Origin of the sequence: Paenibacillus campi, from assembly GCF_034659835.1 — a bacterium.
In the GTDB taxonomy this organism is placed as follows: domain Bacteria; phylum Bacillota; class Bacilli; order Paenibacillales; family Paenibacillaceae; genus Saccharibacillus; species Saccharibacillus campi.
Genome location: NZ_JAXSQZ010000008.1, coordinates 173,014 through 230,684 on the forward strand (window position 1 = coordinate 173,014; position 57,671 = coordinate 230,684).

The 57,671-nt window shown below is 47.8% G+C and carries 49 protein-coding genes and 1 riboswitch (2 of these 50 only partly in view); of the genes, 35 read left to right on the forward strand and 14 right to left on the reverse strand.

The window, feature by feature from the left end; all coding sequences use genetic code 11:
- The 14 genes from U1I11_RS17855 to U1I11_RS17920 all read left to right on the forward strand — a co-directional run.
- Nucleotides 1-1,369, forward strand: partial view of a copper amine oxidase N-terminal domain-containing protein gene (locus tag U1I11_RS17855; RefSeq protein WP_322907485.1) — the 3' portion only. The gene continues 116 nt to the left of window position 1, outside the view; the window shows 1,369 of its 1,485 coding nt (coding positions 117-1,485); the start codon falls outside the window, past its left edge; it ends in the stop codon at nucleotides 1,367-1,369.
- Nucleotides 1,370-2,061: 692 nt separating this feature from the next.
- On the forward strand, nucleotides 2,062-3,027 hold the full coding sequence (locus U1I11_RS17860) for a hypothetical protein (RefSeq protein WP_322907486.1): 966 nt from the start codon (nucleotides 2,062-2,064) through the stop codon (nucleotides 3,025-3,027).
- A 179-nt stretch (nucleotides 3,028-3,206) separates the two neighbouring features.
- Nucleotides 3,207-4,187: an aldo/keto reductase gene (locus U1I11_RS17865; protein WP_322907487.1), complete on the forward strand. Its 981-nt coding sequence runs from the start codon at nucleotides 3,207-3,209 to the stop codon at nucleotides 4,185-4,187.
- A gap of 913 nt (nucleotides 4,188-5,100) precedes the next feature.
- Complete coding sequence (locus U1I11_RS17870; RefSeq protein WP_322907488.1) at nucleotides 5,101-5,364, forward strand: hypothetical protein; 264 nt, start codon at nucleotides 5,101-5,103, stop codon at nucleotides 5,362-5,364.
- A 194-nt stretch (nucleotides 5,365-5,558) separates the two neighbouring features.
- Nucleotides 5,559-7,508 carry an asparagine synthase-related protein gene (locus U1I11_RS17875; protein ID WP_322907489.1) on the forward strand — a complete coding sequence of 650 codons (1,950 nt, stop codon included), beginning with the start codon at nucleotides 5,559-5,561 and terminating at the stop codon, nucleotides 7,506-7,508.
- 172 nt (nucleotides 7,509-7,680) lie between these two features.
- Nucleotides 7,681-7,809 (forward strand): paeninodin family lasso peptide, encoded by a 129-nt coding sequence (locus tag U1I11_RS17880; RefSeq protein WP_322907490.1) that lies wholly within the window; start codon nucleotides 7,681-7,683, stop codon nucleotides 7,807-7,809.
- Nucleotides 7,810-7,875: 66 nt separating this feature from the next.
- Nucleotides 7,876-8,010: a paeninodin family lasso peptide gene (locus tag U1I11_RS17885; protein ID WP_322907491.1), complete on the forward strand. Its 135-nt coding sequence runs from the start codon at nucleotides 7,876-7,878 to the stop codon at nucleotides 8,008-8,010.
- 56 nt (nucleotides 8,011-8,066) lie between these two features.
- Nucleotides 8,067-8,198 carry a paeninodin family lasso peptide gene (locus tag U1I11_RS17890; protein WP_322907492.1) on the forward strand — a complete coding sequence of 44 codons (132 nt, stop codon included), beginning with the start codon at nucleotides 8,067-8,069 and terminating at the stop codon, nucleotides 8,196-8,198.
- A gap of 427 nt (nucleotides 8,199-8,625) precedes the next feature.
- Nucleotides 8,626-9,546: an aldolase gene (locus U1I11_RS17895; protein WP_322907493.1), complete on the forward strand. Its 921-nt coding sequence runs from the start codon at nucleotides 8,626-8,628 to the stop codon at nucleotides 9,544-9,546.
- A gap of 314 nt (nucleotides 9,547-9,860) precedes the next feature.
- Nucleotides 9,861-10,169 carry a lasso peptide biosynthesis PqqD family chaperone gene (locus U1I11_RS17900; protein ID WP_322907494.1) on the forward strand — a complete coding sequence of 103 codons (309 nt, stop codon included), beginning with the start codon at nucleotides 9,861-9,863 and terminating at the stop codon, nucleotides 10,167-10,169.
- The gene (locus tag U1I11_RS17905; protein ID WP_322907495.1) at nucleotides 10,144-10,602 is read left to right on the forward strand and encodes a lasso peptide biosynthesis B2 protein; all 459 of its coding nucleotides are present in this window, start codon (nucleotides 10,144-10,146) and stop codon (nucleotides 10,600-10,602) included. The genes U1I11_RS17900 and U1I11_RS17905 overlap by 26 nt, the downstream gene beginning before the upstream one ends.
- Before the next feature lie 165 nt (nucleotides 10,603-10,767).
- On the forward strand, nucleotides 10,768-11,976 hold the full coding sequence (locus tag U1I11_RS17910; protein ID WP_322907496.1) for a nucleotidyltransferase domain-containing protein: 1,209 nt from the start codon (nucleotides 10,768-10,770) through the stop codon (nucleotides 11,974-11,976).
- Complete coding sequence (locus U1I11_RS17915) at nucleotides 11,973-13,766, forward strand: ABC transporter ATP-binding protein (RefSeq protein ID WP_322907497.1); 1,794 nt, start codon at nucleotides 11,973-11,975, stop codon at nucleotides 13,764-13,766. The genes U1I11_RS17910 and U1I11_RS17915 overlap by 4 nt, the downstream gene beginning before the upstream one ends.
- Nucleotides 13,767-14,280: 514 nt before the next feature.
- Nucleotides 14,281-14,850, forward strand: coding sequence for an RBBP9/YdeN family alpha/beta hydrolase (locus U1I11_RS17920; protein ID WP_322907498.1), 570 nt, complete (start codon nucleotides 14,281-14,283; stop codon nucleotides 14,848-14,850).
- Between the two features lie 325 nt (nucleotides 14,851-15,175).
- Here the strand turns inward: U1I11_RS17920 and U1I11_RS17925 are convergent, their stop codons facing one another.
- Together U1I11_RS17925 and U1I11_RS17930 are read right to left on the reverse strand one after the other, a co-directional pair.
- Nucleotides 15,176-16,120, reverse strand: coding sequence for an aldo/keto reductase (locus tag U1I11_RS17925; RefSeq protein WP_322907539.1), 945 nt, complete (start codon nucleotides 16,118-16,120; stop codon nucleotides 15,176-15,178).
- A 186-nt stretch (nucleotides 16,121-16,306) separates the two neighbouring features.
- The gene (locus U1I11_RS17930) at nucleotides 16,307-17,311 is read right to left on the reverse strand and encodes a Gfo/Idh/MocA family protein (protein WP_322907499.1); all 1,005 of its coding nucleotides are present in this window, start codon (nucleotides 17,309-17,311) and stop codon (nucleotides 16,307-16,309) included.
- Nucleotides 17,312-17,437: 126 nt separating this feature from the next.
- Between U1I11_RS17930 and U1I11_RS17935 the strand changes: the two genes are divergently transcribed.
- Complete coding sequence (locus U1I11_RS17935) at nucleotides 17,438-18,271, forward strand: AraC family transcriptional regulator (RefSeq protein ID WP_322907500.1); 834 nt, start codon at nucleotides 17,438-17,440, stop codon at nucleotides 18,269-18,271.
- Nucleotides 18,272-18,579: 308 nt separating this feature from the next.
- Here the strand turns inward: U1I11_RS17935 and cysC are convergent, their stop codons facing one another.
- The 6 genes from cysC to U1I11_RS17965 all read right to left on the reverse strand — a co-directional run bounded on the left by cysC (nucleotide 18,580) and on the right by U1I11_RS17965 (nucleotide 24,480).
- Nucleotides 18,580-19,209 carry an adenylyl-sulfate kinase gene (gene cysC, locus U1I11_RS17940; RefSeq protein WP_322907501.1) on the reverse strand — a complete coding sequence of 210 codons (630 nt, stop codon included), beginning with the start codon at nucleotides 19,207-19,209 and terminating at the stop codon, nucleotides 18,580-18,582.
- 298 nt (nucleotides 19,210-19,507) lie between these two features.
- Nucleotides 19,508-20,242: a polysaccharide deacetylase family protein gene (locus U1I11_RS17945; RefSeq protein ID WP_322907502.1), complete on the reverse strand. Its 735-nt coding sequence runs from the start codon at nucleotides 20,240-20,242 to the stop codon at nucleotides 19,508-19,510.
- A gap of 365 nt (nucleotides 20,243-20,607) precedes the next feature.
- Nucleotides 20,608-21,495, reverse strand: a complete 888-nt coding sequence (locus tag U1I11_RS17950; protein ID WP_322907503.1) for a hypothetical protein — start codon at nucleotides 21,493-21,495, stop codon at nucleotides 20,608-20,610.
- Between the two features lie 40 nt (nucleotides 21,496-21,535).
- A riboswitch (cyclic di-GMP riboswitch) is annotated at nucleotides 21,536-21,629 on the reverse strand.
- Nucleotides 21,630-21,887: 258 nt separating this feature from the next.
- Nucleotides 21,888-22,673, reverse strand: coding sequence for a peptidylprolyl isomerase (locus tag U1I11_RS17955; protein ID WP_322907504.1), 786 nt, complete (start codon nucleotides 22,671-22,673; stop codon nucleotides 21,888-21,890).
- Nucleotides 22,674-22,857: 184 nt separating this feature from the next.
- A complete protein-coding gene (locus tag U1I11_RS17960) occupies nucleotides 22,858-23,781 on the reverse strand; it encodes an AEC family transporter (protein ID WP_322907505.1) in 924 nt (307 codons plus the stop codon).
- Nucleotides 23,782-24,114: 333 nt separating this feature from the next.
- Complete coding sequence (locus U1I11_RS17965) at nucleotides 24,115-24,480, reverse strand: GIY-YIG nuclease family protein (RefSeq protein ID WP_322907506.1); 366 nt, start codon at nucleotides 24,478-24,480, stop codon at nucleotides 24,115-24,117.
- A 290-nt stretch (nucleotides 24,481-24,770) separates the two neighbouring features.
- Here U1I11_RS17965 and U1I11_RS17970 point away from each other — a divergent pair, with 290 nt between their 5' ends.
- From U1I11_RS17970 to U1I11_RS17985, 4 genes are all read left to right on the forward strand, one after another.
- Complete coding sequence (locus U1I11_RS17970; protein ID WP_322907507.1) at nucleotides 24,771-25,481, forward strand: M50 family metallopeptidase; 711 nt, start codon at nucleotides 24,771-24,773, stop codon at nucleotides 25,479-25,481.
- Complete coding sequence (locus tag U1I11_RS17975; RefSeq protein WP_322907508.1) at nucleotides 25,478-26,845, forward strand: N-acyl-D-glucosamine 2-epimerase; 1,368 nt, start codon at nucleotides 25,478-25,480, stop codon at nucleotides 26,843-26,845. The genes U1I11_RS17970 and U1I11_RS17975 overlap by 4 nt, the downstream gene beginning before the upstream one ends.
- A 399-nt stretch (nucleotides 26,846-27,244) precedes the next feature.
- Entirely contained in the window at nucleotides 27,245-28,414 is a 1,170-nt protein-coding gene (locus U1I11_RS17980; RefSeq protein ID WP_322907509.1) for a pectin acetylesterase-family hydrolase, read from the forward strand.
- Nucleotides 28,415-28,507: 93 nt separating this feature from the next.
- Nucleotides 28,508-30,571 carry a class I SAM-dependent methyltransferase gene (locus U1I11_RS17985; RefSeq protein WP_322907510.1) on the forward strand — a complete coding sequence of 688 codons (2,064 nt, stop codon included), beginning with the start codon at nucleotides 28,508-28,510 and terminating at the stop codon, nucleotides 30,569-30,571.
- A 553-nt stretch (nucleotides 30,572-31,124) separates the two neighbouring features.
- Here U1I11_RS17985 and U1I11_RS17990 read toward each other — a convergent pair.
- On the reverse strand, nucleotides 31,125-31,802 hold the full coding sequence (locus U1I11_RS17990; RefSeq protein ID WP_322907511.1) for a hypothetical protein: 678 nt from the start codon (nucleotides 31,800-31,802) through the stop codon (nucleotides 31,125-31,127).
- Nucleotides 31,803-32,009: 207 nt separating this feature from the next.
- Between U1I11_RS17990 and U1I11_RS17995 the strand changes: the two genes are divergently transcribed.
- Nucleotides 32,010-33,248 (forward strand): MFS transporter, encoded by a 1,239-nt coding sequence (locus U1I11_RS17995; protein ID WP_322907512.1) that lies wholly within the window; start codon nucleotides 32,010-32,012, stop codon nucleotides 33,246-33,248.
- A gap of 92 nt (nucleotides 33,249-33,340) precedes the next feature.
- Nucleotides 33,341-34,021 carry a ribonuclease H gene (gene rnhA, locus U1I11_RS18000; protein WP_322907513.1) on the forward strand — a complete coding sequence of 227 codons (681 nt, stop codon included), beginning with the start codon at nucleotides 33,341-33,343 and terminating at the stop codon, nucleotides 34,019-34,021.
- Between the two features lie 470 nt (nucleotides 34,022-34,491).
- On the opposite strand, the gene U1I11_RS18005 is transcribed toward rnhA, so the two are convergent.
- Nucleotides 34,492-34,788 (reverse strand): hypothetical protein, encoded by a 297-nt coding sequence (locus U1I11_RS18005; protein WP_322907514.1) that lies wholly within the window; start codon nucleotides 34,786-34,788, stop codon nucleotides 34,492-34,494.
- Nucleotides 34,789-35,121: 333 nt separating this feature from the next.
- On the opposite strand from U1I11_RS18005, the gene U1I11_RS18010 reads away from it, so the two are divergent.
- From U1I11_RS18010 to U1I11_RS18025, 4 genes are all read left to right on the forward strand, one after another.
- Nucleotides 35,122-37,005 (forward strand): ATP-binding protein, encoded by a 1,884-nt coding sequence (locus U1I11_RS18010; RefSeq protein WP_322907515.1) that lies wholly within the window; start codon nucleotides 35,122-35,124, stop codon nucleotides 37,003-37,005.
- A 278-nt stretch (nucleotides 37,006-37,283) separates the two neighbouring features.
- On the forward strand, nucleotides 37,284-38,165 hold the full coding sequence (locus U1I11_RS18015) for an ABC transporter permease (RefSeq protein WP_416235494.1): 882 nt from the start codon (nucleotides 37,284-37,286) through the stop codon (nucleotides 38,163-38,165).
- An 18-nt stretch (nucleotides 38,166-38,183) separates the two neighbouring features.
- Nucleotides 38,184-39,119, forward strand: a complete 936-nt coding sequence (locus U1I11_RS18020; protein ID WP_322907540.1) for a carbohydrate ABC transporter permease — start codon at nucleotides 38,184-38,186, stop codon at nucleotides 39,117-39,119.
- 137 nt (nucleotides 39,120-39,256) lie between these two features.
- Entirely contained in the window at nucleotides 39,257-40,807 is a 1,551-nt protein-coding gene (locus tag U1I11_RS18025) for an ABC transporter substrate-binding protein (RefSeq protein WP_322907517.1), read from the forward strand.
- A gap of 438 nt (nucleotides 40,808-41,245) precedes the next feature.
- Here the strand turns inward: U1I11_RS18025 and U1I11_RS18030 are convergent, their stop codons facing one another.
- The 3 genes from U1I11_RS18030 to U1I11_RS18040 all read right to left on the reverse strand — a co-directional run bounded on the left by U1I11_RS18030 (nucleotide 41,246) and on the right by U1I11_RS18040 (nucleotide 43,688).
- The gene (locus U1I11_RS18030) at nucleotides 41,246-42,076 is read right to left on the reverse strand and encodes an AraC family transcriptional regulator (protein ID WP_322907518.1); all 831 of its coding nucleotides are present in this window, start codon (nucleotides 42,074-42,076) and stop codon (nucleotides 41,246-41,248) included.
- Nucleotides 42,077-42,330: 254 nt separating this feature from the next.
- Nucleotides 42,331-42,573: an NHLP leader peptide family RiPP precursor gene (locus tag U1I11_RS18035; RefSeq protein ID WP_322907519.1), complete on the reverse strand. Its 243-nt coding sequence runs from the start codon at nucleotides 42,571-42,573 to the stop codon at nucleotides 42,331-42,333.
- A 98-nt stretch (nucleotides 42,574-42,671) separates the two neighbouring features.
- Nucleotides 42,672-43,688 (reverse strand): hypothetical protein, encoded by a 1,017-nt coding sequence (locus tag U1I11_RS18040; protein ID WP_322907520.1) that lies wholly within the window; start codon nucleotides 43,686-43,688, stop codon nucleotides 42,672-42,674.
- A gap of 395 nt (nucleotides 43,689-44,083) precedes the next feature.
- Here U1I11_RS18040 and U1I11_RS18045 point away from each other — a divergent pair, with 395 nt between their 5' ends.
- The 8 genes from U1I11_RS18045 (at nucleotide 44,084) to U1I11_RS18080 (ending at nucleotide 52,324) form a co-directional block, all read left to right on the forward strand.
- Nucleotides 44,084-44,593: a sigma-70 family RNA polymerase sigma factor gene (locus U1I11_RS18045; RefSeq protein WP_322907521.1), complete on the forward strand. Its 510-nt coding sequence runs from the start codon at nucleotides 44,084-44,086 to the stop codon at nucleotides 44,591-44,593.
- Nucleotides 44,594-44,691: 98 nt separating this feature from the next.
- The gene (locus tag U1I11_RS18050) at nucleotides 44,692-45,987 is read left to right on the forward strand and encodes a hypothetical protein (RefSeq protein ID WP_322907522.1); all 1,296 of its coding nucleotides are present in this window, start codon (nucleotides 44,692-44,694) and stop codon (nucleotides 45,985-45,987) included.
- Nucleotides 45,984-46,952 (forward strand): ABC transporter ATP-binding protein, encoded by a 969-nt coding sequence (locus U1I11_RS18055; protein WP_322907523.1) that lies wholly within the window; start codon nucleotides 45,984-45,986, stop codon nucleotides 46,950-46,952. Before U1I11_RS18050 ends, U1I11_RS18055 begins: the two co-directional genes overlap by 4 nt.
- Nucleotides 46,949-47,821: an ABC transporter permease subunit gene (locus U1I11_RS18060; RefSeq protein ID WP_322907524.1), complete on the forward strand. Its 873-nt coding sequence runs from the start codon at nucleotides 46,949-46,951 to the stop codon at nucleotides 47,819-47,821. The genes U1I11_RS18055 and U1I11_RS18060 overlap by 4 nt, the downstream gene beginning before the upstream one ends.
- 998 nt (nucleotides 47,822-48,819) lie before the next feature.
- Nucleotides 48,820-49,275 (forward strand): OsmC family protein, encoded by a 456-nt coding sequence (locus U1I11_RS18065; protein ID WP_322907525.1) that lies wholly within the window; start codon nucleotides 48,820-48,822, stop codon nucleotides 49,273-49,275.
- Nucleotides 49,276-49,387: 112 nt separating this feature from the next.
- Complete coding sequence (locus U1I11_RS18070; RefSeq protein WP_322907526.1) at nucleotides 49,388-49,846, forward strand: cupin domain-containing protein; 459 nt, start codon at nucleotides 49,388-49,390, stop codon at nucleotides 49,844-49,846.
- A gap of 7 nt (nucleotides 49,847-49,853) precedes the next feature.
- Nucleotides 49,854-50,153: a hypothetical protein gene (locus U1I11_RS18075; protein WP_322907527.1), complete on the forward strand. Its 300-nt coding sequence runs from the start codon at nucleotides 49,854-49,856 to the stop codon at nucleotides 50,151-50,153.
- A gap of 434 nt (nucleotides 50,154-50,587) precedes the next feature.
- The gene (locus U1I11_RS18080; RefSeq protein WP_322907528.1) at nucleotides 50,588-52,324 is read left to right on the forward strand and encodes a sensor histidine kinase; all 1,737 of its coding nucleotides are present in this window, start codon (nucleotides 50,588-50,590) and stop codon (nucleotides 52,322-52,324) included.
- 95 nt (nucleotides 52,325-52,419) lie between these two features.
- Here U1I11_RS18080 and U1I11_RS18085 read toward each other — a convergent pair whose 3' ends face one another.
- A complete protein-coding gene (locus tag U1I11_RS18085; protein WP_322907529.1) occupies nucleotides 52,420-53,616 on the reverse strand; it encodes an acyltransferase in 1,197 nt (398 codons plus the stop codon).
- A 1,112-nt stretch (nucleotides 53,617-54,728) separates the two neighbouring features.
- Here U1I11_RS18085 and U1I11_RS18090 point away from each other — a divergent pair.
- Together U1I11_RS18090 and U1I11_RS18095 are read left to right on the forward strand one after the other, a co-directional pair.
- Nucleotides 54,729-56,159 carry an RtcB family protein gene (locus U1I11_RS18090; protein ID WP_322907530.1) on the forward strand — a complete coding sequence of 477 codons (1,431 nt, stop codon included), beginning with the start codon at nucleotides 54,729-54,731 and terminating at the stop codon, nucleotides 56,157-56,159.
- Nucleotides 56,160-57,031: 872 nt separating this feature from the next.
- Nucleotides 57,032-57,671: the beginning of an AAA family ATPase gene (locus U1I11_RS18095; protein WP_416235636.1), read on the forward strand. It continues 677 nt past the right edge of the window; only the first 640 of its 1,317 coding nucleotides appear in the window; the start codon lies at nucleotides 57,032-57,034; its stop codon lies off the right edge, out of view.

Consider the following 57,671-nt stretch of genomic DNA (forward strand, 5'->3'; position numbering starts at 1 on the left):
GCAATCGCTTGAATCGAATCAAACGTTCAGTTTACAGCTGACGCCTTCCGCATCGGCAAGCGTGGGAGATCGTCTAGTTGCCACGATGCTGAACTCCAGCAAACTTGTAATCGATAGCGCCAAAATGCAAAGCGCGACCGAAATGTCGCTTGTCGGAGCTGTGGAATACAGCGGCCAGCGTCTTCCGTTCCATATGTATATGAATCCGGACGGAATTGCGATCAATTTGGACGGGGCAAAACAACCGATTTACATATCGACCAAAGCTTATGAAGAAGCACTTGGACTTGGCTCATCGCTCAACGTGCAATTGCTGCAAGGCAAACAAAAAGAATTCGCTAAATCCGTTGCTTCTTTCTTATTCACCCACCTGCCTAATGCGGCGAACATTTCCGCCGATACGGTAAGCACGGCTGTGTATGGCGGTGAAACGCTTGATCTGACACGTTTGCATATCGAGTTGGATGGGCAGGAAGTGCTGCAATTGATAAAGCCATTCCTGACGAGCGTTGCAGCGGATGAGCAAGGATTGAAAGAGTTGATCGGCGCGGTGTACGATTATTATGCACCTGTGCTGACACAGATGGATACAGAAACAGGAAGTTATGCCGGATGGGGCAATCGGGATGAATTTGTCAAAGAAGGCTACAAAACGGTGAGCGAAGGGCTGAACGATCTGCTGCAAGATTACGATCAGCAAATCGCGTCTCTGCAATCGGATGATTCGTTTACGACCGTATTCGGGCCGAACACGCGTGTGACGACCGATGTTTATTTTGACAAAGACTTGTATGCACGTAAGCAATTGCTGGATGTGACGATCGCGCTGCCGGCTGACTCGTCTTACACATCGATCAATTTGCATTCCGAAAGCGAAATATGGAATGTGAACGGCAATGTAGTTGCTGATCCGGTCGATATGAGCGCTGGTGCATTAAACGTTAATCCAAGCACAACACCAGGTACACTTTTGCGTAACTTTGATACGAACTCACCGGTGTATGAACTGCTGAAAATGGCAGGCATTACGCACAAAAACGTCTATGTCGGCCCATATTCCGACTATGAGACGATTACCCGCAATAAAGTAACATACATTGCTGTCAAAGACTTGGCGAGTGCGCTTGATGCACAGCTAGAATGGAATCCGTCCAGTAAGCAAGTTTTGCTGACCGACGACATTACCGGAGCGGTAGTAGAGCTGAAATTAAACTCCAAACGTGCGACCGTTAATGGACAAGTACGGATGTTGCCCGCCAATGTTATTCATATTAAAGGCACAACGTATGTACCGCTGCGTGGTGCGGCGAATCTGCTTAACGCGACCGTGAACGCAAGCTACGGCGATATTGTGATCGAGCGCAAATAATCGTCGCCTCGCTCCAACATAACGTATAATAATAACGAAAAGGACGGTTTCAGACGCTGAAATCGTCCTTTTTAGTGTGAATAAAGCTTCGTACATATGAAATGACCGTATGGATTAAATGGGCACAGCGTCGTAATTGCTCGAAATACGTTGCTAGAAGCACTGTATTTGTTGCAACAAACAACGATATACGCCTGAAAACGAGCGATTAAGGTAGAAATTGGACAAAATGAATAAATAAGCAATTTGAATCATTCCAAAAAAGGCAACAGTCGCTAAAATGATAGGCATACATAGCAATGATTGAAGCAGTAAACCGATTGCCGATAGATGACGATTAGCGTCCATCACAATTTCGGGCAATCTCGTTTACATATCCAACTTTGATGAGGAGCTGGGAACAAGCGATTAGTTCGTCACTGCATTACTGTATAATCTGTGTGAAATAGCGTGTCAATCCGTTCATAGCGTTCATTTATGTAGTTGTGCAATCGCTTTAATGACCGCATGCTGACGATGAAACGAAGGGCAGCGCTAAAATATTTTAAAAAAATGCTCGCTAAATATGTAATAAAATGAGTCAATTAGTAAATAAATGGTTATTAAACCGTCATGGAAATTTTAAGCTTGTTTAACCGTTTCCGACCAGATGGTTCGGATGTTTGATTGCATATAAAGGAGAGATCAAGTACATGGGATTTTGGGGTAAACAAAAGGGATTATGGATAGCAGGCATTTTGCTGACAGGCACATGCTATCAGGCAGGAACAGCGGCGGCACTTTCGTATAGTGGGGATGTTGTACCTACGCTAACTGCGGACACAGGTAGCAATGGCGCAGCGACTGCCAGTGTAGAGCAGACGGGACATGAGGCATGGCGGGCATTTGATGATACAACCGATCCGGGCAGCTATTGGCAAGCCGCAGCGGATGGATCAACGGCACAGATTGGGTACGAATTCAATGACAAAAAGGTAATTACCCGTTATACAGTGCAAGCCGATACGTATGATCCAGCCAATGCACCGCAAGATTGGGTATTTGCCGGCAAGCTCGGCAACAAATGGTTGGCGCTTGACGAGCAATCCGCTCAAACCGACTGGACACCGGGTGAGCGTAAAACATTCGAGATTACTAATGATGAGGCGTACAGCGGGTATGCGTTGTTCATTTCAAGCAATAATGGAGGCGACTGGATCACCGTTGACGATTTGGAGTTGCAGCAGTATCAAAACAATTATAATCTGGTGCCGCCGACAGCAACAGGCGGAACGGCAAGCGCTTCGGTACATGCGGACACCGCTTGGAAAGCATTTGATCATTCGCTTGCCGCCGACAGCGCATGGACAAGCGATTCGCAGCGTTATGTAGATGCGTCGCTGTCATATACATTCCAACAACCGACGGTTATTAAAGGCTATTCGATCTCGGCAGCCAGTCCAGCGACCGCTCCGGTATCGTGGGCACTGGTTGGCTCCAATGATGGTGAGCAATGGAGCGAAGTTGTGCATGAAGTGCCTTCATCGATTCGTTGGGATGCCGGGGTAACCAAAACGTATGCGGTTAATAATGACAAAGCGTACAAAACGTATAAGCTGATCATAAACCGCAATACTGGACCCGCGCAAGTGAGCGTTAGTGAGTTGGAGCTGTATTGAGTTAAAGTTTACTCTAGTCGCGCAAGGGAGCTGTCTTACCGACGGTTCCCTTTTTTTATGTACGGTTGTAACGTTGTCATTGCCAGCTCTATTGTCATCGACAGGCGCAATATGAGAACATAGTAAAGTATACTAATGTAAAATATAGCTAGCAGCTGATAGACAGGAGGATATAAACGATGAGCAAAATAATGCCACTCGTAAAGCGCGGGGTGAATGCAAGCCGCTTGGCACTTGGCTGTATGCCGTTTGGAGGAAGCTGGGACAGCCAGCCATTTACGGACGAGCATGTCAAAGAAGCAGAGGCGGCGGTCGAGGCTGCACTGGACATCGGAATTACGATGTTTGATCATGCGGATATTTATACGCGTGGGAAGGCGGAGCAGGTGTTTGGTCGTATTTTGCAGAGCCGACCAGAACTGCGTCAACAGATGGTCATCCAGTCCAAATGCGGCATTCAATTGCAGGACGATCTGTGGCCAGGACGGTTTAACTTTTCGCGTGAACATATCGTGCGTTCGGTCGACGCAAGTTTGGAGCGTCTGGGGATTGATTATTTGGATGTATTGCTGCTACATCGTCCTGACCCGTTAGTCGAGCCGGATGAAGTGGCGGAAGCGCTAGCCCAGCTGAAGGCGGCAGGCAAAGTGCGGTATTTTGGCGTATCGAATATGAGCGCAGCGCAGATTGAGTTTTTGCAGCAGGCGATTCCGGATTCATTTGCGGTCAATCAGCTGGAAATGAGTTTGGGGCATCTGCATTTTGTCGATCAGGATATCCATGTGAATCAAAATGCAGGCACAAGCGTGAACTTCGGTGCTGGTCTGATGGAATATTGCCGTAGCCGTAATATTCAGTTGCAAGCATGGAGCCCGCTAGCACGTGGGAAATTTTCCGGTCTCAAAGTGGATCAAGAGCCTGAGCATATCCGCCAAACGGCAGCGCTCGTACAGCGTATGGCGGATGAAAAAGAAACGACCGCCGAAGCGATCGTACTCGGCTGGCTGATGCGCCATCCAGCGCTAATTCAGCCGATTATCGGCACCACAAATCCGAAGCGTATTGCCGCCTGTCAAGATGCCGAACGTCAGGCAGAGCAAATGAGCCGGGATGAATGGTATTTGCTGTATACGAGCGCACGCGGACAGATGGTGCCTTAAGCACAAATTGATGATCGCTTATCACTAACAAAATCCGGGCTGCAACGTATCCAAATGGAACGTTGCAGCCCGGATTTTTGTTATATGCCGCCAGCATAGTCTGTAACAATTAGGAATGACTAGTACTTTAGACTATCGCCTCCATATGCGCACAAACGTAAATGTAACCTTTTGCAACACCTTATTTAGATCGTATTCATTCATTTCTATTCTATCGATGGATAGGAAAAGCGTATAAAACAGTTTACTCATTACGCCTATTCAATTTTCAAACCACCACTTTAAAATTATTTTATAGGAACATACATTCCTTTATTGGTATAAATATCATATTAAATGACAAACGAATGTGCTTTGTAACCAAATTGTAATATTTTTAATCGCTTACTTTTTAGCTAACTTATACAGTCAGCTTTGAACCATTTACGCAATTTGAATATAGAACATTCATTATATAAAATCCAGTCGTAGCACGGGTTTGCATAACGCATACACTTATAGCGATCTAAAATGAAGATAAGAATCCCTGCCAAGCCTTATGGCGTAAGGGATCATCCGGTTCAAAAAAATTTAAGCAGAATCGTAAAATTGGAAAAATTATCATGTAAATTATTCGATTAGAGTATATAATAGCTTCAACAGCTAAGAAGTTATTCAAAACGAATAACTATTGGGTAAAGGTAACAGAGATATTGAGATGAAAGATCGTTGATTGATGCAACGATCCCGGTATCGTAGCGAAGTACGCATGTACAGAACGATCGGTAACGAATGTAGTACTTTTGTCATCTTTTATCTACTATACTCGTAAAATCGTCTGTCTACTGTACTCGCAAAATCGTCGTTCCCCATTTGTATAAGATTGGCTGAAGCTTTAAGCTTTAGCAACACTTTATATATCGGAGGTGCAATCGTGCATTATTGTGAAAAAAGGATTAAGCCAGTTACTCAACTTGTGCACGCTGAAGCGCCAGGCACTTCTGTATCCGTTGAGGGGGCTCAGTCGGTATCGATCGCAGAGCTGCGACAGCTAAGCGCCTTTGTGCATCATTATAGTGAACGTACGCGTCATTATGCCGGACAGATTGAACAGTTGCGTCAGCGCAGTAACCAGCTTCGAGCGGAAGCGGCGCAGTTGTTGCATTTGCAGCCGTGTAACGAATGGAATGCACGGTAATCGGTACATCATCCATCCTGCACGATGAGGCTATAATAGGAGACTGTTATAGGCATGACGATCATAAGACGCATGAAAGAAAACGAATCGTCTTCTAATTTTGCTACATCGAAAGCCGATTGAATATGTCCAAATCGTCAACTACCAAATCGTCAACGAACGGTAGATCAAAGCGCGCGAAAGGAGTGAGCAGCATGAGCACAGCAGCCGGAATATGGGATTATGATCAACGCTGGTCGTCGGAGCAACTGGAACGAAGCGGACAGCGTATGATGGACGGGATGGCGCATTATCCGAAAGATCGCTCTGGTCTATGGCAGCAAAACACGGTCTGGCTTGGTTGTCATGATCAATGGGTGACACCGGAAGCGGTCGGTCAGCAGATGCCTTATTATGATTCATTGCGTGAACTGGCGATTACAGGCGATGTTATTTTGGACAATCGGGAACAACTGTTGGAACAGCTTGGATTGCTCCATCAACCGACGATGCCGGATATGCTGCTGCTCCTGCATGCGTACGATAAATGGGGCGAGCAGATGCCGCCACGACTTAACGGTGACTTCGCTTTTATGATCTGGGATGGTAGAGGGCAGCGGTTGTTTGGCGCACGGGATTGGTCGGGCAATCGAACGCTGTATTATGCGGAAGCGCCAGAGCGATTCTGTTTTGCCAGTACGATGGAGGCGCTGCTACATAGTGAACAGGTGAGCCGCAAGCTATCGACACCGTGGATGGCGGAATTTCTGACGATGGTGGCGATGGAGGAATCGACCGATATTCATGCGACCGTATATGATGGCATCCGCCAATTGCCGCCTGCTCATCAAATAACGGTAACACCAGGTCATTGCCGGATTGCGCAGTACGGTAATCTGCTGCCGGATGCGCCGTTACAGCTTCGCTCGGACGGTGAGTATGAAGAAGCGTTTCGCGAGCTGTTTGCACGGGTTGTGCGCGCTAAAGTACGTACACGGCACGGTGTGGCGGCGACGCTTAGCGGTGGGCTTGATTCAGGCAGTGTAGTCAGTTATGCGGCACCGATTTTGGCGCAGCAAAACAAGCCGCTGTACACGTACAGTTTCGTGCCGATTCCCGGCTTCAAAGACTGGACATCATCACGTGTGATGGCAAATGAACGTCCGTACATCGAAGAAACGGTACGCCATGTGCGCCGTGTAAATGAGGTGCATGATCATTATATGGATTTTGCCGAGCGGAGCCCGCTGAGTGAAGTTGACCACTGGCTGTCACTAATGGAAATGCCGTATAAATATTTTGAAAATTCCTTTTGGATTCGCGGCATTTTCGAACAGGCACAGCAGCGTGGTGCGGGTGTACTGCTGACTGGAGCGCGCGGTAATTTTACGATCTCCTGGGGACCGGCGATTGAGTATTATGGACAGATGCTGCGCAAATTTCAATGGCTGCGTCTGTATCAGGAATTAAAGCTGTACAGCCACAATGCCGGCATTCGGCGCAAAAAGTTGGTGCAGCAGATCGGTCAATCCGCGTTCCCCGGACTGCTGCGAAGTGCGCCTGATCTCGGACGACCGGATGCGCTGCGCTGGATCAATCCGGAGCTGGCGGCGCGAACCGGCATGGCGGAGCGAGTGCGCCAGGCGGAACTGGACTTGATCGGCAGCGATACGATGACCGATGAGCAAGTACGCAACAGCAAATTCGCCAATCTGGCGGTTGCCAACAAGGACGGCGCGGTCACATCGAAGCTATCGATGGGTTATGGCGTATGGGAGCGTGATCCGACGAATGATCCGCGTATCGTCAAGTTTTGTCTATCACTGCCATTTGATCAATATGTACAAAATGGAATGGATCGCGCGCTTATTCGCCGGGCGACGGCAGGGCATTTGCCAGATAAAATTCGTTTGAATCAGAAAGTACGCGGTTTGCAGCCTGCTGATTGGGTGCTGCGCATGCGTCCACAGTGGGGCGCATTTACCGACGAAATTCGCGAATTATGCCGGGATGCAGCAGTCGCAGAGTGGATAAATACGGACAATATAGTAAGCGCATTGCACAATGTGGGCGATGCACCAGAGGCGGAAGCAGCTTTCCATCCATCGACGCGTCTGCTGATGCGCAGCCTAATCGTCGGGCGATTTATTCGCAGTTTAGCTTGATCAGCTTACATTCAACATTACATTTCATGAAAAATACACTGGAATCATAGCATAGGAATAGCGCTGCTGTGCAACATTACACTGCGCATTTAACGTGGTCAGCCTACAGCTTAAGCTTGCAAAACGTAAGAAACGTATATTCTATATTCTATAAAGGAGGTGAACATAAACGATGACCAAAATGGAATGGAGCGCTCCTGAACTGGAAGTTCTGGACGTGAACGACACGATGGCAGGTAAAGGCTGGAAAGTAATCGACTGGGTTACTTACGATGATGCTGACCTGTACAATCCAAGCTGATCCGACGTATTGAAGCTGAAGGGGTAGTTATTCATTGTTTATATCCAAATTTGAGGAGGCAAACGCATGACAAACGAAAAAATGCAATGGCAAGCTCCAACGTTGGAAGTTTTGGATGTAAATGAAACAATGGCAGGTAAAGGCTGGAGAGTGATCGACTGGGTGACATTCGACGACGCGGACCTGTACAACCCGAGTTGATCGATCGCACTATTATACGTAACAGATTCAACCCGGATAAGGAGGAATCGATAATAATGAACGACAAAATGCAATGGCTTGCCCCAACGATGGAAGTGCTGGAGATGAACGAAACTGCAGCAGGTAAGGGCTGGAAAGCTATTGATTGGGTCACTTATGACGATGCTGACCTGTATAACCCAAGCTGATTGTCCAGCAGCTAAGCATCGTTTGCGAACGATGCAACATCTCTCAGCAAGCAGGCAAAAGTGACATAAAGAGCGCAGATGCTGGACGTTTTGGATACTTATCCCCAGTCCGATTGGCTCGCTAAAGTGGGAAAGTGACCCTTATACCGTAACTTTGGTTAAGGGTCCATTTTCTTACTTGCTTCGCCATAACAACAGCCGTCGTATTCGCCAGACGCGGACGAAAATGTACAGCTACAGCTTGTGTGGATGATGTATTGTTCCAAAAGCATCATACATTTGCCGGAAAACGTACACGTATCGTTCGCAGCAGACGTGATACGAATTTTAGCAATCAGGTTGTACAATGCTCCGAATGTAGGCTTGCACTACAACTACACTGCATTTATTGGCGCAAAACGCAGACATATGCTAGGAGGCACGGATAATGAATACGATTCAAAAAACCGTCTATGCAGCATTTGGCTTAAATATTCAAAGTGAGATTGCTTTGCCGGAATTGCAGCAAGTCGCTTATGGCACGAAAACAATTGACGTTACGGTTCGCCTGGCGAATTTGGCGCGCTGGGATGACATTGTCGGCAGACGTGATACGAATTTTAGCAATCAGGCGGAAGGGTTTGTGTTTCGCATGCCAGATACAGCAACATTTTGCATTCAAAATGGTTCGACGATTACGATTGATCCGCTCCCTGGAGTGAGTAGCGAAAAAATTCGTTTGTTTGTGCTAGGCACCTGTATGGGGGTGCTGTTAATGCAGCGTGGTCGGTTTCCGCTGCACGGCAGTGCATTATTGATCGATGGACGCGCGTATGCCTTTGTTGGACAGTCCGGTGCGGGCAAATCCACGTTGGCGGCAAGCTTTTTGCAAGCCGGTTATTCGCTCGTCAGTGATGATGTCATTGCCATTCATTATGAACATGGCGTGCCGCTTGTATATCCCGCCTATCCGCAGCAAAAACTGTGGCAGGAAAGTCTGGATCATTTTGGACAATCTTCCGGTGGATATGCAACATTGCATGATGAATATAATAAATTTGCCGTCCCGGTTGGTGATCGTTTTCATAACGAGCCGGTGCCACTTGCTGGCGTGTTTGAACTGGTCAAAACGGATGAACCGTATGCGTCGATCCGCAAGTTGGAGCGTTTGGAACGGCTGCATATTTTGCTAGCACATACGTATCGGAGCGCTATGATTCCGAGGCTCGATAGGCAGCAGCAGCATTTCTCGATGGTCGCCGCACTTGCTGGCGAGCTGGATGCGTACCAAATTCATCGTTCGACGACCGCATTTACGGCGCCGGATATCGTAGAGCGTGTTGTGCATATGATTCGCAGTGAACAGTAGGATGATGGCAACATAACATGCTTTCGTGCGGCTCGCTGCACAGGCACAATTACTATTACAGCGTATGCGTATGCAATCGTCAGTGTGTGAAAGCACTTATTTATAAAGATTTCAGTACACAATCAAAGCTGAAATTTAACTTGGTTTTGGTGATAGCCATCTGTTTATCGGCTCTGGTTATGTTTGGATGAATAGTAGTTAAATATCGACAAAAGGAGCGAATATTTGCCTGCCAAACTAAAGTATAGGCTGTTGCGACACCATTTGTGCCGGTTAACTGGCACTCATTTTACCGTAGGAGAGGGGAATATATAATGACAAACATCGCAAGGCTGGACACGCAACGAATCGTGCAAAATCAAAATTATATCGCCAGCGATATGAATGGCGAAAAGGTGATGCTGGACGTACAATCCGGCAAATACTATAACCTCGGTATGATCGGCGGGCGTATTTGGGATTTGAGCGCCCAGCCAGCGACTGTGGATGAAATCGTCGCACGTCTGCTGCAAGAGTATGATGTAGCGCCAGAGCTGTGCAAACAACAGGTGAGCACATTTATCGGTCAGATGCTGAGCGAAGGGCTGGTCGAGATCGATGATCAAGACACTGCGTCTCGATAAATTGAATAAGCTGCGCAGCTATCCTGCCGATATGCGGCGTCTGCTGGTAGAGGCGTTTATTGCGCTCGCATGGGGACGGATACTGAAACGGCTGCCGTTTGCGCGTGTATCGCCTTCACTAGGCGAATCGATGCAGGAAACAACATACCAAAGCGAGCGTGAACAGCATCGCCAAGCGGTACAAATCGCGCGCGCACTGCATTTGGTCAGTCCGCATGTATGGTGGGAAACGGAGTGTCTTGTCATGGCGTTTGCCGCGCGTCGGATGTTGAACCGCCGTCGTCTGCCCAGCACGCTCTATCTCGGTATGCGCCGTGATGAACGTGGACGCACCGCTGCCCATGCGTGGCTGCGTAGTGGGCGTTTTTATTTAACAGGGGCGAACGAGTTAGAACAGTACACCGTCGTCGGGCAGTTTGCCAAATTATTTTAGAAAATGGAAAGTTTTAGAGTGGAAGGGAAACGTACTATTGCGGCGCTATTGTATCCATCATTAAGCTTGCATTGATCACAAACTGACAACAAAACCGATCCAGGCATACAGCGTACATTGGCTTGTATGTGTGCATGGATCAAATTTGCGATAAAGGAGTACGCCATGAACATGCAAAACAGCATTGGACGGCATGACCATCCCGCTGAGTTGGCGCTGCTGTTGGAACTGATCCGGTCGGAGTCAGCGTTAGCGGTATCGTCAACAGCGTCAGCGGCTTCCTACGCGACAGCAGCGCCGGATTGGAAAGAGTTTGTTGCGCTTGCTCATCATCATCGCGTCTATCCGACAATCCAAGCGCGGTGCGCACAACATCCGCAATTGCCGGAGCAAGTGAAGCAGTGGTTAACGCAAACGTACAATCGCAACGCTCTCACGATGTTGCAACTGAGCGGACATATGCAGCGGCTAAGCGGACTGTTGGACAAGCAGGGCATTTGTGCACTGCAATTAAAAGGTCCAGTGCTAGCGCAGCTGTTATATGGCGATCTGTCGCGCCGTACGTCCAAAGACTTGGATGTGCTCGTGCCGATGGAACAGGCGGGGCAAGCTGAACAGCTGCTGTTAGAGCTTGGTTATGTTAAAACACAAGCGGTGCCGCGCACGACAGACAATTGGCGCTGGCGGTACAATCATGAATCGTATACCGATGAGCGTACCGGTATTGAAATTGAACTGCACTGGCGGCTGAACGGTGATGTCGGTAAAGAGCAAAGTTTTGCGGAATTGTGGAGTCGGCGGCAGACGCTGACGTTTGGCGGTACAGATGTACATAGGCTGGGCAACGAGGATTTGTTAATCTATTTGGCTGTACATGGTGCGCGTCATGCCTGGTTTCGTTTGCGCTGGCTTGTCGATATCGATCGTCTGCTGAATTTGAAGCTGGACGAAGCGCTGCTGCAACAGCTCGCACGGCAATATCAGTGCCAGCATATCGTCGGTCAGGCGCTCGTGCTGGCTGCCGAACTGCTCCACACGCCGCTTGTGGAGAAACTGCGCCACTGGACAGAACAGACACGCGCACAACAGCTAGCAGTACAGGTGCTACCATTTATTCAGCATCGGGTCAATCTATGTCCCGAACCGGAAACAGAGACATTGGCACAGCATTATCGCTCGTATCAATATGCGCTTAAAACAACGGGACAAAAAGCGTTGTTTTGGGTGCGCAAGCTCGCTCCCGATGATTGGGATATGCAGACGTTAGCGTTACCGAAACGGTTATATTGGCTCTATTATCCGCTGCATCCGTTTCTGCTGTTATATCGCCGTCAACAGCGACGCACCGCTTTACAGCGGGAGGTGGAGCAATGAATATCGTGCGCAATTATGTGAATGAACTGCGTCATTATGCAGGCAAACGACTGTACGGCTATGTGCTGCTCATGCTGCTCATTAGCGTGCTCGATATGGTCACATTGTATATGCTCATTCCGCTGCTCAGTCTGATCGGTGTGTTTGGTGGCGGTACAGGCTCATTGCCGTTTGCCGAGCTGTTTGCGCCGCTGCAATCGTTACCGCTTGTCGCCGCGCTGGCGATCGTGCTCGGGCTGTACAGTATATTGACGATTGTGCAAGGATTTATGCAGCGTCAACAAGCGGTGATGGGGGCGGAAATTCAGCAAGGGTTTATTAAATCGTTGCGACTGCGTGTATATCGGGCGATTATGCGCTCTAACTGGACATTTTTCTTACGTAAACGTAAATCCGATCTAAGTCATATGCTCACGACCGAGCTGGCACGTGTTAGTCAAGGTACGAATCTGGTGCTGATGCTTGCCACCTCGATGTTGTTTACGGTGCTGCAAATCGGCTTTGCGATGGTCATCTCGGTCAAAATGACGCTGCTCGTCCTGATCGGCGGCGGCTTGTTAGCGTTATATTCGCGCCGCTTTGTGCGCAAATCAAAAGCGTACGGCGATCGGATGACCGGGCTATCACAAGATTATTTTTCCGGCATTCAAGAAAATTTGAACGGGATCAAAGATATTAAAAGCAATATGTTAGAAGCATCGCATTTCGACTGGTTTCGCCAGATGGCGAATCGGCTGGAATACAATCTAATTCAACAAGTACGGCTTAATTCGACGACACAACTTATTTATAAATTAATCTCAGTTGTGTTTATAATCGGCTTTATCGTACTGTCGGCACAGGTGTTTCAGCTTCAGCCGGAGCGTTCGGTGCTAATTATTTTAATTTTTGCCCGGTTGTGGCCACGTTTTAGTGGAATTCAGTCGTATTTGGAATACATTAGCGCACTTATTCCCGCCTTTCATGCGCTGTCCAAGCTGCAACAGGAATGTGAGCAGTCCGAGGAAAGCTATCGTCCGGTGGCGCATGGCGAAGCGCCGCAACAAACATTGCGGGAAGGCATTCGCTGCACTGATGTGACATTTCACTATAATGAACAGCATGAAGCAGCACTACAACAGATCAATCTGTTTATTCCGGCAGGACAAATGACCGCGATCGCCGGGCGCTCCGGTGCCGGCAAAAGTACGCTGATCGATCTGCTGATGGGCTTAATGGAGCCACAACAAGGTACGGTGGAAGTGGACGGCACTCGTCTGACCGGTGAGCGCTTGCTGTCATGGCGCAATGCGATCGGTTATGTAGCACAGGAGCCATTTTTGTTCCATTCCAGCATTCGCGACAATTTGTTGCTCGTTACACCGGAGGCAAGCGAGGATGATCTATGGGAGGCGCTGGAATTTGCCGCTTGTGCTGAATTTGTGCGCCGTTTGCCGGACGGGTTGGATACGATTATCGGTGATCGCGGGGTACGGTTATCCGGTGGTGAACGTCAACGTATCGTGCTGGCACGCGCCATTTTGCGCAAACCGCAGGTGCTCATTCTCGATGAAGCGACCAGCTCGCTCGATACCGAAAATGAAGCGAAAGTGCAGGCAGCACTGGATAAGCTTAAAGGTCGGATTACGTTGATCGTCATCGCTCATCGATTATCCACCATTCGCAATGCCGATCAGGTCGTCGTGGTCGATGGCGGACGGATTGTGCAAACCGGTGAATTTGGTCAATTGTCGCGCGAGACAAAAGGGACATTCCACCAGTTGCTTGGTTATCAAAATGCGGCGCAATAGCGAGCGGGAGCCATTCAAGTTGCTTCAAGTTATAGGTGCGACAGTTGGAGTTGGAAGTAAAGTAAAGTAAAGTAAAGTAAGCTGCGTCGTCGTTGCAATTAGGTTCGGTCAACTCGGCATCATTTTATGCATGCATACGAGTTTTCAGGTTTATCGAACTCAAGTATACCAACCTACTAGTGCGTGTCTTCAAACGACTTTACAGATCGTTCGATCCGGGTAAATTGCGTCAGACTAAGCTGTACAGGGTCTTATTTCTAACCTTTGTGAACGATAAATAATACGTAGGACAGTTTGAAGACACCACCTAATTCGACCAAGTTAAATTTCAACCTGTATTGTGTGCTTAACTCTTTTTAAATAAAAGCTTGAATCGGTTTTAAAATTCAAATTAATCTCGGTCAATATATTACAGCCAGGCACTTATTGTGTCTGGCTGTTTATAATGTGACACGCTATACTATTCGTGCAAATCATTTCATATATAGCTCGTATACGCGTAGGAGGTATCGTTATGGGGACAAGCAAAGTGTATATTGTACATGGCTATATGGCGACACCGCAACATCACTGGTTTGCTTGGCTTAAGGAACAGTTGGCACAGCACCATATTACCGCTGACATACTGGCGTTGCCTAATTCGTCAGCACCGGATATGGAGCAATGGTTAACCTATGTACAGCAGCATGTGACCGAGCCGAATCACGATACTTTTTTGGTCGGGCATAGTTTGGGTTGTGTGACGATTTTGAATTATTTACAACGTATCGGTTATGCTGGTGATGTTGGTGGGGCGGTACTAGTGTCCGGGTTTGATCAATCGATACCGAATTTACCAGCGCTGGATCGATTTGTGCAGGAGCCGCTTCATTACGAGCAATTGACGGAGCGAATTAGGCAACGTGCCGTTATCGCTGCTGAAGATGATAACATCGTTCCATTCGAGTATAGTGTAAATTTGGCGGAGCGTTTGCAGGCTCAATTGTATCGTGTGCAACAGGGCGGACATTTTCTCGATGTGGACGGTTATGTGCAATTCCCGCTCGTATATGATCTGTTGTGGCGCATGATCCAGCAACCATAAATGAACCTTTCGTACAAACAAGCAACTAACAGCAAATAGCCAGTCCGTTGTACACGCTATGGTGAGCGTGCAGCGGTACTGGCTATTTGTATAATGCTGGATCGATTGCTTACTGGACGATATGACGAGTAGTCAGGCGAGTCAGTTGTCTTCTTTTGCCAGTGAGTTTAGATCGTCTTGATTTGTTTATTATAAGTTTCAAAAAGCTTCAAATGAGATACGTATACGCACGTATACCTGCATCATACGCTGAACTTCTCTAGGCTATACGACAGTAGACTCCGCATGTAGCACGGTCAAAGTACTAGCTACTAGTGGCGTTACGTTAGCTTAGCTGGCTCGCCTCGCTCAGATCAAGCCAATTCAACTCATCGCGTGTAAGTGTAATCTGTGCTCCTTGTTCACACGATAGTAGTTCTGCACGATTTTGTGCGCCGATCAATGCGCAGGTTGGGAATGGCTGGTTGAGCACATAAGCGAGTGCGATCTGGATCGTGGTCGTATTTTTGGTGGCGGCGAGCTGTTCTGCGCGGCGCAGTCGTTCCCAGTTATCATCGCTGTAAAATACGCGTACAAGGTCTTCATTATCGCGCACTTCCGGCGTAAACCGTCCGGTGAAAAAGCCGCGTGCTTGCGACGACCATGACAGCAATGGCAATTGTGTCTGCTCATGCCATTCCAGCGTCTGCTTGTCTGCCGATACACAGCCTGTCCAGAACGGTTCATTCGCTTTGGCTAGGCTAAGGTTCGGGCTGCTAAATGTAAAGCCGGTTAGCCCATTGGCAGCGGCATAATCGTTTGCTGCTTGCAGGCGTTGCCATGTCCAGTTGGAAGCGCCAATTGCGCCGATCCGACCTGCTTCGATATGCTCGTTAAGCGCTTCCAGAATAACAGCGACCGATACGGATTCATCGTCCCGATGTAGCGCATACAACTCCACAAAGTTCGTTTGCAAACGTTCCAGACTAGTGAGCAGATCGCTACGGATCGCCTCTGGATTGACGCGTGCGCCGTTATGATCATGGTGTGCACCTTTTGTCAAAATGACGAGCGCATCGCGATTGCCATGCTCCTGCATATAACGACCGATCACTTCTTCACTCTGTCCACCGCAATAAATATGCGCTGTATCGATCGTATTGCCGCCAATTTCCAAAAATGCGTTCAGATTCGTCACCGCTTTTTCATATGCATCATGGGTGAAATAATCCGTACCTTTGATCAACGTGGAGACCGGTTTGCCTGCACCTGGAATTTCGATATGTTTCATCATCATCAGCATCCTTTCGAAATAGGCGGTGGGAAAGTCGGTTAGCGAAAACAAGCCGCCTTTAAATATCGTGTTGAAAATTTACGCTGGAACATACAGATAACGGCTGAGCGAATAATTGAATCCTTGCTTGAATCCATACTTGAACGAGTGCGATAACATCCTCGGTATGACGATCCGAGCTTGTTAGAGCGTAATCCGCTGGCGCGCTTCCGCCGATTTCAAGCATGCGTCCAGTACACGCATATTGCGTACCGCATCTTCGGCATCATATAGCGGCTGCTCGCCATGCAATACCGTCCGCGCGAAATCATCCGCCTGTGCTGCATATTGATTTAGCGAAGTCACCTGTACTTCGCGGCGCTGCTCACCTACGGTGACGAAAAAGTTAGCACGCTCATCTTCCGGGCTAACATAAGCGGATGGCACTTCAATCGATCCTTCGGTACCGAGCACTTCGAGCGTATTGCGGAATGCTGCCCACATGCCGCTGTCAAACGTAACACCGATGCCATCGTCAAATTCGAGCAGACCGCTTGCCATCATATCCACATTGTCATGCTGCGGCGAAAACATCGCGATTACAGTTGCGGCGGACGGTTCTTTGCCAAGTAGCATCCGTGCTGCACTGATCGAATAACAGCCGATATCGTACAGCGAGCCGCCGCCCCATTGTTTGCGGAAACGTACATTGCCGTCTGAGCTGCTGCTGTTAAATGTAAATGTGCTATGCATACCACGAACTTCACCGATCTCACCGCTGGCGATTAAAGCGCGAATTTGGGTGTAGCGTGGATGATGGCGATACATAAACGCTTCGGCTAGATGTACGCCCGCTTTGGCGGCTGCGGCTGCCATTTCAGCTGCTTGCTCGGCATTCAATGCTAGCGGCTTTTCGCATAAAATATGTTTGCCTGCTTCAGCAGCGCGCAATGTCCATTCGTAATGCAGATGGTTAGGAAGCGGAATGTAGACCGCATCGATGCTGTCGTCAGCTAGCAATTGTTCATAGCTGCCATATGTTTTCGGAATGCCGAGCTCGGTGGCGGTCGCTTCCGCTTTGTCCAGTGTACGGCTTGCCAGTGCGGTCACTTCGTTCAGGCTAGATTGCTGGATACCCGGAATGACCGAGCGAACGGCGATGCTGGCGCTGCCGAGAATGCCCCAGCGTAATTTGCGTAGTTGTGTCATCGAAAAATGCCTCCTGTTCTTGGCGCTATATTGTTCTATGTTGTGATTATAATGAATGCACAAGCGCTTGAAAATGATAAAATATTGAATAGAATTAGTACAATATTGTCATTAAGGAGATTTCATATGCACAGACAGAGCGTACTGCTTACATTGCAGGATCAGCCGTATTTTTGCTTGACAGAATCGGTAGGACATTACAGTCAGCAGCCAGAGCATAGCGTATTACGCGAGGAGGGCGCACTGGGCAATTTTAATATTCATTATGTAGCGGCAGGCAAAGGCTATGTCGAGATCGATGGTACGGTACATGAGCTGCGCAGCGGGCAGGCGATGCTTTATTTTCCGTTGCAGCGTCAGCGTTATTACAGCAGTGAGGACGATCCGTGGGATGTGCGCTGGGTGCATTTTTACGGGGAACGATTGCATGATTATATGATTGAGCGCGGCTTTCATCGTCATACATTATGGACGCTACGGCAGCGAAGCGGCTGGGAGCAGGCGCATTTAGAATTGCTGGCAGAAGCGGAGCATAATCGGATGCTGCATCAGGCGCGTTTGTCGACGCTAACGTATGCGGTATTAGCAGAATTTGTACATCAAGCGGTACCGCTCAAAAATACGCGTGCTGGCAAAGCGGAAAGCCGTATTTTGAACTTGCTGCCACAAATGCAGCAGGAGGCATGTGAGCCATTTTTGTTACGGGAATGGGCAGAACGTGCCGGGGTGAGCGAATATTATTTTTGTAAGCTGTTCAAAACGTTAATGGAAATGACGCCGCTTGAATTTATTACACGCTCACGTCTGCAAATGGCGAAGCAGTGGCTGCTCGAACGCCCGGATCGCAATATCGGTCAGATCGCTGAAGATGCGGGTTATGCGAGTGTGAGCTATTTTAATCGGCAATTTATGGCACGGGAAAATATGACGCCGACCGAGTATCGTAAGCTGTATTGGTAAGCGAGGAATTGTTGAAATGTGCATGCTTGTAGGGCGATACGCAAACTTGGATGGATACTTCATCACCTCAATTTGCGTATCGCCTTTGTATATAGATTATGATGTTACAATTCCAAACTTGAATCCGCTTTAAAACTCAATTTGCTTCCAGTCAAAGGACTCCAGTAAACGATAAGAAGGTGGACTGACATAGCGACGAGTCATTTGCGCCATAGTTTGGCTGCGGCTGGCTACGCCTGTCAGAGCGGGTGAATTTGTATCACTGTACTCGTGTATGATCCATATCATTATCCATATCGATAATCGATTCAAGAGGATGTCAAGCTGTCTGTAGGCAATGCTTCCACACTAAGCTCTAGCGTCTCCGTGATAAGCAATACAGCTTCCGCTACCGACAACAGCTCCGTCCGAATGACCAGCTCTGGCATGTCCGGTGCTTCATACGGGTCATCGATGCCGGTCAAACCTGGCAGCAGCCCGGCGCGTGCCTTAGCATACAACCCTTTTGGATCGCGTTGCTCACATACATGTAGCGGGCAATCGATATAAATTTCGTCAAAATCGGTGTCAGCAAACATTTGGCGCACCATCGCCCGATCGCTGCGATATGGAGATACAAAGGCAGCGATAACGATCTGTCCAGCATCAACTAGCAAACGTGCGACTTCACCGATGCGGCGCAAATTTTCATGGCGATCGGCTGCCGAGAAACCGAGATCAGCATTCAATCCTTGGCGAATTTGATCGCCATCCAGTACATAACAGAGCTTGCCTTGTTCAAATAATGCCCGTTCCAGCGCAAATGCCAGTGTGCTTTTGCCAGCGCCGGACAGACCGGTTAGCCAAACTAAGCGCCCGCGCTGTCCGTGCCGTCGTTCACGTTCCTGACGGGTAACGATCGTAGTCTGACTTTGAATATGCGGCTGCTTGTGAATCATAGGATTCGCTTCCTTTCATGCTGAGATGGTGCGATTGAAGCGACAGGTTTTGGTTGTTGATGATGCGTTACCTGTCTATACAATTATCATACCAGCGAACACGCTGGACTGCGAATGTGGAGGCTGATCACAACTGATGTGATCATAGGTGAGTTAATAGGTGAGTTACATTCGGTAAAAAAGTTATTTTCGTCATTAAACTGAAAGCTATGCTGCCCGGAATTCGCGATTCAGCATGCCAAAAAGCCAGAACCTGATGCGATGCTTCAGGCTCTGGCTTTGTTTGAATCGATTGCGATTAACGCTCGTCATGCCAGAAGTTGAGCGGCTTCAGGTCTTTGTTCAGCACTTTAAACGTATAGCCTTCCGCTTTGAGCTGTTTGAGCACGAGCGGTAACACTTTAAGTGTAGCAGGTTGGTCATGCATAAGCACAACCGGCGTTTGTCCGCGATGTTCAACCGAATGAATCTGGCGCATAATGTTGTTGTACACTTTTTGGTGATCTTTTTTGTATTTCCAGTCAAGCGAGTCTACATTCCAGTCCCACAGATGAAAACCGCCTACTGGCAGCAGTACATCACGGAAACTTTGGGTCAAATAAGGTTTGCTGCCATATGGAGGGCGTACGAGGCTTGTACGTTTGCCGGTTACTTTGTACAGGCTGTTGTTCGCGCCAACCATTTCGTTATACGCGCTGTATGGCGAATGGTAAAATTTGCTGGCGACATGGGTGACACCGTGCAATCCGAGTCCGTTACCGTCCGCTACGATTTGCTTAGTTGCGGCAGGGAAACGTTCCATGTGTGGACCGAGCATGAAGAAGGTGGCGTGTGCATGATATTTGTTCAAAATATCGAGCAATTCCATCGTGTGTGCCGTCGGGCCATCATCAAACGTAAGATAGACCGTTTTACTTGCAGTGGACGACTGTACAGACTTGTTACCGGATGCTTTGGCATCGGCGGTCATCGCTTGCGGAATGAAAAGTGCCATGATGATTGTGACAATTAGCCACCGTTTGATATGTAGCATGAAATGATACGCTCCTTACATAATAAATTTCGTTTATTCCCGTATTACATCATACCAGCAATTCGGTCTGCCAATCAGTCGTCAAACGATACTATTGCATAACATTTTTGTTACATTCATCCCTATAAAAGTGGCAATTATTTAAATTGTAGCGATTGAAATTCACATATATAGGCAAATAGTCAGGCAGCAATGAACAAACATGGGGCAATCCGCTCGAAAAGTGTGTAGGCGCATAGATGGAAATGACTGCTTGTTGCTCATCGCAAACGACAGCCATTTCCAACCTAAACGATAATAATACGGATCGACGGCTTATCAACAGCGATAAGGATCGTGCTTACCTATCGCTGTAAAGCGGTGACTTAACGATCATGTAATGCCGACCATCCGGCATAATCATGAATCGCCAGCCCTGCGAAAGAAGAATAGGCGGCAGCCATCCCGGTTACGAGCTGAAGCTGTGTATTCATATACGCAGCCCCTTCTTCATAAAACGTAATGCCGTTTCCTTCCGCAGAAGGGTTTGTTTCTACAGCCACATATACCGGAATACCAGCGGTGACCGCTTCGGACAGCTCTGTCGAAGCAACGTCCACAATCGCGTCGGCACGGTCGCGATAAGCCATAATCGTAATCCCATCGTATTGCTGCATCATCCAGCTGCTGAGTGTCGTCTGCTTGTCCGTTGTTGGCAATGTATGCAGCCAGAATGGAATGTCGGCAGAAGCGGGAATGCCAAGCTGGCGTGCCGTTTGTACGACATTGAGCACGCTTTGTTGCCAGCCGCGAATGACCTTCTTCTGATTCGTTCTCCACTCCCGCAGCAGATAAGGCTCGATATCGATATGGATACCGCTAAAACGTTCGGCAGCAGCGGCGCTACGTTGGTACGAGGCAATCCAGTCAAGCGAGGCTTGCAGCTGTGAGCGCCGGGAATCCAGCGCCCAGGAAGGATCGCCGTCGAGTGCCTGCACAGCAATGCCCTGTGCAGAGGCAGCGGCGATAAAACGGTAATACACGTCAGCATCCAGATCACGGTTGATTTGCAGGTAAATCAGGTTGATCTGCTCGGATGCTGCAAATTGCAATATATCGGTTGCAGAACTGGCAATTAGCCTTGTATTCCACAGCCATGTAGCTTTCTGAGGCGATTGCGCATGAGCGGCTTTCATCGGGAAACCTCCCAACAGGATCAGTACAGCAAGCATAGTGATCCAGATGGTATTCGTATTGTTGCGGTTGTCACTCATGATGCATCGAACTCCTTCGATTCATACCTATCAGGCATTCCTCGGCAACCGGCTGTCCTGGCGAAATCCTGCCTTTCCGCTGTAGACCCTTGGCTTTGCGTCTTCATCTTTCGATGAATTTGCCCTGATTGAATATGAGTTGCTTGTAATTATGCACGTCGAACAAAAGTTGATCGGTAACGCGCAGACCGATCCAATGACCGGATAAAATGTATATCGGTTGATTCACTAAGTATCTAAATAGTTTCGCCCATATTTGTGCTTATCCATCACACCTAAACATAAACAGAGCAGCATCGGTAGGTGAACCGTGCTGCTCTGTTTATGTGCTTGCCGTGGATGAGTACGGTATAGGCATTTCGATCAGAGTGCGTCTATACTATGACCATCGTTTAGTTGCTGCTCGTTTTGCTTTTTTCAGGGTCAGGATAGTTAACGCCTTTTGTATCGACGGTTACTTTTTTCATAACCGGTGGAGTGTTTGGTTTATCCATATTGTCACGTGGCAGATTGACGATTTTGTCGACTTCATCCATACCGCTGATCACTTTGCCAAATGCGGCATATTGCCCATCCAGTTGTGGTGCGTCGCCAACCATAATGAAAAATTGCGAGCCGCCACTGTTTGGATCGTTAGCGCGTGCCATCGAAATGATGCCACGTGTATGTTTGAGATCATTTTGCACATTGTTCGCTTTGAATTCACCTGGAATAGTATAGCCGGGACCGCCTGTGCCATTGCCGTTTGGATCGCCGCCTTGAATCATAAAGCCAGGGATTACGCGGTGGAATGTCAAACCGTCATAAAAGCCTTTTTTGACGAGTGAAATAAAGTTGTTGACCGTATTCGGTGCTGCTTTTGGAAACAGCTCGATTTCGATCTTTTTACCATCTGCCATTTCGATCGTTACGATTGGATCGTTGGCTTGGTGGAAGCTTGCCGAGTTGTCGCTTGCCGAGGCTGTATTGCTGTCGGTGCTCGTACTGCCGCTTTGTTCGCTGCTGGAAGCGCTACCGTCCGAACCGGTAGTGCCGGATTCGGTCTGGCTGCTGGAAGATGTGCTGCTGCTTTGTCCGGCTCCATTACCACCGCTCGTGTTGCCGCAGCCAGCCAGTACGAGCATAAGCGCGCTGAACATAAGCAACAATACTATCCATTGTCGTCGTTGACGTAACATGTATACACTCACTCCTTTGAGATAAATAAATCGCCATCACTGACAGTGCAAACTGCTGGCGAGCAGGGAAACAGCGTATCGATAGCAATGCACATAGTAACATCGATAAACCGGCACAGTCCGTGCAAACCAATATTAGTATAAAGTGCCTGCTACCCGGAAAACAAGTTTTGCCAACGTCCTGTCATACTACATAATGCGATAAAGTGATAACCGCCGTAATGGTAAATACGTTAACCAACGTCGATAATAGCACCGTTTGTGCGGCAAAATCCGGCTCATTGCGGTATTCTTCCGCTAAAATGGACGTGTTCACACCGGTCGGCATCGCTGAGGCGATCCATAGCGCCTGCGCGGGAATACCGCTTAGTCCCAACATATAAATAAGCAGCAGCCCGATCAATGGGCCGCCGAACAGACGCAATGCCATACTAAGATAAATGTCGGTGCGATACAGACGGAGCGGATATTTAACGATCTGTGCGCCAAGCGTAATGAGCGCGATCGCGACCATCGATTGCTGAGCATACGTCAACGGCTGCGACAGCATCGTCGGCAGCGGTACCGCCATAATATGCAGCAGCAAGCCGAGTACAAGCGCATACGGAACCGGCATTTTCAAAAAGCCGATGATGACGCTGCGATAATTACCTTGCAAACGCGAGCCTTGAATCGAAATGACGCCATATGTAAACGTAAGCAAACTTTGCAGTGACATAATTAGCGCCTGCATCGAAGCGGCAAGCGGCTCGCCATTAAACACAAGCTGATTGACCGGCAGACCATAGTTGCCGGAATTATCGAGCATAATACTGTTGTTAAAAGCGGCTTTTTTGCCATCACGATAACCCATCATACGCGAGGTGAGCGAGCCGGCGATATACAGTATACCTATATAGATCGTATAAAACAGAATTACATTACCGAGCAGCTGCGGATTCATATTGGAATGATACATGCTCATAAATACGGTCGCCGGGGTAATGCAGTAAAAATTGATTTTGGACAGCGTATACAAGTCAAGCCGGAAAATACGCTCCAGCACCGAGCCTGCAACGATCAGCACGATAATCGGCAATACGACACCGAATAAAATATTGAGAAACAAAGGCTCCACTTCTTTCTGTCATTATGTTGTGTATCGTTTATGTTCGTGGACAAGCACAGCGAAAAGCAAACAGTTCCAACCGATGCCGCAATCTGATTAACAGTATACCATACGGATGCAAACAGCCCTGTACCGGAGTAATACGGTACAGGGCTGTGCGATAGAGAAACTGTGCGATAGAGAAACTGTGCGATAGAGAAACTGTGCGATAGAGAAACTGTGCGATAGAGAAACTGTGCGATAGAGAAACTGTGCGATAGAGAAACTGTGCGATAGAGAAACATAATATGAAACGGTAAGCGGACAGCGCAATCCACAAACAGTGCTGCGACGTTACAGCGATGTGTTTTTCTCCAACGGATGATACAGCTCCCAGCCTTCGGCGCGCAGACGCTCTGTCCATTGCTGCTGCTTATCCGCCAGCAAATCTTTGTGGCTGTCAAACGCATTTTCGGGCGGTTTGACGATTTCCAGCACATCGATCACAAATTGCTCTTGACCGAGCCGCGACCAGTCAGCTTGCAATTCACGATGGACAAACGAACCTAGCTCGAGCGAAAATGTACGTCCATTAAGCGACCGTAAATTGGGCAAACTATCGACCCACACTTTATGTTCCGCCACATTGCGAACGGCATAGACGCCCGCTTCGATCGGTGTTTCTTTATATTGTTGTTGCAGCTCTTTCCGGCGATTCATTGTTCATCAGCTCCCAGGTAGATAATCAAGTGATTCTATATTCATTTTATAGATCAAAATATACTTTGTCTATAAAATTATAAACAAAAATAATTATATCTATTATTTAACTAGACACAATAAAAAAGTAGTTGATGTATAGTAGTCGATTAGGCGTATATTGTCATAAAACAGCGCCTTTAAATTGTGTTCGTCCTGTACGCACGGTAAAATGGGAAAAAGGCTTGCGGTTGCGCGATTTATGTTCATCCCGTGGCAATCGCAACCAAAACGGGTAAGGATGTGAAGCTTTGAACAATTGGCTGAAATTGATTTTGCTGCTGATCGGTTCGGCAGTGCTGACGAGATTGATTCCGTTCTCGTCGCTCTTTCGCAATTTAGATACGATGATCCACGAATTCAGCCATGCGATAGTCACATTGCTCACTTCCGGTCGTGTCAGCCGCATTGAACTCAATGCTGACCATAGCGGAGTGACGTATTCGATGATTACTTCGGCATGGAGCGGTTTACCGATCGGGCTTGCTGGTTATATGGGTTCATCGCTGTTTGTCGTGTGGATGTTTTATCTGTATCACAAACGGCAGCAACGTGTTGGCATTATCGTTACCGCCACGATCGCACTTATGATGCTGATTTTGTACGTGCATCAAGGATTTGGTGTAATCTGGTTGATCGGATTTATTCTCGTCAGCATTTTGATGCTGATGGCACCGGAATGGTTGCGTAACGGTTATTTTATCGTAATTATGTTTTTGACGTTGGAGGAATCGGTCGTATCGGCGCTGACGATTTTGCTGCTATCGGTCACATCGCCTCGGTCAGCCGGTGATGCGGCTGGACTTGCACAACAGTTCTTTTTGCCGCCTGTTGTATGGGGGGCATGGTTTGCCGTATTTTCACTCTGGTGTGCGGGCAAGGCAGCGCGCTTATTTTTGCGGGAGCGTAAGCCTGCATTGCGCACCGGTGCATCTTATAAACGTGGAGGATATTCGCGATGAAGCCGAATGGACAGGCAGGACGCCCGTGGGCGCTGCGCGGAGCAAGCATTCAGATCGATCCGCTGTTTCCGTATTATGCCGATCGCTCACCCGACAGTATCGCTGATGAGCTGGTGCTAGCAGGCTATCGGACAGTGCATTATTTTGTCGTGAATGAGCAAAAGGTCGATTTGCGGCTCGTCGAAGCGCTGCAACGCCGGGAAATTGCGGTATGGGCGCTCGTACTGGGCAACGGTACATTTAGCGCCGAGCATGCGCCGCCGCTTTGGAAGCAGTGGCGGATGGAAATGCTGCGCCCGATCAATGACGGGTTTGAACGATTTTCGCATTTTTCCGCTGCGTATATAGAATGGAAAAAAGAAGTGCTGTCCTATGTGCTGACGAATGTGCCTTTTGATGGCGTTGAGGTGGCAGAGCCTTATTTTCCCGAATGGAACGGGTTGGAGCGCGGTGTGTACGGTGATATCGGGCCGCTTGCCGCAACCGCATTTCGGGAGCGCTATGGCGAACATATGCCGGAATTTCGCGATTCTTCGTCACCGCGTTATTACACACGCGTGCCGGAACTTTATGAGGCATGGATCGATCTGCGTGTCGATGCGGTCAATGGGCTAGTTGATGAGCTGATTAACGGTGCTAGAGGAGCGCGTGACGTTAGACCGGACATTTATGTTGCCACCTGGTCGCTGGCGGTGCGCGATGAGCATGCTGCCCACAAGTTGCGCGAATGGCAAGGGCTGGATGCATTATCGATGATCGATCGGGTCAAACCTGATCTACATGTGCTGCAAACCCATTGGCCAGATTGGATGAAACGGGGATTGTCCGCCGATTATATTCGTGATTATGAACCGCTGGCAGCGGCGATCCGGGAACGACATCCGAATTTGCCGCTTGGTATTCAGGCGGATATCGGCTCACGGGCGAGCATGATCAAAGGGCGGCGCTGGATGGACGATTTTGAACATCATGCGTATGCGCTTGGTTATCGTACGTGGATGGCGTATGAATATCATATCGGCGGCTATATGTATGCGGAGCCACCGCTGCCATCGTCCGGTTTGCGGCTCGATGATGCGGAAGTGATGATTACGTATAACAAGCGCATTGACCCGGAATCGGTCGGTGAAGTATGGCTCTATTTATCGTCCGGTATGAGTCGTCCGCAAGAGCTAAAAGTGATCGGATCGGCGGTAGACGGTAACCGGTTGTTTTTGCGCTTTGCCCGTGCATTGCCGCAAACACCGTTTCAGCTGGAAGTGCGCGATGTGCGCGATACGCCGGAGCTATGGCTGCTGAAAGGTCGCAAAGCGAACCGTACACCGCGCCGAACGAGAGTATCGATCATTCGCCCTGCACCGTGAACAGCAAGCCGTATCGAATGTATAATATTCCATCTGCATAGAGGTGATGCTGCTAGTAAGCTGACCAGCTTACATTCAGTGTCTGATTCACTCCATCTTCTGAAAGATACACTGGAATCGTAGCAGGACAATATCGCTGCTCTGCAATAGCAAACTGCCTATTTAACGCGGTCAGCCTACTAGTAGCTTGTCTCAAATACATTTACAGTATGTCGATCTAACAACCGCTTGATTATCGATAGGTTAAGGTACGTTCAAACACGGTTTTTACTTGAGACAGCCTACTAACTACGTATGGATGGCGCTCAATGATTGGATTGGAGCGCCAGTAGGAGCGGTCATCAGCATACACGCTCCAATCGTATCTGCAAATCGCATCCCAGAAAAGAGGAATCAACTATGATCGTATCCAGCATTGAATGGATTATGCTGGCGTTGATCGCCATCGCTGTTATTGTGTTTATCGTCAAGCGTCCATCACGGGTCGATCGTTTTGACCAATCACCACTGTATAAATGGAGTCGAATCGGTCTGAGCGGACGGGCGATGTCCGGCGATGGCTCAGATTATTATTTGCTTACACGCAGAGGGCGCAGCAACAATCTAGTCGTTTATTTTTCCGGTGGTGGCATTAGCTGGAATCGCCATACGGCGACAAAGCCGTTTGGACTGCGTACGTTGTTGCAAAATCGGGAGCTTGGTTATTATTTTGCCAATATTCCGTTTTATAAACCGGATTTGCTAGGTGGCATGCTGGACAATCAGCGGCGCGACAATCCGTTTCGTGACTGGAATATCGTATATGTTCCGTATGCGACAGGGGATTTCCATATCGGCAACAGCAAGGTGAAATACAAAGATCGCGGCAAGCTGACCTTTACGGCACATTATAGTGGACGCGACAATACGCTGCGCGGGCTGGAATGGATGTTTGAGCATTTGCCGCAGCCGGACAAGCTGTTTATCGCCGGAGCGAGTGCAGGCGGCTTTGGCTCTGCTTTTTGGGCGCCTTATATCGCTGAACATTATCCGACGGCACAAGTGTATCATTATGCAGATGGGGCATATTTATCTTCGCATCGTTGGCAGCCTATTATCGACGAAGTGTGGCAAGCGGACTTTGAGCGCAACTTTGGCTATAAGATTGAACCTGATCTGATCGGCGCTGCTTTTCGTGCCAATGCACGCCGTCTGCCGCCTAACGCCGTACTGCTGCAATCCAACACCGTGTATGACAAAGTATTGCCTTCCTATGAAGCTGTGCTGAATGAACGCACAAAAGGGCTAGTTAGCGATGATCTGGAAATTACGAACGACTGGTCGCTCGGCATGTTAAATTCGGCACGCCAATTAGGGCAGCAACTGAACAATTACTATTTTTTCATTACCGATTACGGTGTGGGCGTACGGAAAAAAAGACGTGGCACGCCGCATACACTATCGTCATACAAAGTGTTTTATTCCGCACAGGAAAGCGGTGTGAAGCTAAGTCGCTGGCTGGATGATATCGTGAACCGAGACAAACGGTATTCGGTCGGCAAGGAGTTTGTAGAGTTTCCTGAGCGCTGATCGGCGCGACGGAAACGGCGTACACTTTGTCACCACGTTAAGCGTAAGCGATCGACTTGCGATCAATCGATAAACGAAAGAGAGGCAATCATCATGCTGGACACGCTTGCTGCAATTGCAAATTATCGTCAACGTGAAGTCGACACGGCTGTGACCGAGCACTGGCTCGCGTATCTCGTCTCGGCGGAAGAACGGGTCGTCAATCTGGAACGGGTCAGTACGCTGCGCGAGCTGACCGAAGCGAATCCGGTGCTAGACTATGTGGAACGTACATTGCGTATGCTCGATCAGTTGCGTGTATCGTACTGGCTGCGCGATATTGTGGAGGAAACGCTGTGCTGGGCAGAAACTGCCAAAGGCGGTACAGCACGGCAGCGTGTACAATGGCAGGAGGAAGGCATCAATCTGTTTGTGCACAATGAAGGCTCGGCAGCGCTATATGAGCGTGCTACAGGGCAATTGGGCGAGCGTGAACGTCTGATCGCGCTGCTCATTCGTACACATGGGCTGCTGGGGCAATATTTGCGCGGTGAGGTGCCGTTTGGCGATAATTTGCCGCTGGCGGATATCGTTGCTGAAGGCACATTGTCGCCGGAAGAACTGAAAAGCACGCTGCTTGTGCTCAATCGCTGCATTATCGAAGCGGTATCACCACAGCTATGGCAGCAGGTGCAAGATGAACTGTCACTGCTTGTGCATCATATTGCGTATGGTGAGCAGCCGCAAGGATTGGATGTGCAGAGCCGCTTATTGCGCTTGCGCACAGGCAGTGAAGCGCGCGGGGAAAATACGCTGGAACGGCTACAGGAGCTGCCGCCGCAAGCACAGATAGAGCATGTATTTCAGCGTCTGGAACAGCATACATTTTGGTATGTGGAAGCAGCGCTACAAGATTTCTCGCTGGAGGAATTTTGCAAAATATTTGCGTTAATTGCCCGACTCGTACCGCCTGAAGTGAAGCATATTAGCTTTGAACGTTTGATGAACAGTCTATATTACGACTACAAAGGCGTCAAAAAAATCAATCTGTACAAAAAGCGCATGATTGAAAAATATGTATCCGACTGGCACTGGGAAACATTGCATAGCGGAGCAGCGTCTGCGGACAGCCCGCATTTACGGTATGAGTTGGTCGGCGAACCGCATATTGCGGATACGGTATTTTTCAATTTCCATTTTTCTGCGGCTGCTGAGAAACTGATCGAATTTTGCGTCGAAGCGGAAAAGTCGCCGTTGTACGAAAAAGCGGTACTGATGCTGTACGATCTGTTCGATCTACGCCGGGATGCGTATGATCGTTTTCATAATGAGGAAAACTATCTCGCCACGATGAATCAAGCAGTCGATTATAAACGATTGTTGCTGCGCTATGTGACCGGGCAGACCGTACTTGATATCGGGCCTGGCGGCGGCGTCATGCTCGATCTGTTGGAACAGGAAATGCCGGATCGGCGCGCGATCGGGATCGATATTTCTGAAAATGTCATCGAAGCGCTGGCACGTCGTCGTCGCTTGGAAGGACATCGCTGGGAAGTGATGAAAGGCGATGCGCTCGCGCTAAAGGAAACGATCCAGCAAGGCAGTGTGGATACGATTTTGTTTTCGTCCATTTTGCATGAGCTCTATTCGTATATTCCGCTGAATGGTCGCAAATTCAATCTCGATACGGTCGCGGCAGCATTAATTAGCGCCTGTGATGTGCTATCATCCGGCGGACGAATCATTATCCGCGATGGCATTATGAGCGAGCCGACTGTGCAGCAACGACGGCTGACCTTTTTGGAGCCGGATGGGATGGCAGCATTAAAACGTTATGCACGCGATTTTCAAGGACGTGCGATTCATTATGAAGTGCTGGATGAAACGACTGTGCAGCTTCCGATCAATGATGCGATGGAGTTTTTGTACACGTACACATGGGGCGAAGAAGCGTATGTGCATGAGGTGCAGGAGCAATTTGGTTATTTGACGCCGAGCGGTTATCGTGAATTTATTGAACATACGCTTGGTGAGCAGGTGCGGATTGTGCATTTGGAAGCATTTTTGCAGCAGGGGTATACGGAAGCGTTGGAACAGCGGGTGCGCATTACGGATGAGTGGGATATGGTGGTGCCGTTGCCGGATAGTACCTGTATTATTGTGCTGGAAAAGGTGTGACAGGGAAGTGGAAGCTTAAGTTGAAGCGCTTGAAGCATGCGTAAACTTTGCTTTTACCGTATACAACGATTTATCGATCTTCTTTAATTAACAGTGTCCATTCTTCATCATAATGGACGAAAACGGCTACTTTATCATAGACTAAAGCGACTACTTTGACCGCTTGCACTACTTACATTGTTGTTTGTGACACGATTAAACCGCTAATCGCAGCGTCTCCAACATTGAAATGAAGCACCATCAAGCTACTATGAACAAATAAACAGCTAGCTCCTGTCTCATATCCGAGCACAGAATCTAGCTGTTTATTTATGCAGATGAGCACTTATGCTAGTAAGCTGACCGAGCTAAAGCGGAGTTTAATGTCGTATGAGCCTGAAAAAATTCATCGTATAATACAGGTATATGTTCATACGATAGAGTCGATCAAATAACCCGTGTAAGCTGGTCAAGCTACTAGAGCTGTAAAGTGCCTCGTTAACAGCTAGCTATAGTAACCGCTCTTTAAATAGGATCGCAATAGGTTTAGCGACAATTGTTACCGTATAGATGCCTACTGTTGTTCCTTATCATCCTGCTCATCATGTGGCAATCGGTTATCACGCGGCAGCTCATTATGAATAATGCGCTTTTGCACTTCATCTTCCCCTGCGTCTGGAAACGAATCTTCACGGAACAGACCGAATGTTTCGTCATGATCGCGTTCGGTGACAAGGTTTTCTTGTTCATGATCGTCCACTATCTCGTCATCACCGACCGAACCATTGCGCAGGTCGATACCGTGTGCATCTTGAGCGTAGGCAGAAGGAACAGAGGGGTCTGCCGGTGTTTCGCCGCCGTTAAATTCATCGGCATCCGGTACGTCCGGCAATGGTGCATCTTCATCGACCAGCTCATCATCGTCCATGCCGGCTTCATCGTCCATCTCAATCGTACCGGTAAAAGAACGTTCTCCCCCAAGTGGTTGCTCGTTGCTGGCTCGCTCTGTTACCGCTGTGCGCTCAAGCGTCGCTTCATCCGACTCTGCATGTAGACGATTGACTGCTGCCGGTTCGCTTACTACCGAGCGCACACCATCTTCATCGCGTACGGTTGGTTGGATCGTATCCAGCTCATTATCGGGAATGCTGCGCAATTCTTCCTCATCATGCCCGGTGACCGAACCGATCGTACGGTAACGGTTATATTCCTGTGCAGCTGCATCTTTATTATGATCAAAGTTCGTACTCATGCCGCTCATCTCCTCAATTGTCATTAATTTATAAGTAGAACGCGTAATCCGACGATGCCTAGGTTCGTATATACGTTTTCCTGCGACAGTGCCTACTCGTCTTTACCCGCAAATGAGCTTTATGATATCGTGCCGCCATTGTCTAAATTTGGAGATTGGATTTAACAGGAGTAAAATGGACGATAACGAAAGGATGTGTTGGCGGGCATGGAATTTTCCTGGAAGCGTAATCTTGTGATTATTTGGATCGGCGTGTTTTTTTGCAGTATGGCGTATTCGATTTCGATTCCGTTTTTGCCGATTTTTTTGGAAACCGAGCTGGGCGTCACAAGCCATTTGGCAGTATGGTCTGGGGTGGCGTTTGGCATTACTTTTTTGGCGAGCGCACTCATTTCGCCATTTTGGGGCTCACTGGCAGATAAATACGGACGGAAACCGATGCTGATTCGTTCTGGGTTCAGTTTGGCGGTATTGTATTTTATTAGTTATTTTGTGACTGATCCGTATGTGTTTTTGTGTGTGCGTTTGTTTCAAGGATTGTTGGCGGGTTTTATTCCTGCATCGATTGCACTTGTCGGTACAAATACACCGGAAGACAAAACCGGTTATGCGCTTGGCATTATGGCGACATCCGGTGCGACCGGTACAATTATTGGCCCGTTGATTGGCGGGGTAGTTAGTTATTACATAGGCAATCGGAATGCGTTTCTGTTCTCTGCTCTGATCGTACTGATTGCGGCGCTGATCGCGACGATTTGGGTGAAAGAGCATAATTTTAACCGCTCTGCCAAGCGCTCTAATGTGCGTGACGATATTCGGCAAGCGGCAGCGAATCCGATCTTTGTCTCCTTGCTCGTATTGTCCGGGGTAGCGAATTTCTCGGTGATGATTTTGGAACCGCTGATTACGATTTATGTCAAAGGATTAGGCGTGTCGACGAGCAGCGCATCGCTTAGCGCAGGGATCGTATTTTCGGCGGTCGGGGTCGCGACGCTCATTATGGCACCGCGCTGGGGCAAAATCGGCTCGCGCATCGGCTTTGGCAAAGTGCTGCTAATCGGGTTGATCGGTAGCGGGATCGGTAATATATTGCAATTTTTGCTCGCTAACATATGGGGATTTGGCATGTTGCGTTTCGGGTATGGACTGTTTTTTGCGGCGGTCATGCCGTCGATTAATGCGCTGATCGTACGGGTCACACCAGCCGATTTTCGTGGACGCGCGTTCGGACTGAATCAGTCGGCAACCCAGATTGCTACGATGGCAGGCCCGCTGATCGGCGGTTTGCTTGGCTCGCTGCTAGATATTCGGTATGTGTTTATTATTAACGGTCTACTGCTGCTCGTCTGTGCGGTATTTGTCGCCCGGCGCAGTTGGGAATTGCCGTCTGATCCTGGCGCCAAGCCAGCTGATCCAGTTGCCAATGTGCAAGCCAAACAGTCATAATAGGACAAGTCCGAAGTTGAAAAAGAAAGTAATCGACGCCGACTGCTACTCGTGCACAAACGGCAACATCGTTATGGAGGAATATAATCATTATGGCAAAATCAAAATATTATGTCGTCTGGGAAGGGCATCAACCAGGCGTGTACAGCTCATGGCTGGAATGCCAGCAACAAACGAGCGGCTACAAGGATGCCAAATACAAATCGTATGAATCGCGCGCCGAGGCAGACAAAGCGTATCGTGACGGTTGGAAAAAGCACTGGGGTCAGTCGAATGGTGCTGCCAAAACGAAGCCCGCATCGACAAGCGGCAAAGCGGGCATGTATGGCAAACGTCAGGCAGCCGCAACGAATATATCGATGGATGAGATCGACTATGATAGCATTTCCGTCGATGTGGGCACACGCGGCAACCCTGGTCCAGTTGAATACAAAGGGGTCGATACACGCACCGGGCAAATTATTTTCAGCAAAGGTCCGATCGCCAAAGGCACGAACAATATGGGCGAATTTCTCGCTATCGTGCATGCGCTCGCCTACTTGCACCAACAGGGCAGCAACAAAACCGTCTATAGCGATTCGGAAAATGCGCTCAAATGGGTTAAACAAAAGAAAGCGGCTTCCACACTCGTACGCGACGCCTCGACCGCTGAAATCTGGGAACTGGTCGACCGTGCCGAACAGTGGCTGCGCACGCATACGTATAGCAATAAACTGCTGAAATGGGAAACGCGCAGTTGGGGCGAGATTAAGGCGGATTACGGACGCAAATAAAAGCTTCCGCCGCTCACGATCTATGCGCACCGCCACTCCCGCTCCATGCGCACGCATAGCGAAGCCAAGCATCAACACTCGCTGTGCAAGAACGTCGATTGAAATCAATCTGAAAAATGGGATCATTACGGCGGCAGCGATTAGGTCGCTCTCTGTACGAGCATGCGGATGGAAACAGCCAATTCGTAATGTCCAGCAACTCGCCTGCCACAGTCATCATCCGCAAAAAAGGTCGACTTATCACACATCAATGTGATAGAGCCGACCTTTATTTATGCTATGCGTCTATTTATAAAATAGCGATACATATCGTACCTCTACCAGTAGGCTGACCAGCTTACATTCAATGTCTGATGAACTCCATCTTATGAAAGAAACATTGGAATCATAGCCTTAGCATATCGCTGCTCTGTAATATCAAACTGCCTACTTAACGCGGTCAGCCTGCTAGTGCCTGCAAGCATATCGACTTATTGCCCGCTCCCATCACTATCTGGCACCCGATTGCTCACCTGTTCCGCATCGGACGCTCCATCTTCCGGATCAGCTTGTGGATGTACATCGGCATCTTCGTCGACCGCGTCTTCTTCATCCACAATCGTCTTGATAATCGGCTCGTCGAGTCGCTCCGGATGAATGACCGCAAGCTCCGCATCGCGCGGTAGTTCGGCTTCTAGCTCCTCATCCACAGGCTGGGCATCCTCGTCATCAAGCAGTGTATCCCGTGTTTTCCAGAACACATCGTCATAATGCTCGTTGTCTGCCATGTTGATCAGCTCCTTGCCTTTCGGGATTGTGGAGGGCAAATATGCCTCTCTACTGGAGCTTACCCGTCCTGTCTAGCGATCAAACAGCCGCTTTCGCTCCCTCGCCATATGCATAATGCACCGCTAACAGGGACAAATTGACTGGATTTGGCAGAGATTAGGAATTTAGTAGTGTTCCTCCAACAAGAGACACAGTATAATAGAAGTTGTGGGCTTTTAGTGCTGATTTCGTTTATACATACCTGAAATGACGATACTATGGTGCAACGGTCGCCAATAGAGAAAGCCGGCTGCTGGACAGCCTGGCTGATAATGAGGTGCTTCATGAAGATCATGCCCAAAGCTTTAGTTGTATTTCTGCTTATCGTTATCGTACTGCTACTGGCGTTATCGCTGTCCAACAATACGCGTGAAGATGAGCAATTTCAACGTATCGATTATTGGCAAGTACGCTGGCAAGCGCAAAATACGTTTACATCCAAACCGTGGAATGATGATCAAAACAGTTACTGGACATCGTCGCAGTTAATGAAAGACGGCAAGCCCGTCAATAGTTCTTCCGCCTGGATTCGTATCCCGTTGCCGGAATTGAACTGGAACACATCCGGCTTGCTCATCCGCGAATTGCAGGGCAAGCATGTGATCGTCTATTTGGACGACAACAAAATTTATGAATCCAGACGGGGCTATTCATACGAGCAAAACCAGCTTTTGTTGCCGTTAACGCGGGATGACTCATACAAATTGGTCTACATTTGGGTCGAGTCGGCGCGCGAGAAAATCGGGCTAACGAAAGGCATTTTGATCGGTGATTATCAACGTATGCTTACCGCTTACGTCAGCGCGGATTTGACCGATGTTGTGATCGGGTTTTCATTTGTGCTAGTGGCGCTAATTATGGCGTTTTGCTCATTTTTTCTGGAAGGACAGGCGCGAAGGATGTGGCTTAGTCTGTGCGTCGTCATTTTGGCGTTAGGCATTTTGGTCGTTACGTATTCGCCGTTTTTGTTTACGTTTTATCCGTATGGCGATCGGGTGTATACGTTGCTGTTTGATATTAGCCTGTTTGTGTTAGTGCCTGCATTTTATGAATTTTTTGAAAGTGTATTCGGTCAAGGTTATCGTGGGCTCATTCATCGTATGAAACGATTTCAATATGTATATTCGGCGCTCTGTCTGCTGGCGCTAATTGGCAATGCGCTAACCCATGATCGTTATTTTAAAATTTATTATGTGATGACTGTGCTCGTATTCGGTGTATTTATGCTAGTCGGGCTAATCATGTTTCTTACGATGGCGCTGCGGTTTGCGATGAACCAGAATCGGGCAGCACAGATTTTTGCGGCAGGTTTCTCGGTGTTTGCGTGTATTACCGGGTTTGAGCTAATCTGGTTTTATATTCAGGATGGCGATTATAAGCTCGTATTGTGGAAGTGGGGCGTTATCTTTTTCGTCATTGCGCTGATTGCGATTATGGGGCGTATATTCGCGGAAAATCGGCGTCAGGTAGTTGAATATTCGCGTCAATTGGAACTGTTCAACAATGAATTGCAGCGCTCGGAGAAGATGGACATGATTAGCGAGCTGGCGGCATCGGTCGCCCATGAAGTTCGCAATCCGCTCCAGGTGACGCGTGGATTTTTGCAATTAACACGTATGAATACCGATGAGAAAGGGCGCGAACATTTAAAAATGGCACTTGATGAGCTGGATCGTGCTTCCGATATTATTACCGACTTTCTTACGTTCGCCAAGCCGCAATTTGACCAGATCGTGCTGCTTGATTTAAAAGAGGAATTTTTGCATATCGAAAATATTATGCAGCCGCTCGCCAGTTTGCAAGGCGGTACGCTGGCGATCGATATTCCGGACGGTTTGCATATTCGCGGCAATTCGTCCAAGTTCAAACAAGCGTGCATCAATATGATCAAAAACAGTATCGAAGCGCTAAGTAAAGATGGACAGGTAACGATTCAAGCAGGGCAACAGGATCAGCAAGTGTGGATTCGGATTTGTGACAATGGCGCCGGGATGAGTGAGCAGGAGCTGGCACGACTCGGTGAGCCGTATTTTTCCAACAAAACAAAAGGCACCGGGCTTGGTCTGATGGTCACATTCCGCATTATTGAAGCGATGGGTGGTCACTTGGAATTTCATAGCAAAAAAGGGGAAGGAACCGAAGCCGTTCTTACTTTTCCGTCAGTCGAGCCTGTGTAAAACAGGTGGCTGATGGCGAGTAAGAGCGTTTTTTTTATGTAAAATGATCTCAAATGCTCAAAATATAGCAGAATATTACAAGGGAATAGCAGAATCGTGTAATAACATACATTAAGAAAACGCTTACAATAAAAGGGTAAACCATCGTGTTGTCCCGGCAGTGTATTTGCCGGTCAAGCGAACGAAGCACAAAGGAGGAATGTTCATTGGATACAGCCAAGTCGATCCCTGCCGTCCGTGCCAAGCGCTCGAAGCGCACGCAGTTTAAAAACAGTCGCATGCTCCTGCTAATGTGCTTGCCGGCAATTTTGTTTTTCTGTGTGTTTGCGTACTTGCCTATGCCCGGATTGTATCTTGCTTTCGTTAAGTACAACTATACCGACGGCATTTTTAGCAGCCCGTTTGTCGGTTGGGACAATTTCAAGTTTCTGGTCATGACAGGTGATTTGTGGAGATTGACCTTTAACACGATCGCCTACAATGCAGCTTTCATTCTGATCGGGAATGTCGCCCAGATTGCGGTCGCAATCCTGCTCAATGAAATCCGTAAAAAATGGTTCAAAAAGGTGACGCAGACACTTATGTTTTTGCCGTATTTTATCTCGGCGGTATTGGTCGGACTGCTCGCTTACAACATTTTGAGCTATGATTACGGTCTGCTGAATCATGTGCTGGCATCGCTCGGACTGAACCCGGTCAAAGCGTACTCTGAACCGAGCCTGTGGCCATTCATTATCGTGATTACGTATTTATGGCAAACGACAGGTTATGGCTCGATCGTATATTTTGCCGCCATTATGGGTCTGGATACTGAAATTGTGGAAGCGGCAGAGATCGATGGTGCCAATGCGTTCCAGCGTATTATCCATATCGTCATTCCGTGGCTCAAGCCAACGTTTATCATTTTATTGTTGTTCTCACTCGGCGGTATCCTCAAAGGGAACTTCGGTCTATTTTATAACTTGGTTGGTGCGAATAACACGGCATTGTACGCCAGTACCGACATTATCGAAACATATGTATTCCGCTCGCTGATGACGAATTTTAACTTTTCGATGGGCAGTGCGGTCAGCTTGTATCAGTCCGTATTCGGCTTTGTCGTCGTGCTCACTGCCAACTGGATTATTAAAAAAGTATCGCCTGAAAACTCATTATTTTAGGAGGTGACCGGTATGGACATGAATGCCAAAGGCAATGTGATCGGAGGCAACACGCCGCGTCCGGCACGTATCCGCTCTGATGCCAGCGAAGTGATTGTACGTTGGGTCGGTTATATCGTCATCGGTGTATTTGCGATTTGCTGTCTGTTGCCGTTTTTGCTCATTCTCGGCACATCGTTTACGAGCGAATCGTCGGTGAAAAAATACGGTTTTACGATTTGGCCGCATGAATTCAGTACATTTGCGTATCAGATTGTATTTGAAAATCCAAAGCTGATTATCGGCTCCTATCTGGTGACGATTGGGTTAACGGTTGTCGGTACGATGATCGGTCTATTTATCGTGGCGATGACCGGGTATGCATTGCAACGTCCGGACTTTACGTATCGCAACAAAATTTCGTTTTTTATCTATTTTACGACGCTGTTTTCCGGTGGTCTGGTGCCGTTTTACTTGCTGATTACACAATATTTGGAGCTGAAAGACAATTATTTGGCGGTATTGCTGCCAGGTTTGTTGAGCCCGTTCCTCATTATTATGATGAAAAGCTTTGTCCGTTCGATTCCACATGCGATTACCGAATCCGCGAAAATTGACGGAGCAGGCGACTTTACGATTTTTATGCGGCTTATTTTGCCGATGTCGACGCCTGCACTGGCGACGATTGGGCTGTTCATTGCGCTCGGTTATTGGAATGAGTGGTACAATGCAATGCTGTTCCTATCGCCGGATATGGATTATCGTCCGCTTCAACTATTCCTGTACAATGTCGTCACCAGCGCCGACTTTATTCGTAACTCGGCGGCATCGTCCAATGTATCGATGAGCGATGTACCGCTGGAAACGATGAAGATGGCGACGGCAGTTGTAGCAACCGGGCCGGTCATTTTGTTTTATCCGTTCGTACAGCGTTATTTTATTAAGGGAATTACGGTCGGTGCCGTTAAGGGCTGAACGCTTCCGTCGTCTGGTGAAAAAGGAACTTTTTATCTGATGACCTATATAAAACAGAACCAAACATCGCACGCTAGGTATGCATCGTGCATATCGCTGCTTTCGCATTCCAGCCAACAACTCAGGGGGGTTAATGTATGTGGAAATACCGTAAGCTGATTGCCGCATTGCTCGTCAGCATCCTCGTCTTCTCGCTCGCAGCATGTGGAGGCAAAGGGTCGAATAACGCCGCCGGAGACGACAAATCCCAGTTTGTCACGGTCACCTTTGTCGCACTTGGTGATAAGCCGAAAAATGGACAGTTTGATAAAGTGATGGAAAAAGTCAATGCGATTATGAAGCAAAAAATCAATGCCAACGTACAGTGGAAATGGGTCGAATGGGCAGATTGGCAAACGAAATACAATCTGCTGCTCGCTTCCGGCGAACCGGTTGATCTGGTGACGATTGGCACCGACTGGCTCGACACATGGGGCAATGCACAACGGGGTGCATTTATGCCACTGGACGATTTGCTGCCTAAATATGCGCCGGAAACGTGGAAATCGATTCCGCAAGAAGACTGGGCGCAAAGCAAATATAACGGTAAAATTGTACTGATCCCTGAAAACGATTACACACAATGGATTAACCACGGTTTCTTCTATCGTGGCGACTGGGCAAAACAAGCTGGCATTACCGAACCGATCAAAGATTGGGAGACGATCGGCAAATATTTGCAATGGATCAAAGACAACAAACCGGATGTGATTCCGTGGGATGTACAGGCAAGCGATAGCATTTTTGGCGGCTGGGTACAATCCCATACGCAAAATTTGGAGCTGCCGATCTCGACTGGTTATTTGCCGGTGTTTGCCGGTAAATCGTATGATGAGCGTTATACTGTCGTTAGCCCTGTATTTGACGATACATTCCTTGATTTTGCCAAAACGATGAAACAATGGGCAGATAATGGCTACTGGCGCGAAGACGTACTGAACAACAAAAACGATACCCGCGCTGCTCTACAAGCCGGTCAAACCGGTATGGATCAACATCATACGCAAACATTTTCCGGTCTGCGTGTGCAAATGGACAAAAAGCAACCTGGCTCTGAATTGCAAATGTTCCCATTCTCCCGTCAAAGCGGCAATTTGCTAGAAATGCCGATTACACACGGCGGTGTAGCGCTAGGCGCACATAGCAAAAATCCAGAGCGCGCACTGATGGCATATGATCTGATGCGCAATGACAAAGAAATTTACCAGTTGATTAACTATGGTCTGGAAGGCACACAATATGTAATCAAAGACGGCAAACGTACATTGCCAGACGGTTATGATGAAACGAGAGACGGCTTCTACTCTGACTTCTGGGCAGGTCGAATGGACAAATTCGAAATTCCAAGCGATACGACATGGGATAAAATCGGCACACTGTACAGCGAGTACGACAAAATCAAAAAGCCGTATCCTTACGGACAATTTGTATTCGACAATACGAATGTTCAATCCGAGCTAACCGCCATTTCGCAAGTTACCGCCGAGATGGGTCCAGCGATCACTTACGGTAAAGCAGGCGATCCTACGCAAGCTGTACAACAATTCCGCGACAAGCTGAAGCTGGCAGGTTATGACAAAGTAATGGCAGAGCTGCAACGCCAATTGGATGCGTACAAAACACAAATGGACAGCAGCAGCAAAAAGTAAGCATTACGGTAAGTTATGCTGCATGTAGTTAGGTCATAAAGCGTATCATGTAAGCACAGAAGATGGAGCACACTGGAAAAGTGTCATCACACAAACCGCTGCTCATGATCAAATGCCCTGTAATCTACAATGCAAAAGCTTTCCCAATAACGACAAACAGACTTCTGGACGCACTTTGGTGCTAAGACAGAAGTCTGTTTATCGTTATTGATCGTTGTTCCGATCGATCCAGTCGATCTAGCTATCCAGTACTGGGCAACAAACAAAAGCCCTGAGCGGGCTGACAAGTCAACGGACGAAACTAACCCGATCAAATGAGACCCATCCATATAGCTACACAAGCATGAACGCTGTCTCATCAAGCGGGCGCTATCCCACGGTTTGCCGTCCTGCTCAAGGCTTTTTCACAAGATATATTGGCTTATTGCCGTAGAGCGCTCATACCGTGGCGACCGATTTGTTATACGTACAGTCATCGGACGGATTGAGGCTACTGCGGTAGAGGGAGGGACTAATGCCAAAATGGCGGGTAAATTTGCACGTAAAATACGTCTGCGAGTTAAAGCCAACTTCATACGCAATCTCGCCCACATAACGGCAAGTGGAAGCGAGTAAAAATTGGGCACGTTCCAGTCTTAGCCGAATGAGCGTATCCATAATCGTTTCACCGGTATGCGTTTTGTACAGATGCGACAGGCGTGAAGGGGACAGACAGACGAGCTGGGCAAGCTGCTCGATCCGAATATCGTCCGCATAATGTTCCTGCAAATACTGCAACACTTCTTCGATGCGCGAATCCGCCTGATTAGGCGCGACAGGTTGTTCATGTACCGTCAACAACAGCCACAATTCGCTTAGCAAATGAAACGATAATTGCCGATAGCCTGGGTGCTCATTATGTTCGCCATATTCCATCAATCGCTGTAACATATACTCAATTTGCTGGCATAACTTATCGTTTCGAAGCTGAAGCGGCTGCTGCGAATCCGTTGTTTGCAGCTTGTTTAGCCAGCCAGACCATTGCGAATAGGCGGTAAACTGGCAGCAAATGCCACTTGCTGCTGTAACGACCGTATGCAGCAGCTCAAGCTGTAATTTGCCTGGGGCAATAAGGTATATGCATCCGCCGTGAGCGGATGCAGAAGACGAAACGGCTTCAACAGCGGGTGCCACATATAACAGTGTCCATTTGTTACGATCCAGCTGGGGATCATGCCTAAGGGAAAACGTCGGCAGATTGTAATATTCCAGCATAAATTCGGTACTCATCCATGTAAGCCTCCTTAAGTACATATACCGGACATTCATCCAAACGAGCTGCACACAATAATGTAAGCGTTTTAATAAATAGAATAATCAAACTGTTAACATTACACAAGGGAGAAAAGACGCACTTGCATATAAAAAAAGCGCAATCCGCCGTGTAGACGAATTGCACTTTTTGACTCAATTAGGATCGATTGAGCGGTCGCCTGGATCGGCTCGTATATCGGATCATGATGAAGGGACAGGATGGATGCCGGTTACCAGGAAGCCTCTGTTTTCAGACGAGAATAGGCGGCAACATCAGAAGGCTTAGGAGGAATAACGAGATACAATTCCTCCGGTGTTTCTTCGACGGTTGTCAATTTGACATGCTCAGGGAATGAAATGCCCATTAGTTCCTGTAAAGCCTGCTTCGGATTGCTTTTCAGCAACTCCATAAATCGTGGGTCTTCCCATGCTTTCTGAATCACCTGTGTATGAAAAACGGCTTGGCTAGACATACCCATCATCCCTTTCTCAAAATGGTTATATTTACCTATCACTATAACACGGCATGATTGTAAAATCCATAATTTTTGTAAGATTTTTCATATTTTTTTCAGTTTGGAAAACGAGCATAGTACCAAAGGCTTCCCTGCTCAAGCAATAGTTGACGATGTTGATCGACTTGTTCTGACATGCGTGTTAGCTGACGAACCAAATAAGCATGAAATTGGGACAAATACGGACTGTGTGCAGCGGTATCGGCAGCGATGTAACTATCGGCGGCAATAGCGGCATAGCGATGCAATATACGATGATCATAAATCGCTTGTTGCACCTGCGCTGCGGTCAGGTGATCATCGCTAGCGCCAGCACGATCGTTAGTTTGAGATTGCGGCAAGCTACATTCGGCACGAATCAACGAGAGCAGACAATTGTAGCTGCCGGATGCCAAATCGTCCTGCCAATCGGTAGCATCATCATTCATTTGCAGTACGAGCAATACACGTTCCAACTGTTCCAGCACCGTCGGTAGCTGTGCAAGCAAATTCGCTTCCAGCAGCAAAATGATGACAGACAGCTTGATCGGGCTCGCTTTACCAGCTATGCGCTGCCGGGCATGGAGGAAATAATCGGATTCAGCTTCATCGTACACGGCAGACGCCCATTCCGCGCTCACACTGTAATAATATGCCCATAGCCGCTCATGATGCTGAGCGCTAGTCGCCGCAGACATTGCCTGCACAAATTCACTGTGAAAAAGCTGACTTAGCGGTATGAGTGCACGTCGCTCCTGCACGGAATGATGCTCATGCTGCTGCATCCCGTCCATCAGATCATCCTGAATGAAAAAGTGCAGCATGCCCATCACATTGCCGAGCGCAGTTTGACGTGCCGTGTCTAATAAAGCGTCCGAATTCGATGTTTTCAGCTGTGCAGATAGCATCTTTTCGATCCAAAATGGCAGCAAATAACAAATGTAATTTTTGACGCTGCCCTGTGTGCGAATGTCGAATGCTGCCAGGTAACGAAGTCCTAGCTCATGTAGCGGAGCTGGAAAAGAACGAACCCGTTGTTCAGCTTGCGCAAACACTCGTTCCAGCTGTGGTCTGAAATCTTCGAGCCAATTCACACCATCACCTCCGAAAGGTCTGAAACTACTTTCATTATAGCGAATTACCTTCATATTGCCATTAAAATTCTGTTGTTTTTTACCATCATTGTCTATATTTTTCGAACTGCGGTCGGATAAGATGATCGCGAATCGGTATCATATCATACATATCACGCAGAACGAAAAAAGGCATATATAGAAAAATGGACATCGTACTTTAGTAATAGTTGTTTTGCTAGCCTATAGCTTATGATGCATATAGTTTATAAAAATATAAGCTATCCCCACACTTAAAATGAACATTTAAAAACGAGCCATGATCGCCTATCACCAAAAAATTTTACCAAATGTGATACAAATAAACAGTCATGCCCGTCTTTCTTATAGCTGCAGCGGAAAGGAGCATCCATTCGATGAACATACCGGAACCGGAACAGTTCAAACAGATTTTTTATGAACATCATCCCAGCGTAAAACGCAAGCTATATGCAATGGTTCGTGACGAAGCAGCGGCTGACGATTTGGCGCAGGAGGTTTTCCTCCGCCTCTATCGCAATCCGCCGGATGATCTGCACGCGATCGGTGCGTGGCTGCATCGTGTGCTGACACGAATCGCTTATGACTATATGGATAAAAAGGCGCGTGAACGCCGTTTGCAGGACAAGCAGGAGCAATATTATGACCTTCATGCCTCGGTAACACCAAACGGAGAAGATACGATAATCAAACAGCAGGAGCAGGCTGAAGTGCATCAACTGCTAGATCAGCTACCCGAGCGGGACAGGCAGGCGCTGTTAATGAAATATTCAGGCTACAGCTATTCCGAAATCGCTGAGCAATTGCAGCTACGTCCACCAGTTGTAGGTACATTGTTGCACCGGGCAACTAACAAATTACGCAAAAAGATGCTGAACTCAACCTAATCCATGTCCGACTGGCAGACGTGGAAGTTACAGCATTTCCAAGTTAGCTGGACGGATGCTGAACAGATGGTGGCATAACGAAAAAGGAGGGTTCTGTGGTGAAAAACGATCATACGCATAATGCGCATAACGATGAGCGGCAAGACGAACGACAGCAACAAGCAGCTGATCTGGAACGGCAAGCTACCGATCTGGCATGGAGCCGGATGCAAAAGCTGCTAATGAACGAAGCTCCCCATCCGGACTGGGCGAAATGGGATGCCGAAGCACAATCGCTGCGCCAGCATCATCCAGAAGCGGCATTTACATCCGATAACGACCGGAATACACAGCAGTCGTTTGAACAACCAATTGATCCGGTCGCATCAATCGCCGAGCGTTCCGCTATACCGACTGCATTATCCAATACGAACGATACAAACCGTGATCTACAGACGAAAGGAATGAATACGATGACTCCATCACCGATGAATGATAACGCAACCGAACAAGCTTCCGAGCAGCAAACGATCCGCCGTAAAGCTTCCAATACGAAACGACGCAAATGGGCAACAGGCATCGCTGCATGTGTAGTAGCAGGCACAGTGTTAGCAACACCGTTTGGCAATCAAGCGCTCGCCTCCTTGCTGAATCAATTCCGTATGCAAGACTTAGCTACCGTAGACAGACAAGGTTTAAACGATATGGAAAATAGGTATGACCAAAATGGTATCAATGACGAAACGATCAATCGTTTTGGCACATTTTCCTCAGAGGGGGGCAAACTCGAAGGCAGTTATACAGCCGAGAAAGCAACCAAACTGCTTGGCTATACTTTCCTCCCGGCAGTCAAAATGGCAGCAGGCGAAAAGGCGATTATTTTCCCTTCGTATATCGAACACTTCCGTCTAAATACCGATGCAGTCAATGAAGCGATCAAACGTCTCGGCGGTACGACATTGATGCCAGAGGAAGCGAATCAAAAGATGATCACATTGACGATGCCGGAAACGATCAACTATTCATTGATCAATGATGATGAAAAATGGGCGCAGCTATCTCAGCAACGTATGCCACAACTTACGTTGGACCCGTCGATGAATGCGGAAAAAGTATTTGCAGCGCTACGTGATTTGCCATTATTGCCGGACGATGTGCGTGCGATTTTGCAAAAAGATCAACTGCTCAAAGGTCAGCTCGCCCTCCCGATCATCTCTGACCAACCGATTGAGCGGATCGATGTGAATGGGATGTCCGTTCTGCTGGAGCAGCGAACATATAAAGAACATTCCCATAGCACCTATACCGCCTACTGGACTGTAGGGGATGAGATGTATCAATTGGATGGCAATAACGAGGCATTCCCCGACAAAGCGGCTGTCATTGCCAAAATTAAGGAACTGATGAACATATGACCGTAGCAGCGATCGATATTCGTGATCTGACCAAACAATACGGCAATGGTCGCGGATGCCGGAATGTGAATATTACTATTGGACAAGGGGAAGCCTTCGGCTTCCTCGGTCCGAATGGTGCCGGCAAAAGCACGCTTGTCAAAATGCTCGTCGGCTTGATTTCGCCTACATCGGGTGCTGCCTTTTTGTTCGGAGACAAAGTGGGCACGGTAGCAGCGAAGCGTCATATCGGCTATTTGCCGGAATTGTATCGTTATCAGGAATGGTTAACCGGTGCAGAGGTAGTACAGCTGCATGCCCATCTGTGCGGAATGAACGCTGCCGAGTCGAAGCAGCGTATTCCGATGTTGCTGGAACGTGTCGGCATCGGCAATCGCGGTAAAGAACGGGTCAAACATTATTCCAAAGGTATGCAGCAACGGCTTGGTCTTGCCTGTGCGCTCGTTGCCGATCCGCCGATTCTGTTTCTCGATGAGCCTTCGTCTGCGCTTGATCCAGTCGGACGGATGGATGTACGCCAACTGTTGCAGGAGCTAAAGCAGGACGGCAAAACGATCTTTCTTAACTCGCATTTACTGGAAGAAGTCGAAACGATCTGTGACCGAATCGCCCTGCTGAACAACGGGCAAATTTTGCGTCATGGTGCAGTGCATGAAGTGCTGCACACGAAAACGCGTTGGCGGTTCAAGCTGGGCGGTTATACAGCGGAAATTTTGCCGTGGCTGACCGAGACGAGCGGCATTATGCTGCGTCCGGTGACTGATGGCGCTGCCGCAGACAATAGCAACAGCGGGGAAACATGGCTAGAAGCGGAGATCGATAATGAGCACCAAGTCGGTCTGCTGACAACGATGATCGTCAATCAAGGCATGACATTATACGGTGTTCATCCTGTACGCGAGCGGCTGGAACAATGGTTTATGGAAGCTGTAGCAGGTCTCAGCCATCGGGGGGAGAACGAATGAACATTGTTATCGGGATGACATGGAAGGAACTGACACGTAAAAAAGTATTATTGCTCACGTTGATTTTAACGATTCTGTTTTTGATCGTATTTTGGTTTATCGCTAATACGATCACCGCGCGTAGCGGGAACACGCTGGAAGATTTCACAATTGTTCAGCGTTTTATGAACGCTTCATTACTGCTGTCGATCGGATTTTTCTTTGGCAATTTTATTCTTGCCTTTCTTGTGATCTTTAGCTCATTTTCCGCCATATCCGGTGAAGCGGAAGTGGGCATTATGCAAGCTGCATTAACACGTCCACTTAAGCGCTGGCAATGGTATATCGGGCGTTGGTTCGGATATGTACTGTTCGGCTGGACGTATGCATTAGTGTTATACTTATCGATCATTGGCGTAACGGCAATGCATGCGACGATACCAGGCGATCTGCTGACGAATGTGCAGTCATTTGCGTTATTTGCCTTAAGCGTACCGATTCTCGTCACCGTCAGCCTACTCGGTTCCACCGCGTTTTCGGCAATCGGCAACGGTGTATTGATGACGATGTTATACGGTGCAGGCTGGCTTGGCGGCATGGTGGAAAAAGTAACTGGCACGCTGCAATTAAAGCCGGATGTACAGCAAACGATGAACAATATTACCGGTATTATCTCGCTCATCATGCCGGTCGACGCCATTCAGCGCAAATCGCTGTCCACGATGCTCGGTATGGAACAATTGGCAGGCATGTTGCCTGGCGGACGATTAGGGTTAACCGATATTGGACTCGGACAAATCCCCTCAGCCAGCTTTATCGTCTACGCATTGGTGTATATGCTAGTTCTACTGTATTGGGGGATTCACCGTTTTCAACGTAAAGACCTGTAAACGGCGTATGGTGTATCGATCTGGATCATATAAGCTAGACGTGCATCTCAAATGAAACCACATGCATCCAGTAAACATCATCCTCCAACTATTGCCTACTCAAGACGATCTACATCTAACAAATGAGCCGCAACGAAAACACTGTAGTCTGTACTAACGAGACCGGACAGTGTTTTTTTGCGTTTCACGACCTTGCCTTGACAGCTTTACATGCTAACTAGTAGCTTGTCTCAAATCTATCCAGGGATTGCGTCCATCTGAACCATGCACAGTTCAAGCAGGATTCAGATGGACGCAACCTTACATCTTCCTGAGACAAGTCACTAGTACGTTGACCGAGTTAAATGTTCATTTGGATTGTGTACTGAAATGCTGATCCATGCGACCTTAAAACAGATTCAATACTCAAATCAATCTCGGTCAAGGTACTAGTAGCTTGTATCAAATACATTTACGGTTTGTCGATCTAGCCATTGCTTGATGATGAATAGGTTAAGGTACGTTCAAACACAATTTCCATTTGAGACAGTCTACTAGTGCTCAGACCAAGTTAAATTTAAACTTTGATTGTGTACTGATGTCCTCATCCATAATAGCTTGATCCAGCTTCAAAACTCGAATTCATCTCGGTCAAAGTACTAGGGAGTGTACGCCAACTCGTAGGCTGGGAGAAGAAAATAAGGGTAAGGACGGACTTTAGTGTTTGCGGTTTCCAAACACGAGTTGCACTGAAAAGAAGTTTTTGCGCAGCGAAATAGGCTACAGATTTGAGCACGGGAATCTACATGTACTCCTTATCCGTAGATTCCTGTGGGAGACGGGAATCCATCCCCTTATTCCGTACCGCAGTGGTTGTTGCCAAAGCACATCCTATATTGCGCACATACGATCCAAATATGATACACTGATGGTTATAACCAAACGTATGATGCATGAACTAATCCGGCGCGCAGGCGACTGTCTGCCGTCTTAGTATGCAACCGGGAGCTGACTTGATTATGATTCATGAATTCGTGCTGGAAGCCGATTGGAAAGGCGGACGCAATAGTGAAGGTACAATCACAGCGGGCAATTTACAAACCGCCATTTCAATCCCGCAGCCGATGGGCGGGCCTGGTATTGGCACCAATCCGGACGAGATGCTGCTTGGTGCGGCGGCAACGTGTTATATCATTACACTTGCGGCGATGTTGGAACGCTCAAATATCGCTGTGCAGCGATTGACGATGCGTTCGGAAGGTTATGTCGATGTGACGAACAATATTTTCACCTATCGTGAGATCATTCATCGTCCGCAAATCGTACTTCAAGCTAGCGCGACTACGGCTGAACTTGTCAAGACAGAGCTGCTTGCCCATAAAGCTGAGCAGTCCTGTATGATTTCCAGAGCGGTCGCAGGCAATGTACAGCTATCCACCATCCCTGTGATCGAGCAAGCTAGCGCAGAGGGTTAAACATCGTTGCACTTGCCTACTTGTATACGATTTGCGCACATAGGCAGCCGACTAACGATCCTCAACATAATAAATCGATCACAAAACGATCATAGAAAAGAGGAAACGAACTATGAAAACGAATTTGCCACTGTCTCCACTTGTAGCTGCACTTGAGTTGAAGCCCCATCAAGAAGGTGGTTGGTATCGTGAAATGTGGAAAGCTTCGTTTGAGATTCCACAAAGCATTTTACCAGAGCAGTATTCCGGGCCGCGCTTTTCAGCGACATCGATTTATTTCTTGCTGCATGCCGATGAAACATCGGATTGGCATGTCGTGCATTCGGATGAGCTGTGGCTTATTCACTCTGGTGGTCCACTAGAGCTAACGCTAGGCGGCAACGGCGAACAGCCGGAAGAAGGCGAAAAGTTAATACTCGGTCTAGATATCGAAGCCGGACAACAGCCGCAAGTACTCATTCCAGGCGGCGTATGGCAGATGGCTCGTCCGCTTGGCGATGAGCCGGTATTCGTGTCCTGTGTAGTCGCGCCTGGCTTCCACTACGATGATTTCAAGCTGATCGAGCGTTAAGCTAGTCATGCATTGGCATACGCTTGCCCAATTGCTGGCGATCATCCGACTCGGGCAAAAAGCGCGCACGATCGATCATATGCGGATTGTGATGCGTACTACGGCAGGTCTCATTTGGGCAGAAGGCAGATGGAAAGGGCAGCCGGTACAATTGCAAGAGCATCTGTTTTCCGATCTGTGGACGATCTATGAAGACGATGATACATTGCACTGGTTGCCACAGCGAGAGCAACATGAAGCGCGTACGCTGGAAATGTTGGAGAATCAATATGTAGAGTGGCGCGCGGCAAGAATGACAGAATCGTGAATAGTTCAGGTTGCCGCTAACCGATCGATCTGTGTGCCTGTCTTATAGCTATGGAGCGCTACGAACGAAAGCCCGGCAATAACGCTTATTGGCGTAGTTTCATGCGTCAATAGCACGTTTAATGACTCCGGTATGCATGTTTGGCATGCGATCGGAGTCTTTCTTTATGGATTTATTTAATCACCTCGGTTAAAATAAATATTAGTCATCTTTTCCAAATATTCTCTAAGTTCGATAACGAATCATATTATTTTTTGGAAATACGATGTAGCGCGGCAAAGTTCATGGTATGATCGAAGAATAGCATCGAACTTTGTCGATAAAATGGTTAATGCACTTATCTATCCATGCATAAATACGAATGCCAGAGATGGTTTCATATCGCCGCATATTCATTTTCAAGTGCTGATATAAATGGGGGTAAGACTGCTAATATGAAACAGCGCAAGAGCCTGTTGCCCAAACCAATTCCGGTAACGATCTATATACTGGTTAGTATGGCTGTTGTATTGCTAATCGTTAATACGACCTATTATTTTTCGACACGTAGTGCACTTATTGCGGTGCAGGAGCAAAATATGCGTGTAATCGCTGAACAGATTCGCTCCTCTATCAAGTTATCGCAAAATGGTGAGGAGTTCGTTGAGAACTTAAACGGTGAAAATCTTCGCATGGCAGCGCAGGCGATTCAAGCGACGCTTGGCAGTCGTTTGGCGCCGATTACAGATGACCAGCTAGCCAGTCTTGGCAAAAAGATCGGCGTTGACCGGATTACGTTGTTTCAGCAACAAGGCAACAATCTCATCGCTGTTCGTTCGTCTGATCCGAGCGATCTGAGTCGCTGGAGCAAATGGCGTAGCGATTGGCTCAAAGCGGTACAACAGCTGCTTCGCAAACAGGAGCCAACCGTGGATTTTGGACAGAAATTGCCTCATTTCTGGGCTGCGCCGTTGGTCGCTTCAGACGACGAAGCTTCGGCTACGAGCGAGAAACTCGGCTTCTATTATGATGGCTCGACCGATTATGTGATCAGCGTGTATATGGATGATCAATCGGTGCGACAGTATCGTAAAGACACCGGTGTCGAAGCGGTCATTCGCGAGATTTTGCATGGCGAGACGAATCGCCAGACGATGGGGATTGCGATTTTTAATCCGCCGATCTTTTTGGATCAGGCGAATCAATACAATTCGCGTGGTGTGATCTGGTACGATGAAAATCAAACGCTGAACAACGATTATTCGTACAAAAACGCTACCGATCGCGACAATGTGCGCCAGGTGAATCGAACGAACCAGGTGATTTCGGTTACCGAAAAGTATAACAATCAGCAAGTGCTAAAAACGTTTATTCCGGTCGAACTTACGTATCCGGCGATCATTATGATCGTGTCCGATCTGACCGACGTGCAGCAGACGCTAAATGAGCAGCTCATTTTGATCTCGATTACGATTCTGCTCTGTTCCATGGTGATTATTGCGCTTGTGCTTGGTGTGATTGCAATGCTCAATCGCCGTACCGAAGCGGTGGCGCAAAGTGTACAAAATGTATATTTGGAAAATATCGATGCCTTGTTTAACTCGATCAAAGAGCAGCGACATGATTTTAACAACCATGTGAATACGATTCAGTTGTTAGTCAAAATGAAAAAGTATGACGATTTGTCTGCATACACCGCCGAATTGGTCGGTGAATCGATCGCGATGAACCAAATTATTAATATTAATCTGCCCGCGATGTCTGCGCTTATTCAGGCGAAGATGACACAGGCATACGATCGTAAAATCAAGTTTGAATACGAAATTGCCAATCTCAAATCGGTACAGTTTGGTACGGTTAAATCTACCGAACTCGTCAAAATCGTCAGCAATTTGATCGATAATGCATTTGATGCAGTGCTGGAAACAGACAGACCGGAAAAGGTCGTACGTGTGACCGGGCAGATCAAAGGCGAGCAATTGACTTTCACTGTAGGGAATAATGGCAATCCGATTCCCGAAAAGCTAAAACAGCAAATTTTTGAAGCAGGCTTTAGCACAAAGCCGCTCAATCGCAAAAATTCCGGCTTAGGACTGGCGATTGTTACCAAAATATTAAAAAAACATCGCGGTAGCATTATGGTGGAAAGCGATGAGCAATGGACGGAATTTTCGGTTCGTTTGCCGATGTGATGAGCTGGTCTGTAATTTAACAATGTCCACACAATAAAAGACCCGGTATCCATTTCTCTCATAGGGGAGCTGTGGATACCGGGTTTTGTTGTTTGTTATTTAGCGCCAAGTACGCTGCTTGGTGAAGGCGTTTGGGTCGATTTTGACTGTTTGCGTTTGCCAGCAGAGCCGGTTAACCATTGTCCGCCTGGAAGGCGAGCTAACAAGCTGGTTAGCGCAATTGCCGCCGGCGCGACAACCGCAAACGTCAAAAACGTCCACGGCAAATGCATATCGGTCAGCACCAGTCGGCGTGTCCATGACGCTACACCAGCCAAAATAAGCGCATGAGACAAGTAGCCGCCAAACGAATAGCGTCCACACCATTGTAAAAAACGCGTCATCACATGTTGCTGCTGTGATAACAATATCGCCAGCCCATACATAAGCAGCAATTGCGATACGACCAACACAAATGTAGTCGGCTTCAAATACGTCGATACATTCAAATCGATCGCTTCGGTCGAATGTCGAAGCAGATCATAACCAAGCCAGATGTACATGCCAAGAAAAACGAGCGTCGTCCACGGCAATAGTCGTAACACGATATTACGCCATACTTGAATCGCTGAACCGCATACCGCACCAAGCACAAAATAAAAGAAATAAAACACAAACTCACTTGTCCGGTAATTCAGCAACGTCTGCACAATCCCGCCTGCATCCCAAAACGGAAACACATCATAACAAAGCCACATCAGCCAGCCATATGCTACCGCCAATACGACTAGCATAAGTACAATCCGTCTACATTGCTCTGCTGCCGTATGCCGCTCTAACAGATGCGTGCGAAATTGTCGCGCCAGCCAGCGAAAAGCCGGAAATAGCATATAAAACTGGAAAATCATAATGACAAACCACAGATGATAGCCATTTGTCGGAACAACCAGTTGCTGCAAAAACGACCCTATACTGTCCGCCGCGAGCAGCGGTTTATGCTCACTTAAACGTGCCATCAGCCAATAAATAAACGTCCACACTACAAACGGCACATAAATATCACCGATCCGTTTCCATAATACCGACCGATACGGTCTGCCCGCACCGTACTGATAAAATAAAATCGCCCCCGCCAAAAAGACGAATGTCAATGTGCCAAAACGGGTAAAGTGATACAGCATACCGAGCATAATCGAATCCGGCGGCGTAATATCACTGCGGTAAATATACTCTCCAATACTATGCTGCATGACGACAGCGAGAAAGCATAAGCCACGTAGCAGTGACCATTCGTTAATGCGCTCTTTTGTCATGAATTCACCTCTATTTCAGTGTTTGCGATTTTCAAACACATAGTGTAATAAACAAGGTTTTTGCGCAGCAAAAGACTATACATCCTCTTTATCAATAACGAAACCGTATACCAGTTAAACAGTCTAACAAAAGAAGATGAATACAATATGAAATGTTAACGAGTACGTGCAAACATAATGTTGCCTATTTTACTATACAGTAGAAAGAGGGACTAAAGTCCTTTTTTAGCATAGTTATTTGACAATTGGAAAAATGAGTCGTTATGATAGAGATACATTTTACATGAGGGAGGTTTGGAAAATATGATCTTGGATACGGGAATAACTATAATTCGCAGTCAGCATTTCGATCGTCCGCTAACGGATGCGCAGCATCACAACTATTCAGTTTGCTATTTGACAACCGTATATTTTGAGTCATCATTTTCCAGCCTCCAACGGACGACATAATCTTCAATATACCGAAAGTATAGTTTGACGGGTATGATAACAGAGCAGTCATAACGTAGTATACGATGCGAGGATCAGGTGTGCAAATGCGCCTGATTATTTTTATGGGCAAAAATGACAGTAGGCGATGTTCACGCTAGCGTGCCACTTGGTGCGATAAGTGCATTTGTGTTATTAGGACAGTCGCTGGATCAGATCGGCATATGCGATCCATGTATGCGATGATGCGGCATGTTTCAAACCGCGTACGCTTGATGTGCCAAGTCATACAAAATATAAACCTGTAAAGCAGCGAAGCGTATCCAACGTATACGCCGCCCATGTATCGTAAACGTAGCTTTGCTCGCTTTTGCTATACTGTCGGTATTTATTTGAACATTACAGTTGTATAACGCTAACGCAGTCGCTTATGTGCTCGCTATTCAGTGAAGACAGAGACGACTGACCGTACAGCCGTAGCCCGCAGGAGGGTTGCGGCTTTTTTGTTGGAATTAGGGATGACGAGCTGGACATACCAGACGGCAAGTTTACGGTTGGTTTGATTTTTGAATGAATGCTCGCTCGGATTAGCACATAATATTCGATCGTATTAGGGTATGTACGCAAACTCGTCGTTAAATATACCGTTTGAGCATCATAATACAGAAAAGAGGACAGTTTTTATGATATCTAATGCTAATTCCTATATTCATCAGGTACGGTTACCTGCTGGTGACCTGAACGTATATGCCAACCCGGAGCTGTTTGCCGGGCTGGATTATAAAGTGTTTGAAATGGCAAACAACAATTTGCAAATTCCAGGTATTCGGTATATGGGTTATACGCCGGATGTGCATGTCGGTGTCGGCACATGTATCGGCACGACAGCGGTGTGGGATAATGAAGACGGTATCGTATCACCGTCGATCGTTGGCAGCGATATCGGCTGCGGGATGCGCGTGCATTTGACTAATTTGCACCGTGATGATCTGCGCGAAGTGAAGCTACGCCGGAAGCTGGTGCGGGCGATCGAAAAATATTTACCGATGGAATCGCAGCAGCGTGGACATTTTGCCGATTTGCGGTTGGAACATGTCGTGCGTAACGGACTGAAAGGATTGCCAGGCAAATATGTGCCGGACAGCTATACACCGAAACAGGCAACGTCGCTAACTCATGTGGAGGAAAGTCGGTTTCAGTTTGACGAACAAGTGCTGAACGGGGTGAGTGATCGCGCTTGGCATCGCGGACATCGTCAACTGGGCACACTTGGCGGCGGGAACCATTTTGCTGAAATTCAGGCGCTTGAAATTGCCGAAGACAATCGCGCTATTGCCGAAGCATGGGGGATGTATGATGGACAGATCGTCGTTATGATTCATTCCGGCTCGCGTTCATGGGGTGGCGGCATTAGTCAGGACAGCAATCCAGCGATGATGGCAGCGATGCAGCGGCTTGGGCTTGGCACTGCCGATCCGCGGCTGGCGTTTTTGCCGCTCTCACATCCGGAGGCGCGTCATTATGTGAATTTAATGTATTCAGCGCTCAATTATGCGACTGTTAATCGTCATCTGATTGCGTTTGCGATTCGTGAAGCGTTCCGCGATGTGTTTGGCAATACATGTGAGCTGCGTACGCTGTACGATCTGATGCACAATTATGCCTGGTCGGAATATCGCGGTGATGAAGCGATGTTTGTACACCGTAAAGGGGCGACACGCGCGTTGCCTGCTGGTCATCCGGGCAATCCGAAGCCATATGCCCAAACTGGACATCCTGCATTGATCCCTGGTTCGATGGGCACATCATCGTATATTATGGTCGGTCAGCCTGGCGGCGAATCGAACTATTATTCGATCTGCCACGGCGCCGGACGTATACGCTCGCGCTCGGCAACAAAACGGCTGGTGAAAGTGGACGAGTTTGCTAGCTCGCTCAAAGTAGGTACTGACGATGAGATCGTCGTCAATCAGCGCTCGCTCGAAAGTATACTCGATGAATCGCCACAGGCATACAAAGACGTCGATCAAATTATCGAAAGCGTCACCGGAGCAGGTTTAGCCGCTGTTGTCGCCCGCTGCCAGCCGTTAGCGGCGATCAAAGGCACGAATTAACATAATACATTGACCGCGTTAAATGTTAATTTTGGTAATATGCGTTGCCGTTAGCAAAATCACAGTTGAATCGATCTGATGTGCTCATGATGATGTTGGAAAATGATACATCGTAACAGTTCGTTTGAACTTTCCTGAACTAGTTCATCAATAGGGCTAAAATGAACACTACCTACCGACGATTTGATGAACACAAGTCACTAGGTTTAATATGTATCAATAGGTATGTAACAAAAAGATGTATAACAAAAATTCGTCGCCAAGCTAGTAGCTTGTCTCAAATTTATCCAGGGATGGCGTTCGTCTGAATGTTGCACGGTTCAAGCAGGGTTCAGATGGACGCAACCTTACATCTTCCTGAGACAAGTCACTAGTAGCTTGTCTTAAGTACATTTAGAGTTTATCACTATAACAATCGCTTGCTGATGACTAGGTTACGTTCAAACATGATTTTCATTTGAGACAGCCTACTCACTCCGGCGATGATGACGTTTTAAATGTCACAGTGGGCGCTTAACGACATACAATCATCCCTGCTGTATAGGTTACGAACTCAAGCGCTACTTAAACGGCATCGAATCGGTATGTTTTACAGATGCACTTCTTTCATGTAAGTACATGTTTGCCTTACAAAAGCGTATAATTGAATAATATATATGGGATTGGCGGTATCATCATAGTAGAGGCGGTTTTCCGTTGCTGCAAATGACGGTTTTGCACTAATCCTGCTATACTGCCATGCTGCCATCCCATCCACGCTCTAATTTGGAAAAAGGCGTTGCCGAACAAGTTTGGATCAACTGTTGTTACACGTATCATCGCTACAATCGTTAAGTATGCAACTAACAAAGGAGGGTAACGGTTTGGATTCTATTTACCGTACCAGTAAAGAAACAGCGCGTCATACTGCCCATGAGCAGAAGTACGCGATCATTCGATATGATGAGCAAAACCCGCATCAACCTGCTCGCTATGCCGATTATGCCCGTATTATTGCAGGCATCGAACAGCGGCTGTTGGAGCGGTACGGTGTAACGTATACGCTATATGCGAGCGAGGACCCGAATGTGGAATATTGGACATTGTTGGAGGAAGACCTGCGGCAAGCGTCCCCTCAAGTTGAGCATGTGACCCGTATTTATGACCGGCTGGAAGAATGGACATTTGAATATGATGGCGATAAACCGGAGCCGGATTTTGATGTGCATCGGTCTTTGAAAAATAATGTGTTTGTGTATCCGCAGGCAGGTATCGCGCTCGCCCGCATGCCTGTGTTTCGCGAGCATGGGATCAGCAATGATGATCTTGTATTTGCTGTAAGTGATCAAGCATTGCTCGCTTTTCTCGCGGATGTGCGTGTGCGTCAGCGTGAACAAAGTTTAAAGCGGGTGACCGTATTTACCGATGGACGTCATGGCATTAATCGCCAGCTAGAGCCGGTCAGCCGCGCCGTATTACGCGACGATGTGATTATGCCGGCTGCGATTAAACAGGATATTTATCGTTCATTGG

Bases quoted from the DNA above. Each gene is read 5' to 3' on its own strand.
- U1I11_RS17890 (WP_322907492.1), top strand. From the start codon at position 8,067: ATGAACGACAAAATGCAATGGCTTGCCCCAACGATGGAAGTGCTGGAG.
- U1I11_RS18060 (WP_322907524.1), top strand. From the start codon at position 46,949: ATGAACATTGTTATCGGGATGACATGGAAGGAACTGACACGTAAAAAA.
- U1I11_RS18085 (WP_322907529.1), bottom strand. From the start codon at position 53,616: ATGACAAAAGAGCGCATTAACGAATGGTCACTGCTACGTGGCTTATGC.
- U1I11_RS17900 (WP_322907494.1), top strand. From the start codon at position 9,861: ATGACAAACATCGCAAGGCTGGACACGCAACGAATCGTGCAAAATCAA.
- U1I11_RS18030 (WP_322907518.1), bottom strand. From the start codon at position 42,076: ATGAGTACCGAATTTATGCTGGAATATTACAATCTGCCGACGTTTTCC.
- U1I11_RS17910 (WP_322907496.1), top strand. From the start codon at position 10,768: ATGAACATGCAAAACAGCATTGGACGGCATGACCATCCCGCTGAGTTG.
- U1I11_RS17865 (WP_322907487.1), top strand. From the start codon at position 3,207: ATGAGCAAAATAATGCCACTCGTAAAGCGCGGGGTGAATGCAAGCCGC.
- U1I11_RS18065 (WP_322907525.1), top strand. From the start codon at position 48,820: ATGATTCATGAATTCGTGCTGGAAGCCGATTGGAAAGGCGGACGCAAT.
- U1I11_RS17985 (WP_322907510.1), top strand. From the start codon at position 28,508: ATGCTGGACACGCTTGCTGCAATTGCAAATTATCGTCAACGTGAAGTC.
- cysC (WP_322907501.1), bottom strand. From the start codon at position 19,209: ATGATTCACAAGCAGCCGCATATTCAAAGTCAGACTACGATCGTTACC.
- U1I11_RS17860 (WP_322907486.1), top strand. From the start codon at position 2,062: ATGGGATTTTGGGGTAAACAAAAGGGATTATGGATAGCAGGCATTTTG.
- U1I11_RS17885 (WP_322907491.1), top strand. From the start codon at position 7,876: ATGACAAACGAAAAAATGCAATGGCAAGCTCCAACGTTGGAAGTTTTG.
- U1I11_RS18025 (WP_322907517.1), top strand. From the start codon at position 39,257: ATGTGGAAATACCGTAAGCTGATTGCCGCATTGCTCGTCAGCATCCTC.
- U1I11_RS18055 (WP_322907523.1), top strand. From the start codon at position 45,984: ATGACCGTAGCAGCGATCGATATTCGTGATCTGACCAAACAATACGGC.
- U1I11_RS17995 (WP_322907512.1), top strand. From the start codon at position 32,010: ATGGAATTTTCCTGGAAGCGTAATCTTGTGATTATTTGGATCGGCGTG.
- U1I11_RS17950 (WP_322907503.1), bottom strand. From the start codon at position 21,495: ATGAGTGACAACCGCAACAATACGAATACCATCTGGATCACTATGCTT.
- U1I11_RS17895 (WP_322907493.1), top strand. From the start codon at position 8,626: ATGAATACGATTCAAAAAACCGTCTATGCAGCATTTGGCTTAAATATT.
- rnhA (WP_322907513.1), top strand. From the start codon at position 33,341: ATGGCAAAATCAAAATATTATGTCGTCTGGGAAGGGCATCAACCAGGC.
- U1I11_RS17955 (WP_322907504.1), bottom strand. From the start codon at position 22,673: ATGTTACGTCAACGACGACAATGGATAGTATTGTTGCTTATGTTCAGC.
- U1I11_RS17905 (WP_322907495.1), top strand. From the start codon at position 10,144: ATGATCAAGACACTGCGTCTCGATAAATTGAATAAGCTGCGCAGCTAT.
- U1I11_RS18010 (WP_322907515.1), top strand. From the start codon at position 35,122: ATGCCCAAAGCTTTAGTTGTATTTCTGCTTATCGTTATCGTACTGCTA.
- U1I11_RS17965 (WP_322907506.1), bottom strand. From the start codon at position 24,480: ATGAATCGCCGGAAAGAGCTGCAACAACAATATAAAGAAACACCGATC.
- U1I11_RS17935 (WP_322907500.1), top strand. From the start codon at position 17,438: ATGCACAGACAGAGCGTACTGCTTACATTGCAGGATCAGCCGTATTTT.
- U1I11_RS18090 (WP_322907530.1), top strand. From the start codon at position 54,729: ATGATATCTAATGCTAATTCCTATATTCATCAGGTACGGTTACCTGCT.
- U1I11_RS17945 (WP_322907502.1), bottom strand. From the start codon at position 20,242: ATGCTACATATCAAACGGTGGCTAATTGTCACAATCATCATGGCACTT.
- U1I11_RS17880 (WP_322907490.1), top strand. From the start codon at position 7,681: ATGACCAAAATGGAATGGAGCGCTCCTGAACTGGAAGTTCTGGACGTG.
- U1I11_RS18015 (WP_416235494.1), top strand. From the start codon at position 37,284: ATGCTCCTGCTAATGTGCTTGCCGGCAATTTTGTTTTTCTGTGTGTTT.
- U1I11_RS18035 (WP_322907519.1), bottom strand. From the start codon at position 42,573: ATGTCTAGCCAAGCCGTTTTTCATACACAGGTGATTCAGAAAGCATGG.
- U1I11_RS18070 (WP_322907526.1), top strand. From the start codon at position 49,388: ATGAAAACGAATTTGCCACTGTCTCCACTTGTAGCTGCACTTGAGTTG.
- U1I11_RS18045 (WP_322907521.1), top strand. From the start codon at position 44,084: ATGAACATACCGGAACCGGAACAGTTCAAACAGATTTTTTATGAACAT.
- U1I11_RS17920 (WP_322907498.1), top strand. From the start codon at position 14,281: ATGGGGACAAGCAAAGTGTATATTGTACATGGCTATATGGCGACACCG.
- U1I11_RS17980 (WP_322907509.1), top strand. From the start codon at position 27,245: ATGATCGTATCCAGCATTGAATGGATTATGCTGGCGTTGATCGCCATC.
- U1I11_RS17930 (WP_322907499.1), bottom strand. From the start codon at position 17,311: ATGACACAACTACGCAAATTACGCTGGGGCATTCTCGGCAGCGCCAGC.
- U1I11_RS18005 (WP_322907514.1), bottom strand. From the start codon at position 34,788: ATGGCAGACAACGAGCATTATGACGATGTGTTCTGGAAAACACGGGAT.
- U1I11_RS17975 (WP_322907508.1), top strand. From the start codon at position 25,478: ATGAAGCCGAATGGACAGGCAGGACGCCCGTGGGCGCTGCGCGGAGCA.
- U1I11_RS18075 (WP_322907527.1), top strand. From the start codon at position 49,854: ATGCATTGGCATACGCTTGCCCAATTGCTGGCGATCATCCGACTCGGG.
- U1I11_RS17990 (WP_322907511.1), bottom strand. From the start codon at position 31,802: ATGAGTACGAACTTTGATCATAATAAAGATGCAGCTGCACAGGAATAT.
- U1I11_RS17925 (WP_322907539.1), bottom strand. From the start codon at position 16,120: ATGAAACATATCGAAATTCCAGGTGCAGGCAAACCGGTCTCCACGTTG.
- U1I11_RS17915 (WP_322907497.1), top strand. From the start codon at position 11,973: ATGAATATCGTGCGCAATTATGTGAATGAACTGCGTCATTATGCAGGC.
- U1I11_RS17875 (WP_322907489.1), top strand. From the start codon at position 5,559: ATGAGCACAGCAGCCGGAATATGGGATTATGATCAACGCTGGTCGTCG.
- U1I11_RS18080 (WP_322907528.1), top strand. From the start codon at position 50,588: ATGAAACAGCGCAAGAGCCTGTTGCCCAAACCAATTCCGGTAACGATC.
- U1I11_RS18020 (WP_322907540.1), top strand. From the start codon at position 38,184: ATGAATGCCAAAGGCAATGTGATCGGAGGCAACACGCCGCGTCCGGCA.